We start from the raw sequence: 57,671 nt of genomic DNA, 5'->3' as shown, positions 1-57,671 counted from the left end.
ACTTGGTGGTGGAGTGGAGCACGATGTCGGCGCCGTGCTCGACGGGGCGGCACAGCACGGGTGAGGCCAGGGAGTTGTCCACGGCGCTGAGCACCCCGAGGCTCCGGGCCGCCGCCAGCAGGCCGGGCAGGTCGGGGACCCGGCCGGTGGGGTTGGCGATGGTCTCCAGGACGAGCAGCCGGGTGCGCGGCCCGGCGAGCGCCTCGAACTCCTGCACGTCGTCACCGCCGATGTGGTCGACCTCCACCCCGTAGCGCTCCTTCAGGTCGCCCAGCGCCGCGTACGTCCCCCCGTACAGGCAGCGCTGGGCGATCACCTGGTCGCCGGGGCGCAGCAGGGCGAGCAGGACCCCGCTGATGGCGCCCATCCCGGAGGCGAAGGCGATGGCCGAGGCGCCGCCCTCCAGACCGGCGAGGGTGCGCTCCAGGGCGCGCACGGTCGGGTTGCCGCGGCGGCTGTAGACGTACGCGCCGTCAGGTCCGGCCATGGCCCGCGCCAGTTCGTCGGCCGAGTCGAAGGAGAAGGCCGAGGACTGGACGAGCGGTACGGACAGCGGTCGGCTCGCGGGGACTTCGAGCTCGTGGGCCACGTGCACGGCCCGGGTGCGGATGTCCTTCATCGGGGTTTTCCCTTTCGTTCGGGTACGGGAAAAGGGGTCGCCCGACGTCCGGGGAGGACATCGGGCGACCCCTTGGGTGAGCGCGGGCGACCCCCTGCGTCACACCCCCGCCGTCTCGCTGCGCGACGCGGGGTCGGCGGCGGGAGCGGCGGCCTGGGCGGCGGACTTGTCGCCCTTCATGGCCAGCAGGGTGATCACCGCACCGGCGGCGGCGATGACAGCTGCGCCGAGGAAGGCGGCGCTGAACCCGTCGGTGAGGGCGGGCAGGTTGCCCAGCTCACCGGCGCCCTGGGTGGTGGCGAGCGCCGTCAGCGCGGCGAGGCCGAGGGCGGAGCCCACGTTGTAGGTGGTGTTGACGATGCCGGAGGCCAGGCCGGCCTGCTCCTGCGGGGCGCCGGCCATCGCGGCGATCATGGCCGGGATGTAGGCGAGCGCCATGCCGAGCGCGGCGACGAGGGAGGCGGGCAGGACGTCGACCAGGAAGGTGCCCGTCGGCTCGACGGCCGAGAGCCAGACCAGGCCGGCGGCGAGCGCGAGCAGGCCGCCCACGATCAGCGGCTTGGCCCCGAAGCGGCCCATCAGGCGGGCGGTGATGGCCGTCATGAAGATCATCAGCAGGATCGTCATGGGCAGCAGCGCCGCACCGGAGGCGAAGGCGCCGTAGTCCAGCACCTGCTGGAGGTACAGGTTGAGGAAGTACCACATCGGGATCCAGGCGGCGCCCAGCAGCGTCATCGCGAGGTTGGCCGAGCCCAGGCGCGGGATCCGCCACACGCTGAGCGGCATGAGCGGCTCGCGGACGGTGCGCTGGATCACGAAGAAGAGGGCGAGCAGGACGGCGGCACCGATCAGTTCCAGCACGGTGGCGGTGGCGCCCCAGCCGACCTCGGGGGCCCGGACGACGGCGAAGACGGCGAGCGCGAGCCCGGCGGTGACGGCGACGGCGCCGAGGACGTCCACGGAACCGCGCCGGGACTGGACGGCGGGCAGCAGCTTGGTCGCGGCGAGGGTCGCCAGGCCGATCGGGACGTAGATGATGAAGACCCACGGCCAGCTCACCCATTCGGTGAACACGCCGCCGAGGAACACACCGGCGGTGCCGCCGGCGGGTGCGGCGGCACCGTAGAGGGCCATGGCCTTGCCGAGTTCCTTCGGGTCGTGCCCGAAGAGCATCATCAGCAGGGTCATGGCCGACGGCGCGATGAGCGCCCCGCCGACCCCCTGCACGGCCCGTCCGACGATCTCGACCGTCGCGGTCTGCGCGGCGGCGGCGAGCACCGATCCGACGATCATCGTGGCCCAGCCGGTGGCGAAGATCTTGCGCGCGCCGAAGAGGTCGGAGAGGCGGCCGCCGAGCAGCAGTAACCCGCCGAAGACGATGACGTAGGCGTTGAAGACCCACTGCAGCTCGCCCTGCGAGAAGCCGAGGTCCTTCTGCATCTCGGGGAGCGCGACGCCGATGATCGACGTGTCCATGATCACCATGAACTGAGCGGTGGCAAGCACGCCAAGTGCCCACCAGCGCCGGGGATTGACGGTTGACATTGCCCTGACCCTCCTCTGCCATATACCCCTGGGGGGTACCTACGCGTAGCAACGTAGCATACCCATGGGGGGTATGTAAGTGCGGCGTGAGAACGGCGCGGGCGGACAAGCGGAGGCCCCGCCCCGGCCGGAGGGACGGGGCCTCGCAGCGGTGCCCTAGCGGGCCGTGAGCGTGGCGGCCACCGCCGCGGGGACGGGGGCCAGGCCCGAGGGGCGGCTGGTGAAGCTGCCCCGGCCCTGGGTGCGGCCGCGCAGCCGGGACGCGTACCCGAACAGCTCGGCCAGCGGCACCGTCGCCGTGACCACCGAGGTCCCGCCCTGCCCGGCCGATCCCGTCACCCGGCCGCGGCGGGCGGCGAGGTCGCCGAGGACCGCTCCGACGCCGTCGTCCGGGACGGTCACCGTCACCTCCGCGACCGGCTCCAGCAGCTCCAGCGCACAGGCGCGCAGGGCCTCGCGCAGGGCGAACCGGCCCGCCGCACGGAACGCCATCTCCGAGGAGTCCTTGGAGTGCGTCGCCCCGTCGGTGAGGACCACCCGCAGGCCCGTCACCGGGTGCCCGCCGAGCGGCCCCCCGGCCAGGGCGTCACGGCAGCCGGCCTCCACGGCCCGCGCGTACTCCTGCGGGACCCGGCCGCCCACGACCGCCGAGCGGAACTCGAACCCGGGCTCCTCCCGCGGCTCGACGTCCAGGACGACGTGCGCGAACTGGCCGGCGCCGCCGTCCTGTTTGACGTGCCGGTACACGAAGCCGGCCACGCCGCGCACGACGGTCTCCCGGTAGGAGACCTGCGGCCGGCCGACCGCGACCTCCACCCCGTGCACGCGCCGGATCTTCTCCACCGCGACCTCCAGGTGGAGCTCGCCCAGACCCGACAGCACGGTCTGCCCGGTCTCCGCGTCGGACCGCACCACCAGGGACGGGTCCTCCTCGGCGAGCCGGGCCAGCGCGGACGCGAGCCGGCCGGTGTCCGTACCGCGGCCCGCCTCGACCGCGACCGACACCACCGGTTCGGCGACCGTCGGCGGTTCGAGGAGCAGGGGCGCCCCCGGCGCACACAGGCTGGTCCCGGCACGGGCCGACTTCAGCCCGACGACGGCGACGATGTCACCGGCCACCGCCTCCTCCCGTTCCTCGTGCCGGTCGGCCTGCACCCGCAGGATCCGCCCGACGCGCTCCGTCCTGCCCGTGGCGGGGTCCAGTACGGAGTCCCCCTTGCGCAGGGTGCCCGCGTAGACCCGCACGTACGTGAGCCGCCCGGTCGCCGTCGCCGTCACCTTGAAGGCGAGCGCGGCGAGGGGCTCCGCCGGGTCGGCGGCCCGCCCGCCCACCGGCGGCATGTCGGCCGGTGCGGGCAGGTACGCCACGACGGCGTCCAGCAGCGGCTCGATGCCCCGGTTGCGGTACGCGGAGCCGCAGAGCACCACCACGCCGTCCCCGGCGAGCGTCAGCTCGCGCAGGGCGCGGACCAGCATCGGCCCGCTCAGCGCGGAGTCCGCGCAGAACTCCTCCAGGGCGTCCGCGTGCAGTTCGGCCACCGTCTCCTCCAGGAGCCGGCGCCTGCGCCGCGCCTCCTCCAGCAGCGGTCCGGGAACCGGAACCGTCTCGTACGAGCCGTCGCCGGCGCGCCAGAGCAGCGCGCGCATCCGCAGCAGGTCGACGACTCCGGTGAAGCCGTCCTCCCGCCCGACGGGCAGCTGGACGACCAGCGGGACGGCGCCCAGCCGCTCGCGGATCGAGGCGACGGCCGTGTCGAGGTCGGCGCCCGCCCGGTCCAGCTTGTTGACGAACGCGATCCTCGGGACGCCGTGCCGGTCCGCCTGCCGCCACACGGACTCGCTCTGCGGTTCGACGCCCGCGACGGCGTCGAACACCGCGACCGCGCCGTCGAGCACCCGCAGGGAGCGCTCGACCTCGTCGGAGAAGTCCACGTGCCCCGGCGTGTCGATCAGGTTGACGCGGTGCCCGTCCCAGGCGCAGCTCACGGCGGCGGCGAAGATGGTGATGCCGCGGTCGCGTTCCTGGGGGTCGTAGTCGGTGACGGTGGTCCCGTCGTGGACCTCGCCGCGCTTGTGGATGGTGCCGGTGGCGAAGAGGATCCGCTCCGTGAGCGTGGTCTTGCCGGCGTCGACGTGGGCGAGGATGCCGAGGTTGCGGACGGCGGTGGCGGTGCCGGTGCTGGTGCCGGTGTTGGTGCTGCTGGTGTGACGGTCGGTGCGCATGACCCGGGGCCTTTCGGATGCCTGGGGTGGGAAGAGGGCAGCGCGATTCCCGGGACGCCGGTCCACCCCGCGGCACAGCCGTGGGGCGGGTGTTCCAGAAGGGTGCGTCACGGGCGTACGGTGACAGCCGCGCGGCTGTTACCGCGCGCTGCGGGACACCGGGATCACGTCGTACCGGCAGGGGGGAACGACGGCGGCGGTGCGGTTCGTACGCATGGCCCGGTCCCCCTTCTCTTCGCTCGGCATCGGCGGTCGCCGCCCTGGCGGCGGCGCGCACCGCGACTGTAGGCGGCGCGCACCGGCCGGGGCACCCGGTTTTTCAGACGAGGAGCCGCTCGCGCAGCCGGGCCGTGGTGTCCGGGGTGATGCCGACGGCGTCGGTGAGGTACGCGGACACTGATCCGTACCGGCCGGCCAGGTCGGCGAGGACGAGCTCCATCACGATGGCCGGGGCGCGGCCGTACGAGGGCCAGCGCATCGTGCGTCCCGGGTTCGCGGCGTGCCAGTCGGCGGTGAGGCGCTCGGTGGCGAGTTCGGTGAGGGCGAAGTCGGCGAGGATCTCCTCCTCGGGCACGTCGAGGAGGGTCAGCACCAGGGCGGCGATCAGGCCGGTGCGGTCCTTGCCGGAGGTGCAGTGGAAGACGGCGGGTCCGGGGCCGTCGGCGATGAGTTCGACGGCCCGGCGGATCTCGTCCACCCCGTCCTGCGCGACCTCGGCGAAACGGTCGGCGAGGTAGCGCCAGGGGTCGAGGCCGGGGTCGATCTCGGCCTGGTCGTAAGGGCGGTGCTCGATGCTGAGGTTGGCGTACGTAAAGCGCTCCGGCTCCGGTATCCGGCCCTTGGCGTCGATCTCCCAGGGGTAGCGCAGGTCGATGACGGTCCGGATGCCGAGCCCGAGGAACCGGTCCCAGTCGGCGCCTTGGAGCTTGCCGAGGGAGTCGGCCCGGTAGAGGGCGCCCCAGGCGACGATGCGGCCGTCGGCGGAGCGGTAGCCGCCCATGTCGCGGAAGTTGTGGAGGCGGGTGAAGGGGAGGTGGCGCAGGCCGGGCTGGGACAACGGGGGCTCCTGGGTGGGGTGGTGGTGGGGCCCAGGATGCCTCAGCCCCCGCCGGGTTCCTCGCGGTCGGGGGAGGTGATCTCCCACACCCCGTCCGACTCGGTCGCTGTCCAGCCTCCCGGGAGGGTCAACGGCTGGGCGAGCGTGACGTCCGTCAACGCGACCGGACCGTGGAAGGTGACACCGGCGAGGGAGAGGCCGGCGCGGAAGTCGGAGTTCTCGAAGGTGACGGGGCCGTGGAAGACGGAGCCCTCGAAACCGGTGTCGCCCGCGAACTCGGCACTCAACAGGCGGACCGGGCCGTGGAGCACGGCGCTCCCGAAGCGGGCTCCCCCGAACTTCACCCTCGACTCCACCCACCGGAACATGCCTTCGAAGACGGCGCCGTCGAAGGACACCCCGCCCATGCACTCGGTGTTCTTGAACAGGACCGGGCCCCGGAAGCGGGCACTCGCGAAGATCGCGGGTTCCTCGAACCAGCTCATGTCGAAGGCCGCCAGGCCCGCGAAGTAGGCATGGCTGAAAGTGGCCGGGCCGTCGAAGCGGGCACTGCGGAAGACCGCCTCCCCCTCGCACACCAGGGACTCGAAGTCCGACGGCCCCCCGAAGCGGGTGCCGAGCGCGGACAGCGGGCCCTCGCACACCACGCGCGCGAAGGACACCGGCTCCAGGAAGACGGATTCCCCCAACGCCACCCGGCCCTTGAAGACCGCCCGGCCGAAGTTCGCCCGCCCCTGGACCGACATCCCGTCCAGGACCGCCTCGTCCTCCATGAGCGCCCGCTCGAAGGAGATTTCGTCCGCCCAGGTGACCTGCACGAACCGCGCCGCCCGGAGGAACACGGCGCGGCTGAAACCGGCCGTGCCCAGGAAGGTGCTCCCGCCGAAGCCCGCCACCTCCTCGAAGACGGCGCGGTCGAAGAACACGTCCGCCCCGAACTTGGTCAGGCGGAAGTTCGCCGGGCCCTTGAAGACGGCGCGCGTGAAGTCGGCGGCGTCGGTGAAGTCGAGCCCCGTCTCCTCCCAGCCGTCCTCGAAGCAGGCCCGCGCGAAGCCCGCCGCGCCCAGCCTGACCCGGCCCGTCCCCGGCTCACGCACCGCGTCGAGCACCCTCCCGAGCAGGCCCCCTTCGAAGGTGGTCCCGCGGAAGTCGACGGAGGAGCCGGGCCGCAGGGTCCGCAGGTAGGCGTCCTGCTCCGGGCGCGACAGGTGGGCCAGGCACCTGCGGTGACCCTCCAGCCGGATGCCCATGCAGCCCGACGGGCTCTCCTCCGAGGGGTCGAAATCACAGCGGGGCCAGAGGTAGGGCTCCTCCCGGAAGGTCTCGGCGTCCGCCAGCAACTCCGCCAGGACGCCGGGGTCGCCGGTGTGGAGCCAGCCCCCGGCGTCCTCCCCCAGCGGCGTGAGGGCGCGCAGGGCCAGCGGGCCGAGCAGCTCCCGGAGTTCCTCGTAGAGCGGCTGGGAGAGGGCGACCAGAAGACCCTGCGTGTGTCGAGGCCCTTCGGTCCTCAGCCACCGGGTGATCACGGGGTGGGCGAGCAGCCGTTCGGGGTCCCCGTCCGGGTTCCCGGGATACCCCGTCACCAGGGCCACGGCGAGCGGCGGGCGCAGCCCCTCCGACCGTGCCTCGCCGAACCGGACCACGGCCTCCGGGAGCAAGGCCAGCAGCATCCCGGCCGCTCCGAGGGCATCCGGCCCGGGCAGGGAGACCCGTACGGTCCCCTCGTCCCGCCCGCCGGCCGGCTGCCCGGTGACCCTGGCATCCCCCATCAGCCGCGTCAGGACGTCGGTCAGCTCCGCCCCCGGCGAGCTGCCGCGCGGATCGAGCCCCTCGCCGGCCCGCACGGCCAGGGCCAGCCCCGGTCCGGTGCCGGGCACCCGGCCGCCCAGCGCGGCCCGGAAGCCGTGCTGCGCGAACAGGGCGTCGGCCGTGAGGAACACCATCCGGTCGCGCCAGACGGTATGCACGACACCGACCAGCTTCCCATCGTGGGAGACCGGGCCGCCCCTGAAGCGGAACCAGTCCTCGGCTTCGACGGAGATCCTGACGATTTCCACGTTGCGGGCACCGGCTTGCGCGAGTACCTCGCCCGTCACGGTGAACCGGTCCTGATCCCCCGCGAAGCCGTCCACGACGGCGCCCGTCTCCCCGTTCAGGGGCATCGCCCCCCAGGGGGGAGGCCGGAACGTCGCGGGGTCCACGAGGTCCTCCGCACTCTCCAGCAACAGCACGCAGGGGCTCGCGTCCTCCCACCAGACGGCCCGGCAGGCGACCTCCCTGCCGCCCGACCTGACCCACGCCACGGTGTCCCGGGGCTGTGCCACGTCCCCGGCGGTGAGCACCAGGCGGGGGGCCACCAGCATGCCGACCTCGCGCGGCTCCGGGAGCGGCTCGAACCGCACCTGCACCACGCCGTCCTGCGGCTCCGGATCCCGCCGCCCGGGTTCCTGCGACGGCTGCTCCGCGAACGGCAGCGCGCCCTCCGGCACCCGGCGGCGTCCCCCGGTGCCCGTCGTGACCCGGGTCGCCGAGAAGTCGGGACCCGTGCCCCGGTTGCGGTACATGAACTCCCAGACGCGGCGGCGCACGAGTTCCCGCACGGCGGCCACGTCCCCGCGCAGCTGGGAGCCGAGCAGCACCTCCCGTACGCCCGGCAGGAACTCGAACTGCGCCTCCCGTGCCGGTGTTTCGGAGTCCCAGGGGGCGAAGAGCCCCCCGAGGGCCACCTCCGCCAGGTGCCCGTGCTCGGAGTCGCGCAGCAGGGAGCGCCGTACGAGGGTCATCACGGGCAGGGTCAGCGGTACGGCCGCCAGGTGGGCGGCGAGCTGCTGGGCGGTCGGCGAGGCGCTCGCCCGGAACCGCTCCACCGCCTCCAGGGCGGTACCGGCGCGGCGCGGCGGAGCGGCCGCGGGCGCGGCGGCCGCGTCCAGGCGCAGGCAGGCGAGGCGGTGCCACTGCCCGTCCCCGGACACCGTCCGCACGAGCCGGGCCAGGCTGCCGGAGGCGAGGCCGACCACCGGGACCACCGGTCCGCCGCCGCGCGCCCGCCGGGCGGCGGGGACCCGCTGCCAGGAGCGGGTGGCTGCGGCCGGCCGGTCGCAGCGGACGGCGAAGGGCACGGGCCGTACCGCGCCGCGGGTCCACAGCCGTTCGGGCAGCACGTTCAGCACGGCCACGGCGTTGTGGGTGCTCCAGTGCCGCAGCACGCGCAGCAGCGGGGCCTCCTGCCAGCCTCCGGCGACGGTGTCGGAGACGAGGAGGATCAGCCGCCGGCCGGCGGGGTCGGCCAGTTCCAGCGGGTTGCGGGGCGGGGCGCCGCGGCCCCGGGTGAGCATCGGGGTGCCGCCCGGACCGGTGCCGGTCAGCTGCCAGGTCCGGACGTCGCGGAAGACCCCGCTGCGGGTGAACACCCCGCGCAGTTCGGCCACGAGGTCGGACCAGAGCAGCATCGAGGGGTGGCCGTCGACGACGAGGGCGAGGTCGAGCCAGCGGCTTTCGGCGGGGCGCAGGACCGGTGTGGGCACCATCGCCTCGATGCTGCGTTCCACGGTCAGCTGCTCGTCCAGTTCCTCACCCGGGCCGCCGATGGAGCGGCGTCCGACGGGCCGTAGCGAGCGCATCAGGGCCAGCGGGTCCTCGAGGGAGGCGGTGCGCGGCAACCGCAGCGGTACGCCGCGCCGCGCGCCCTCGTCGGCGCCCGGTGCGGCGGGCGGCTCCGGCGGGGCGTGGACGGCGGGGTAGAGCCGGACGGCCCCCGCGTCCGGCGGGCCGGTCCGGCCGGGGCCGGCCTCGGGGCCTCGCGGCGGGGGCGCGGGCGGGGCCCCGTCCGGCTCCGGCGGGGCGGCCTGCTGCGCGCCGGGGTGACGGGACGCGGCGCCGGCCGGGTCCACGCGTGCGGCCAGCCACAGGATGTCGGCGATCTCCTCGGGCCCGACGGCGGTGCGGGGTGCGGCGCCGTCCTCGCCGCCTTCGGCGAAGGCGGCGAGCAGCCTCTCGATCACGCGGTCGGCCCGGTGAGGTGCTGCATCACGGTGGCGAGGAAGCGGTCCCGGTCGGCGGGCGCCGACCAGGCTCCGGCCAGCCGCAGCTGGATGGCGTTGAGGAGCTGGTCGGTGGCCAGGTCGCCGTCCTCGGCCCGTTCGAGGAAGCTGCGGACGAGGTCCTGGTACTCGGCGGCGTCCTCGCCGGTGATGTCGACGCCGAGCCGCCCGCGCACGATGCGGGCGAGTTTGCCGGGCCCGGGGGCGTCCAGGTGCAGGCGGACGCAGCGGCGCAGGAAGGCGGGCGGGAAGTCGCGTTCGCCGTTGCTGGTGAGGATGACGACGGGGAAGTAGCTGCACTGGACGCGGCCCTGCGTGACGGCCACGCCGGCGTCGGGGTCGTCGTCCGTGCCGATGGCGACGGTCGGTTCCTCCTTGGCGAGCCGGGCCAGTTCGGGGATGACGAAGCCGCCGTCCTCGAAGACGGTCAGGAGGTCGCCGGGGAGGTCGATGTCGCTCTTGTCGATCTCGTCGATGAGCAGGACGCGGGGCCGGCCCTGTGGGAGGAGCGCCGTACCGAGGGGGCCCAGCCGCAGGTAGCGGGCGATGGAGGGGACGGCGGCGGGCGGGGGGTACGCCCCGTCCGGTTCCCCGGGGGGACGGGTACCGGGGACGGGGGCGCCCGGCAGCGGGCCGCCGGGGACGGCGGCGCCGGGGGCGGGAACGACGGGGACGCGGGCGGCGGGCGGGCGCAGGCCCGGCAGCCGGACCTGCTCCAGGCCGGCCTCCTGGAGGCGGCCGATGGCGTCGTAGAGGTAGAGGCCGTCGCGCAGCACGGTGCGGCTGGTGATCGGCCAGTGCAGTACGGGGCCCAGGGCCAGGTCCGCGGCGATGCTGTAGGCGAGGGTGGACTTGCCGACGCCCGGCTTGCCGGTGATCAGCAGCGGCCGGCGCAGGAGCAGGGCGGTGTTGACCACGTCCTTCTCCGCCTCGTCCGGGACGTAGTCCACGCCGCGCCGCCGGGTGCGCTCCCAGGCTTCTCCCGTGCAGCCGGGCGGCCCGTAGGACCGGTCGGGGACGCCGGTGAAGTCCCGCCAGGGCGGCGGCGTTCCGGCCTCCAGCCGGGCGCGGCGCTCCTCCGCGGGGCCCGCGCCCTGGTACAGCCACCAGTCCTTCGCCACTGCCTGTGCCTCCATCGTCTCTTCACGGGTGGTGCGTTCGGGATCGGGGCCGCCGCGGCGGACCGGGTGGGGGGCGGGGTGCGGACGGGTCGTGGACGGGTCGTGGACGGGTCGTCGGCGGGCGGTGTCACGCCAGTGAGCGGAGGTCGACGGTGTCGTCGGGATCGTCCCACAACAACACCAACCGGTCTTCCCCTCCCGGGTCCTGTCCGGCGGCCGCCCGGCGCACGTCGCGTACCCGGGCGGGCAGCCCGAACACCGCGGGCGCCCCCGGCCCGGCCTCCGGGGCGAGCAGCGCGGGCAGCCCGCCGGGCGGCGCGCCACCGCCGCGCCGCCAGACCGCGACGGGCACCCCGCCTTCGAGCAGGGCCTCCAGCAGGGCGGGCGTCCGGCTCCCGGAGACGTGCCCGAGGACGCAGGCGGGCGCCGGCCGCGCGCCGAGCGCCATCCCGAGGGCGTCGGTGACGTCCGGGTCCTCCAGCAGCCGTACGGCGTCCGGGTGTCGGCCGTCCTGGACGTGCAGCCAGCGCCATTTGGCCCGCCACTCGGCGCGGGTGTCCTCGCGCTCCTGCGGGCAGCGCACCACCACCTCGTGGACCGTGCCGAGCGGGCGGGTGCGGCCGCCCGGCCCGCGCGGAACGGGCCACTGTTCGAAGTCGGTCTCCAGCAGTTCGTACGGCACGTCGAACTCGATCCGCCCGATGCTCCCGTACGGCTGCCCGGCACCGGCACCGCCCTGCGCGAGGCGGCGTACGAGAGCGGCCCGTACCGCGGCCAGCGGGACGGGGCTGCCCTCCGACTCCCACACGTGGTGCGTCCGTTCGCCCCGCACCCACATCCGGGCCAGCAGGCCGTCCCCGCCGCCGGGTGGGGACTCCAGGCGTACGTGCAGGGTCGCCCGGCGCGCGGGGGCGGGCGGCGGACGCAGGGCGGGCAGGGCGAGGCGCTCCCGGGTGGCGCGCACCCAACGGGCGAGCCCGGCCGCCCAGTCGGGGTCCTCCGGGCCGCCGCCGGGGCCGCCGCCGGGCCGGGCGCTGCGGTCGGCGAGGAAGTGCACGAAGGGCACCGCCAGCGGCATGCCGGTGCGGCCGCCGTGCCGTTCGTCGAGGTCGGCCACCACGTCGAGGAGGGTGTCGGCGGGCAGCCCGCCGTGGGCGGGGGTGGTGCAGCCGGCCGCCTTGAAGGCCCAGGCGTAGGCCTCGTACGCGCAGCGCGGCAGGTCCCGGTCCTCGAACAGCTCGCCCAGCCCGTCCCAGCCCGCCTGGTCGAGGCGGGGGGCGCGGGGCAGGGCGGACCCGGGCAGGAGGTCGTCCAGGAAGGAGTTCGCGTCCCAGTCCCGGTCGACGAGGAACTGCGGCAGCTGCCAGCCCTCGCCACGCTCGCGCAGGTCCTGGAATGCGCGGTGGATGCGCCGGGCGGCGTGCGGCAGGACGGCGGCGCCCTCCCGCACGGACCGCTCCCCGAGTTCGCCGAGCAGGGCCTCGGTGAACCGGCCCGCGCCGCGTTCGGCGTCGTTCTGTGCGGCCTCGCCCTCGCGGGAGGCGTACAGGCGGAACTGGCGCCGCCCGGGGACGGTGGTGCCGCCGCCGTAGTCGGCGCTGCCGAAGTTCCAGCGGCTGTCGCGGGGCGCGTCGACCCGGCAGGCGTCCACCAGCGCGGCCTGGAGCGGGAACCGCCGGTGCCCGACCAGGTCGGTGCGCCACCAGCGCAGCGCGGAGTCCAGGTTGAGGTGGCGGATGTGGCCGGGGCGGGCGTCGGCGCAGGGCAGCATCAGCTCCCCGCCGCGTCCGAGGTGGCCGTGGCCGGCCCAAAAGATCCACAGCAAGTCCCCGTCGCACGCGGGGAGTTCGTCGAGCAGCACGGTCCTGGCGTTCTCCTCGGTCGCGGGCCGGTACGTGCTCCTCAGTGCGGCCAGGCCCGGGGAGGCGGACCAGTCGAGGGTGTCGGGGTCGTCGAGCGGGGAGAGCAGCAGCCGTACGTTGGCGGCGGGCACCTCCCCCGGCCCGGTGAGCCACCGGGCGAAGCGCAGGGCGTCGCGGGCGGGGCCGCGCAGGTTCCAGTGGTGGCTGATCTCGTACCGTTCCACCCCCGCGACGAGCGCGAAGGTGCGCCCGGGTGCCGGGTCCGGGTGCGGGATCGCGTTCACATGCACGTTCACGTTCAGGTGCGCGTTCGCGTTCGCGTTCGCGTGCGGGGGCGGGGGCGGGGGCGGCGTGCCGAGGGCCGTCACCCGATCCCCGCCTCGGCCACCGCCCGTTCGATGCGCTCGTAGAGGGACTGCTGCTTCCAGTAGGCGCTGTGGCTCGCCGGGAAGGGCTGGCGGCTGCTGATCTCGTGGTCGGTGACGCGGGGGTCGCCGGGGAAGACGGGCCCGGCGAGGTAGGAGAGCACGTCCTGGCGGTCGTACACGTTGAGCCAGCGCGGGAACCCGTACGGGAGCGCGCTGCCGGGGCCCAGGGCGGTGAGCGCGCCCAGCTCGTACAGGTACGGGGCCTGCGAGCCGACGGTGACGAGCAGTTCGACGCCGGGTACGGGGCCGCCGGCGGCGGCGGCCAGCGCGAGCAGGTCCACCAGGGCTATGCCGCCGAGGCTGTGGCCGATGAGCACGGCCGGGCCCGGCCGGGCGGTGATCCGCTCGTGCAGGAACGCGCGCAGGCCGGCGCCCCTGGCCTGGTAGCGCAGGATGTCGCCGAGCGCGGGGGTGGTGCCGGTGGTGAGGGGGCCCCGCCAGGCGTTGAGCAGGGGCTGGGTGGTGACCCGCATCGCGAGCCGGCCGAGCACGGCGGCGGCCCGGGCGCCGGGGACGCGGGCGCCGCCGCCGAGGCGGGTGGTGAGGAGCTCGACGAGCCGGTCCCGTTCGGCGGCGGTGCAGTCGGCGGCGGCCCCGGCGGTGGCGAGGCAGGCGGCGGTGACGGCCCGGGCGAGGGCGGTGGCCAGCTCGCGGGCCTGCGGTTCGGCGGTGGCGCGGGCCCCGGCGCGGGCCGCCTCGGCGGACCGGGCGGCGGCCTCCAGCGCGGGGCGGTACCCGGCGGCGAGGCCGGTGCCGCGCAGCAGGGCGCCCAGCTCGTCGGGGCCCTGCCCGTCTTCGGGGGCTTCGGCGAGCCGGTGCAGCAGCTCCAGCACCCGCTCCCCGGCGGGGCGTACGCCGGGCATGGCGAACGGGTCGTCCCCGGCGGCCTCCCCCTCCCCCGGCCCCCAGCCGGCCTCCGCCAGGACGCGCAGCTCGCACAGCGGGTCGGCCAGCAGCAGCCCCCACTCGGCCGCCTCCTCGCCCCCGTCGGCCCCGCCGCCCGCCCCCGGTAAGGACCGGCTGCCGGCACCCGGCTCCGCACCGAACCGCTCGCCCCAGAAGCAGGAGTCGACCTCCGCCCCGGGAAAACGGCCCGCGAGCCGCTCCCGGACCAGCCCGAACAGCGCATCGTGCCGCTCCCGCCGTACCCCCGTACCGTGCACGAACACGAACCGCATGACCGCACCGCCCCCTCGTCGCTCTCCCGCCCGGCACGATAGCGCCACCACCGGAACAGCACCCCCCAAACGCCCAGTCCCCCCGCCGGCCAACCACCCCGGCCGGCCATCCGCCGCCCGCAGTGCGGGGCGGTTCCGCCAGGCGGTCCGGCGGGTCAGAGCTTGCGCGCGAAGAGCAGGCCGTCCGCCACCGGGAGGAGGACGGATTCCACGCGGGCGTCGGCGCGGACGTGGGCGTTGAACTCGCGCACGGCCCGGCCGTTGCCCTCGGCCGCCGGGTCCGCCGCGTCACCGCCGAAGAGGGCGTTGTCGGCGAGCAGCAGCCCGCCGGGCCGGACGCGCGGCACCAGCTCGTCCCAGTAGGCCCGGTAGCCGCCCTTGTCGGCGTCCAGGAAGACCAGGTCGACGACCGGTTCGGGCGGCAGGGCGCGCAGGGTGTCCAGGGCCGGGGCGAGTTTCAGTTCGATGCGGTCGGAGAGTCCGGCCTCCTTCCAGGCCTCCTGCGCGATCGCGGTCCATTCCGGTGAGACGTCGCAGGTGAGGACCCGTCCGCCGGGAGCCAGTCCGGCGGCCAGCGCGAGGGTCGAGTATCCGGTGAAGGTGCCGACCTCGACGATCCGGCGGGCTCCGGTGAGTTTCGCGAGGAGGGTGAGCAGGACGCCCTGCTCGTGCGGGACCTGCATCACGGCCCGGCCGCCGAGGGCGCGGGTGCGCTCGACCAGCCGCCGCTGGACCTCGGTCTGCGGCTCGGCCTGGTCGACCAGGTAGGCGTACACCTCGGGGGTGAGGGGGACGGTCTTGACTCCGTCGGGCTGCCTGTTCACGGCGTACGTCCTCTCGTTCACGCGGGCGGGTCGAACTGGGCGGGCAGGGGTTTGCCGAGGGGTCCGCGCGGGATGCGGTCCACCAGGCGCACGGCGCGGGGCTCGGCGCCGAGGCCGCGCGCGGCGGCGCGTACGCCGTCCGCCGTCAGGGGGCCGCCGCCGGCGACGAGCACGTCGTACGCCTCCGCGTGCCGGGGATCGGTGACGCGTACGCAGGCCACGTCCGCTCCGGGCAGCGCGGCGCGCAGCCGGGCGGCGATGGCGCCCAGGTCGTGCCGGATCCCTTTGATCCGCACCAGCTGGGCGCGGCGGCCGAGGCGCAGGAACAGCCGGTCGCCGAGCCGCCGGACGAGGTCGTCCATCTCGTGCCGGTCGGGCCGGCTGCCGTCGGGGAAGGCGGACAGGCGCGGACCGGTGACGGTGAGCGGGCCCTCCTCACCGGTGCGCGGCGCGGCGAAGGCGACGTCGTCGAGCAGCGTCCAGGCGCCGGCCGGGTCCCAGCCGGTGCGGTGCGCGACGGAGCCGGTCTCGGTGGAGCCGAGCAGCTCGATCAGGACGACCCGGGGGTCGGACGCGAACCGGCGCGCCTCGGGGGGCAGTTCGGCGGAGCTGTGGAGGAAGGTGAGCTGCTCGAAGGAGGCGGTCCAGCGGGGGTAGCGGGCCAGCACCCGGAAGGTGGAGGGGATGGCGACGACGGCGATCCGCCGGGCCGGGACGGCCGGCGGCGGGACGGGTAGGGTCGGGACGGCCGGGGCCGGGACGGGCGAGGGCGGGTAGTCGGTGGCGGGCCAGAACCACACCGGCAGTCCGGTCACGGCCGGCAGCAGCACGGTGGCCGAGGCCCCGTAGGCGTGCCGGGGCGGGGCGAAGCTGACGATCGCCTCGGGTGCGTACGGGGCCAGCAGGCGGGCGGTCTGCTCGGCGTCGGCGCGCAGCCGGGCCCCGGAGAAGATCCGCCGCACCGGGTCGCCGATCGCGCCGGAGGCCTCGAACTCGTAAGCGCGCCCGTCCAGTTGCTCCCGCGCCCGGGCCGCCTCGGCGGGGGTGAGCCGGTCCCACGGCAGGTGCCAGGGCCCGGACGGCCCGTCGGGGGCGCCGGAGCCGATGCCGGGGCGCTCCCACGGCGCGTCGAAGGGCAGGGCGGGGTACGGCGGTTCGAGGGGCATGCGCTCGTCTCCCCCTGCTCGTTCGGTGGACGGGGCGGGGGCCCGCCGGCGCACCGGGAGCCCTCAGGGGCACAACGACGGTGCCCCCCAGGGGGAAACGGCGGGACGGGCGACTTCCGCGTCCGGGTCGGCCATCGGCGGCCCTCGGCGCCATCGGGACCCCTATCCATCACCTGTGACATGTGAAATATTACCTGCGCTCCGGGCCCACGCCCCTCACCCAACTCCCCGAAAGGTCCCGTCCGTTGCGCAGACTCGCCTCGGCGGGAGCCGCGATATCCCTCGCCGCCCTCGCCCTCCTGCCCGTCCCCGCCCTGGCGGCCACGGCGCCCCCGCCCGCACCCCTCACCGAGAACGGCGGCGAGCAGGCGGCCCCGCCGCCCCTCGCCCCGCTCGAACTCCAGCGTCAGGCCCTGCGCCGCCAGGCCCTGGAGGCCATCGCGGCCGGCGGATCCGACGCCTCCGCCGCCGCCCGCAGGACCGCCCCTCTCCCCCGCACGGCGAAGATCGGCGACCAGTACGTCGAACTCGCCCAGCAGCGCAAGGACAAGGTCTTCGTCATCCTCGCCGAGTTCGGCGACCAGACCGATCCCCGCTTCGGCGGCACGCCCGGCCCCCTGCACAACACCATCGGCAAGCCCGCCCAGGGCGACAACCACACCCTCTGGCGCAAGGACTTCGACCGGGACTCCTACCGGCAGCAGTTCTTCTCCCCGCAGCCCGGCTCGGCGTCGATGCGCGCCTACTACAACCTCCAGTCCTCGGGCCGCTACGACATCGACGGTACGGTCACGGACTGGGTCAGACTCCCGTACAACGAGGCCCGTTACGGGACCGACGACTGCACCGAGCCGGGCCAGTGCCGCACCAACTGGGACCTGGTCCGCGACTCCACCACCGCCTGGTACGACGCCGAGCGCGCGAAGGGCCGCACGCCCGAGGACATCAGGTCCGAACTCGCCCAGTACGACGTGTGGGACCGCTACGACGCCGACCACGACGGCGACTTCGACGAGCCGGACGGCTACCTCGACCACCTGATCGTCGTCCACGCCGGCAAGGACCAGACCTGGGGCGGCGGCGCCCAGGGCAAGGACGCGATCTGGGCGCACCGCTGGTTCGCGTACTGGAACCAGGCCGGCAGCGCGGGCCCGGAGGGCAACAAGGCCGGCGGCACGCCGGTCGGCGACACCGGGATCTGGGCCGGCGACTACCTGACGGGCGGGGAGAACAGCGGAGCGGGCCTCTTCTCCCACGAGTTCGGCCACGACCTCGGACTTCCCGACCTCTACAGCTCGGACGGGGACAACGGCGTCAACTTCTGGTCGCTGATGTCCGCGGCCTCCTACCTGGGCAAGGGCCCCAACAGCACCGGCCGGTTCCCCGGCGACCTGGACCCGTGGAGCAAGCTCCAGCTGGGCTGGCTCGACTACACGGAGGCCGACGCGGGCCGCAGGACCCGGGCCACGCTCGGCGTCTCGGGCTACAACACCGAGGACCCCCAGGCCCTCCTGGTCCACCTCCCGCCCTCCACCACCCGCACGGACCTCACGGACCCCTACGAGGGCACCCGTCAGTGGTGGAGCGGCACGGGTGACTTCATGGACAACACCCTGACCCGTCCGCTGGACCTCACCACGGGCGCGGCCACCCTCACGGCCCGCCTCTGGTACGACCTGGAACAGGACTTCGACTTCCTGACGGTGGAGGCCTCCACGGACGGCGGCACGACCTGGACCGCGCTCCCCGGCACGGTGGGCGGCGCCCCCATCCCCGCGAAGGGCATCTCGGGCACCGCGACCGCCTGGACGGACCTCTCCGTCCCGCTGGCCGCCCTCACGGGCCGGAACGTCCACCTGCGCGTCCGTGCCACGTCGGACGGCAACACCCACGGCCGGGGCGCGACCCTGGACGACATCCGCATCACGGCTGCGGACGGCCGCACCCTCCTCCAGGACGGCGCGGAGCAGGGCGACAGCGGCTGGACCCCGCTCAAGTGGTCCCGCACGGAGGGCCGCACCGGAACCACCGACCACCCCCGCGCCTACTTCGTGGAGAACCGCCGCCACACGGGCTACGGCACCTTCCTGAAGTCGGGCCCGTACAACTTCGGCTTCACGGGCGACAAGGTCGAGTTCTACCCGTACCAGCAGGGTGTGCTGATCTGGCTCTGGGACACCGCGTACAGCGACAACACCACCAAGGCCCATCCGGGCAACGGCCTGCTCCTCCCGGTCGACGCCCGCCCGGCGCCCCTGCGCTTCCCGGACGGGACCCTCCTCAACGCCCGCGCGCAGACCTTCGACGCCCCCTTCTCGACCCGCCCGACGGACCGCATCACCCTCCACAGGGCGGGCATCCCGCTGACCGTCCCCTCCCGGCCGGGCGTCCGGATCTTCGACGACCGCCACCACTCCTACTGGACCCCGGACCTCCCCCAACTCGGCGTCAAGGTCCCCGACACGGGCACCCGCATCGAAGTCACCAAGGAGTCCCCCACGGGCACCAGCACCACCGTCCAGCTGACCCCCTCCCCCTGACGCGGACGCCGCGGCTGACCCACCCGGGCGGCCGGGCGGGTCAGCCGTGGGGGAGGACCGCGGCGAGCACCGCGGGCAGGGGGTACCAGTCGCCGGGGGCCTGTGAGGGCGGACACACGCCGGAGGGGAACCAGGGGGGCCGGGCGTCCGTTGGCCGGAGGACGGCGGGGCGGAGACCTTCAGGGAGCGGTGGATGACGGGCAAGGCCGTGCGGGTCTGCGTGCTGGCCGGTGTCTGCTGTGCGCTCGTGGCCGCCGGGGTGGCCTTCGGCGTGGGGCGGTTCGGCACCGTCGCCGACGGGGACGCCGCCCGCGGAAGTTACGCGCAGGACGCCCGGCTGGCCGACGAGGCCGCCGGAGCGGTGCTGGAGAAGCTGGCCGAGGGCGGCGGGGAGCGGGGTCTGCGGGCCGAGGTGCCGTGGCGGGTCTCCGAGCCGCTGGAGGCGCGGACCGCCGAGCCCGAGCCGGCGATCGGGGCACTGTTCTCCCCCGGCACGGACTGGGACGACGAGCACCACTGCTCGGGCAGCGTCGTGCACTCCCCCGACGGTGACCTCGTCGTCACCGCCGCGCACTGCGTGTACGCGGGCGGGTTCCGCACCAACCTGGCCTTCGTGCCCGGGTACGCGGAGGGGAAGGCGCCGTTCGGGGTGTGGGTGCCGACGCGGATCGAGGTCGACCCGCGGTGGGTGCGGTCCTCGGACCCGGACTACGACGTGGCGTTCCTCCGGGTGCGCCGGCCCGGGCATCCGGGGCAGCGGCTGGAGGACGCCACGGGGGCGCAGGCCATCCGCTTCGGCCAGCAGCTGCCCGCCCCGGCCCGGCTGGTGGGCTACCCGAACGACGCCGAGCAGCCGCTCGGTTGCGCCAACACAGCGGTAGCCGCCGGACCCACGCAGCTGCGGCTGGACTGCGCGGACGTGCCCAACGGCACCAGCGGCGGCCCCGTCCTGACCGCAGCGAACACCCTGATCGGGGTGATCGGCGGCCGCGACGGAGGCGGGGACGAGGTGACGTCGTACAGCAGTTCCTTCGGCGAGGACATCCGCAATCTGTACGAGCGGGCCATCCGCGGCTAGGCCGCCCCTGGCCCGCCGGGCCTCAGGCTGCGGGCGGCAGACGGCGGGCGTCAGGCGGACGGGCCGGTCGCGTTGTGGATCAGGCGCTGGAGGACCTTCAGGGTGGTGACGTAGTCCGCGTCGTCGATGCCCTCGTGGAGGGCGGCGCGGATGGCGGGGGCGTTGCGGGCGAGGTCGACGCGGGCCTGTTCCCCCTCCTCGGTGAGCCACAGCCGGTCCTCGGTGTCGCGGCGCAGCCACCCGCGTTCCAGCAGCACTTCGGCCTCGGCCGCCAGGTCGTCCTCGGCTCGGAGGTAGAGGGCCATGGCCGCGCGCAGCTCGGGCAGGGTCATGCCCGCGCCGTCGGGGGAGATGTCGTTCACCGAGAGGTTGCGCAGCAGCCAGAACTGGGGCTGGGTGTAGCCCTTTTCGGCCTGCCGTGCCCGGGTGAACGCGATGAGGGCCTCGTAGGCGACACCACTCCAGTAGGCCGCGGGCTGTCCGGCGAGTTCGGCGTCGGAGATCTGCTGGGTCGTCATGTCGTGTCCCCTCCGGATCCATCGGTGCGGGTCCCGCACCTCGGTGCGGGCCATGGGGAGACCGTAGGACCTCGACTGCGCTTGAGGTCAAGCGGAGATGATCTCCATCACCCTCCTACGACGTGTGGTGGGGCGGGTAGTCGGCGGTGGTCCGGGGTGCGGTCGGCAGGCGCCACTTCGACAGGACGCGGAGCATCGTGCCGGGGGCGAGGAGGGTGTTCGGCGGGGCGGAGAGGGACAGGACTCCGAAGAACGCGGCGGAGATCTCCGGGTCGGCATTGGCGCCCGCCATGACGCGGGACATGTACGCCTGAAGGACGCGGGTCGCCCGGTCGGACGGCGGGCCCTCGGTGCCCGGGTAGCGCAGGTCCTCGCTGGTGGCGATCTGCCAGGCGACGGAGGCCGCGGTGACGGTGTGCCGCTGGACGCGTCGCGCCTGGGCCGGGATCCGCGCGGCGGTGAGGCCGGCGAGGGCCTCGTCCAGGGCCTGGGCGGTGAGGGCGGCGACGGTCATCCCGTGCCCGTAGACCGGGTTGAAGCGGCACGCCGCGTCACCCATGACGAGGAAACCCTCGGGCCAGCGGTCCATGCGCTCGTAGTGGCGCCACTCGTTGGCGGTCGCCCGGAAACCGGTGGGCGGGGCCAGTGGCTCGGCGTCGCGGATGGCGTCATGGAGAGCGGGGCTGCGCAGGGTGCGGGTGAACGCAAGGAACTCCGGGTCCGTGGTGGGCGGGGCGTGCTCGCCGTTGCCGATCAGGGTGACCAGCCAGCGGTCCCCTTCCAGCGGCACCAGCACTCCCCCGCGGGGGCTGTCGGGGCGGCCCTGTACGTACATCCCGTGCCAGCGGCGCTCCGGGCTCCCGTCCGGGGCGGCCTTGGGGACGGCGTACGGGCGGCTGGAGTAGCCGAGGTGGGAGTCGTAGCGGGTGACGGCCGGGGCGGGGTAGCCGAGGGCGGCCAGCCAGGCGGGGGCCTTGGAGGTGCGGCCGGTGGCGTCGACCACGAGCGCCGCGGCGATGCGGCCTCCGTCGCGCAGGGTCACGCCGGCCACCGAGCGGCGGTCCGTCCCGCCGACGAGCCCGGTCGCGAGGCGGCCCCCCAGTATCCGGATGCGGCCGTCGCGCAGGACGGCGCGGCGCAGCGTCCAGTCGAGCAGTTCCCGGCTGCCGATCAGCATCCCCGCTCCGGGCACGCGCCGGAACCAGTCGGCGGGGCTCAGCCACAGGAAGTCGCGCGGGGACTCCAGCAGGGCGGCTCCGGCGGCCGTCAGCTCGGCGGTGGTGCCGGGGAGCAGCCGCTCCATCAGCTCGATACCGCGCGACCACAGCACGTGCGCGTGCCGGGACTGCGGCAGGCCGGGGCGGAACTCCGGGCCGTGCGGGGACAGATCGTCCCGTTCGACGACGGTGACGCGGGCGAACCGGTCCGCCAGGACCCGGGCCGTCAGCAGCCCGGCCAGGCCGGCCCCGAGGACCACGGCGTGGTCCCCGGGGGATTCTGAGTGGTTGTCCGGAGTGTCGTCCATGGGACGAGTGTCCGGCCGCGGGGGCGGCGCGGGTCAGGTCCCGTCCGGGGCGGACGGGTGCGCGACGGGGCGTGCCGGGGGCGCACACGATGCGCCCGGGGCGCCCGGGGGCGCGCGGGACGGCAGGGGGCGGCCGGAATAGCCAGGGGCGCGCGAAACGGCCGGGCGGCCGGGGGCTCATGGGCCAAGCCGTCTCTGTCGGCGGAGCGGCCTGCATGGTCGAAGAAGCGTGCCCGCGCCGCCCCGCCGGCCTGCGCGGAGCGCGATGACCAACTGCTTGAGCTCAGGGACGGGACCCGGATGCCGTTCGACGACCGCCTGACCGTTGTCAGCGCGGTCGGGCGCCCCATCTCGTCCACGCCGTCGTTGCAGCACAGCCCGCACACCAGCCGCCGAAAAAGACCGTCGTGAGCACCGCCGGGCTGCCCTGCTGCACCGGCTCGTCGACGTCCTCGGCGACGAGTCCACCCGCTACCTCGCCCAGGACACCGAGGACCGCGCCGAAGACTGACGGGGCGGGGCCGACGCCTGCACTCCCGTCTCCGAGGGCTGAACCGTCCCCGGCTCTACCCCTGAACGAGGTCGTAGACAGCTCGTCGAGGGTCAGTTCTGACGATGAGCCCGTCCGCGCACAGGTCGCGCAAGATCTGCCGGACCCGCTTCTCCGCTGCCCGTTGGTCTTCCCACGTGTGACCGTGGTCGCCCAGAGCCTTGATGGCACGCTGCGGATCCCAGGTGCCACCAAGGGCGCGAATCGCCTGGGCGAGGGCATGCCGGTCGGGGTGATCCTTCTTGCGGTGGCCGGCGATGCTGGCCGGGGCGCCGCTGTAGTTGCAGTCGACGCACTTCTCCCACGAGCAGTCCGGATCGGTGACGGCGGCGTGGCGGACGGAATGGTGCGAGCCGAAGCCGTGAGCGTGGAGCAGTTGGGCGACGGACCCGTCGTACTTGAGGGCCATGAGCGCTGCTTCGGCGATCTTGTCGCGGCCGGCGGCGAAGAACTTGCCCAGGCCGACGTCCTTCCCGCAGCCGCACCAGCACTTGCCGGTCGGGATGAGGTGGGGCTTCTGATTGCTCGGCATGAACCCAAGCTAGCGATCCTTGGGTTGGGGTCGAGGGGTACATCCGAGGATGGCATTCAAGGGTCGCGCCAGCGCCATCAGGCCTACAGCCGCACGCCGGCCTCCTGCACAGCAGGGTCAGCGGCGCGCGTCGCCGGGGGCCGAGGCCGGGACAGGCAGCGCGATACCCCCCGGGGGTACCTTTCCTCCGTTCGCCGCCTCAGGGCGCCAAGGGTGGGAACGTGACGCCCGTGAGCTTCTCCGAGGTGGACCACAGCCGCTCCCCGGCCGCGTCGTCCAGGGTCCACCGGGCCCGCCAGGAGCGTACCGGCGCGCCCCGCCAGCCGAGCCTCGGCCCGAAGAACTCGTCCTGCCGGACCCCCGGCGCGGTGGCCGCGTAGAGCGTGGGCAGGGCGCCCGCCGCGGCGGGTTGCGCGAGCACGCCGTTGCCCAACGCCATGACGCGCGCCGCGAGGCCGCGGCCCTCCGGGCGGGAGGCGCCCGCGTGCAGGTTGGTGGAGGCGTAGCCGGGGTGCGCGGCGGCGGCGGTGATCGCCGAACCGGCGGCGGTGAAGCGGCGGGCCAGTGCGTGGGTGAAGAGGAGGTTGGCCGACTTGGAGCGGCCGTAGGCGGTCCAGCGGCGGTAGTCCCGCTCGGACCCCTCGAAGGAGGGGCCGGGGCGGCCCAGCACGTGCAAGACGCTGGACACGTTGACGATCCGGGCCCCGGGGGCAGCCGCGAGCAGCCTCGGCAGCAGCAGTCCGGTGAGGGCGAAGTGGCCGAGGTGGTTGACGCCGAACTGGGTCTCGAACCCGTCGGCGGTACGGCCGTAGGGCAGGGCCATCACCCCGGCGTTGTTGACCAGCAGGTCGAGCGCAGGGCGGTGCCGGGCGAGGTCCCGCGCGAACTGCCGTACGGAGGACAGATCGGCGAGGTCCAGTTCGAGGAACCGGACGTCGCAGGAGGCGACTTCGCGCCGCAGCCGGCTCACGGCGTCCCGGCCGCGCGCGGCGCTGCGGCAGGCCAGGACGACGCTCGCGCCGTGCCGGGCGAGTTCGCGGGCGGTGACGTAGCCGATGCCGCTGTTGGCGCCGGTGACGACGGCGGTCCCGCCGCTCTGGTCCGGGATGCGGGTGGCGTTCCAGCCGGTCACAGCAGCCTCCTCGGGCGGTCGCGGCCCCACCCTACTCAGGCGTCCCCGCCGCCGACACCAGGACGTCCCCGGCCGCGACCCGGCTGTAGAGCACGGTACGGCCCGTGCGCCGCCGCAGGATCAGGCCCGCGGCGAGCAGCACCTTCAGCTGTCCGGCCACCGCGCCCAGGCTGAGCCCCGTCAGCGCCACCAGCTGGGTGGTGGACTTCGGGCTCTCCAGCAGCACCAGCACCCGCGCCCGCACCGGCCCCAGCAGCCGCACGAGCGCCTGCGGGGCGGCCGGCCCGGACCCCTGCTGGGTGAGCTGGCCCGCGCAGGGATACACGAGCGCGTGCCGGTGCGTACCGGTCCAGGAGACCCAGCCGTGCGCGTGCGTCACCGGTACGAAGACCAGCCCGGCCTCCGCCGTCAGTTCACGCGGCCGGCGCTGCTGGAGGTTGACGCGCAGCCGCCCCTCGCCGAGCCAGGCCATGCCGGGCCGTATCCCCGTCAGGGCGGCCGCCCAGCCGCCCTGGCCGAGCTGGCGGGTGCGGACCAGGATGTCCGCCTCCGCGACCCGGCGGCGCCGCTCCCAGTCGGGGCGTACGGCTTCCTCCCAGACCCACTCCAGCAGTCCGGCCGTCCTCGGGCCGAGGCCGCGCGCCCGGTCGAGGGCCTCGGGGAGCCGGCCGGTGGCGGCGCGCAGGTCGGTACGGACCACCGCGTCCGGGGCGGCCCGTACGGCGGCCACCTCCTCGGCGAAGGCGCGGCCGTCCTGGTGGGGCGTCGGCGTCAGGAACCCGGCGATCCACAGCCGGCCGAGTGCGGCGCGCACCAGGGCGGCGGTGAGGGGCTCGGCGGCGAGGTGGGCCCGGTAGTGCGGGAGCCGGTCCGCGAGCCAGGCCCGCTCGGCGGGGTGGGCGTGGGTGCGGCGCTCCAGGGCCATGAGGGCGGCGGTGGTCTCGGCGAGGGGGGACACCAGGAAGCGGCTGCGGGCGAGCGCGTCGGTGTCGATGCGCCACCACCCCACGGCCGCCACCCCTTCCCCACCCGGCCGCCCGGCCCCTCCGGGACGCCGCCTCGATCATGCCCTGCCCGCGGGACGGGGGCCGGGTGGGGGTCACGGACCGAAGGCTCGCCGGCGCGGCGGAGGCAGGCCGGCCCCGGGCGGCCGGCGAGCCGCGTCCCCGCCGGTGACGGTGAACCCGTACAGGCTGCCGATCACGCACCGCGCTCCTCGCCTTCGAGCTGGAGAACCGGGCCTGCTTCGCCGCGTCCGTGCCCGCCCGGGGCCGGCGGCACCGGAACCTGCCGGCCGAGCAGGAGGCCGGGGTCTGCTCCTTCCCCCTGCCGGTCGGCACCGCGGGCGAGGACACCCCCCAGCCCCACCGCCCGCCGGGGGCGGAGCCCCGCGCGGGCTCGGGGTGGAGCTCCGGTCCCTCCTGGGGAGCCGCGCCGGCGATCGAGGCGGGAACGGTGGAAGGGCGGGTAGGGGACAGCCCCGCAGGGCCCCCAGCGGCAGGCGGTGCGCAGGCCGCGCGGGGGCGCACACCCGGTACCCGGACGGGGCGCGGCGGCCCGCCCCGGCGGCGCACGGAGCCGGGGTTTCGGGTGGGGGCGAAACTCTGGGGGGTCGCGGCCGGCGCGGCGCAGACTCCGCGCATGTCACGCAGCTACCGCTCGCTCGCCGTCCGCGTCCCCGAGTTCACCCCCTTCTTCGCCGCCGCCGCCCTGCGCGTCGGCGCGTCCACCACCGGCGGCCTCGCCCTCGGGGTCCTCGTCTACGGCCGCACCCGCAGCCCCCTGCTCTCCGCCCTGGCCATGTTCGGCCCCTCCCTCGCCCAGGTCCTCGGCGCCACCCTGCTGATGGCCGCCGCCGACCGGCTGCCCCCGCGGGCCGCGCTGGCGGGGCTCGCCGCCCTCGCCGCCGCCGGCACCGCCCTGCTCGCGGCCCCCGGGCTCCCGCTGTGGGCGGTGTTCGCGGTGCTGCTCGGGCAGGGGCTCGCCGACTCCCTGTCCGGCGGCGTCCGTTACGGGCTGCTCACCGAGATCCTGCCGCCCGGGGACTACCTCCTCGGCCGGTCGCTGCTCGCCGTCGCCGCAGGCGTCACCCAGGTCGCCGGCTTCGCCGCCGGCGGGGTGCTGCTCGGCGCGCTGTCCCCGCGCGGGGTCCTGCTGGTGTCGGCCGGGCTCGGGCTGGCCGCCGCGCTGACGGTCCGCCTCGGGCTGCGCCGCCGCGCGCCCCGGGCCGGCGGCAGGCCGTCCCCCGCCGAAACGTGGCGGGTCAACGCCCTGTTGCTGTCCCACCCGGCCCGCCGGACCCTGTACCTCGCCCTGTGGATCCCGAACGGCCTGATCGTCGGCTGCGAGTCGCTCTTCGTCCCGTACGACCCCGCGCACGCCGGGCTGCTCTTCGGCTGTGCCGCCGCCGGCATGCTCGTCGGGGACACCGTCGCGGGCCGCTGGCTGCCCGAGCGGCTGCGGACCCGGCTGGCGGCGCCGCTGCGGCTGCTGCTCGCCGTCCCGTACCTGGTGTTCGCCCTGGAACCGGGTCCCGTCGCCGCGACGGCCGCCGTCGCGCTGGCGTCCACCGGCTACGCCGCCGGGCTGCTGATGCAGGAGCGCCTCGTACCGCTGCTGCCCGAGGGGACGCAGGGGCAGGCCCTTGGGCTGCATTCGGCCGGGATGCTGACGGCGCAGGGGGCGTGCGCGGCGCTCGCCGGGGCGGTGGCGCAGTACACCTCGCCGGCGGCGGCCATCACCGTGCTGGCGGCCGCGTCGGTCGTGGTCACCCTGGCACTGGAGCCGGGACTGCGCCCCGCTAAGCTGCGGGTCCATCCCCCGCAGTCCCCTTCTCCCGTTCCCCGAGGTACCGCGCAGTGAGCTCCGCAGCACCCCCCGTACCGGTGACGGTCGTCGGCGTCGGCGCCGACGGCTGGGCCGGGCTCACCGCCGGCGCGCGGTCCGCGCTGACCTCGGCCGAGGTGCTGATCGGCGGCCCCCGGCAGCTGGACCTGCTGCCGCGCGCGGACTGCGCCGGGCTGCGCGTCGCCTGGCCGAGCCCGCTGCGGCCGGCCGTGCCGAAGCTGATGGCCGAGCACGCGGGGCGCCGCATCGCCGTACTGGCCAGCGGGGACCCGATGTTCTACGGCATCGGCCGCGCGCTGTCCGAGGAGCTGGGCCCGGACGCCCTGCGGGTCCTCCCGCACCCCTCCTCCGTGTCGTACGCGTGCGCCCGCCTGGGCTGGCCGGTGGAGGACACGGAGGTGGTGACGGTGGTCGGCCGCCCGGTGGCGCGGCTCGCGGCCGCGCTGCACGAGCGGCGGCGAATCCTGGTGCTCAGCGCCGGAGCACCGACCCCGGACGAGATCGCTGCTCTGCTTCGAGAGCGGGGCTTCGGCCCGAGCCGGATGCGGGTGCTCGAACAGCTCGGCTCCGAGCGGGAGGACGCGTACGAGGGCACCGCGCGCGACTGGGACCACGCCCCCGGCGACCCCCTCAACGTCGTCGCCGTCGACTGCCGCCGCGACCCCGCGGCCCCGGTGCCCCGGCTCGGCGCGACCCCCGGCCTGCCCGACACCGCGTACGAGCACGACGGCCAGCTCACCAAGCGCCACGTGCGCGCCGCGACCCTGTGCGCGCTCGCCCCGGCCCCCGGCGAGCTGCTGTGGGACATCGGCGGCGGCTCCGGTTCGATCGGCATCGAGTGGATGCGTACGCACCCCTCCTGCCGCGCGGTGGCCGTCGAACGCGTCCCGGAGCGCGCGGGCCGCATCAGCCGCAACGCGCACGCACTCGGCGTACCCGGTCTGCGCGTGGTCGTCGGCGCGGCGCCGGACGCCCTGGCCGGACTCCCGGCACCCGACGCGGTGTTCATCGGCGGCGGCCTGACCGCTCCGGGCCTGCTGGACGCGGCCTGGGCGGCCCTGGCACCGGGCGGCCGGCTGGTGGTCAACACGGTCACGCTGGAGTCGGAGGCGGTCCTCGCCGACCGCTACCGGCGCCACGGCGGCGAACTGGTGAAGCTGGCCGTCGCGCACGCGGTGCCGGTCGGCGGATTCACGGGCTGGCGGCAGGCGATGCCGGTCACCCAGTGGTCGGTCACGAAGACACAAGGAGATCGAGAATGACCGTGTACTTCATCGGCGCGGGCCCCGGCGCCGCCGACCTGATCACCGTGCGCGGCGCCCGGACCCTGGCCGCCGCCCCGGTCTGCCTCTACGCGGGCAGCCTCGTCCCGCGCGAGCTGCTCGCCGAATGCCCGGCGGACGCCCGGCTGGTGGACACCTCGCAGCTCAACCTGGACGAGATCGTCGCCGAGTGCGTACGCGCCCACGCGGCGGGCCTGGACGTGGCGCGGCTGCACTCGGGCGACCCGTCGATCTTCAGCGCGGTGGCCGAGCAGATGCGGCGCCTCGACGCGGCCGGCATCCCCTACGAGGTCGTCCCGGGCGTGCCGGCCTTCGCCGCCGCGGCGGCCGCGCTGAAGCGGGAGCTGACCGTCCCGACCGTCGGCCAGACCGTGATCCTGACCCGCATCGCCCAGCAGGCCACGCCGATGCCGCCCGGCGAGGACCTGGCCACGCTCGGCCGCAGCGGTGCGCTGCTGGTGCTGCACCTGGCCACCCGGTACGTCGACCGGGTCGTGGACGAACTGCTGCCCCACTACGGCGCCGAGTGCCCGGTGGCGGTGGTGGCGATGGCCAGCCGCCCCGACGAGCTGATCCTGCGCGGGACGCTGAGCGACATCGCGGAGCAGGTGAAGGCGGCGGGCCTGGTGCGCACGGCGGTGATCGTGGTGGGCCGGACCCTGGGCGCCGAGCAGTTCCGCGACAGCCACCTGTACTCGCCCGAGCGCGACCGGCATGTCTGCTGAGGTGCCCGGGGCGGACGCCGGCGGTCGGCACGTCCTGATCCTGGGCGGTACGACGGAGGCCCGCCGCCTGGCGGAGGCGCTGGCGCGCGGGACCTCGTACCGGGTGACGACCTCGCTCGCGGGCCGGGTCGCCGCGCCCGTGCTTCCGCCGGGCGAGACCCGGATCGGCGGTTTCGGCGGCGTCGCGGGCCTCGCGGGCTGGATCGTCGGCCACGACGTCACGCACGTCGTCGACGCCACCCACCCCTTCGCGGAGCGGATGAGCTTCAACGCGTCGGAGGCGCAGGTGCTCACGGGCGTCCCGCTGCTGGCGCTGCGCCGTCCCGGCTGGACGCCCGGGCCGGGCGACGACTGGACGTTCGCCGACTCCCTCGCCGGCGCGGCCGCCGTCCTGCCGTCGCTGGGCGGCCGGGCGTTCCTGACCACGGGCCGGATGGGGCTGCACGCCTTCGCGCACCTCACCGACACGTGGTTCCTGGTGCGTTCCGTCGATCCGCCGGCCGCGCCGATGCCGCCGCGCACGGAAGTCCTGCTGGCACGCGGCCCGTTCGGGCTGGCCGAGGAACGGGAGCTGCTGGCCCGCCACCGGATCGACGTGCTGGTCACCAAGGACAGCGGCGGCGACGCGACGTCCCCGAAGCTCACCGCCGCCCGCGAGGCCGGGATCCCGGTCCTGGTCGTACGCCGGCCGCCGGTGCCGGCGCAGGTGGCGCAGGCCGTTTCGGTGGAGGCGGTCCTGGCCTGGCTCTACCGGACCTGATACGTACGGGCTAGCCGGGCCGAAGGCGAACTGGCTCCGCCGGGCCAGAGCTGTGCTGGCTCCGCCGGGCCCGAGGCCTACCGACTCCACCCGGCTGAGGCCTGCTGGCTCCCTGGGCCAGAGACGTACCGGCTCCACCCGGCCCGAGGCCTACCGACTCCACCCGGCTGAGGCCTGCTGGCTTCCCGGGCCAGAGACGTACCGGCTCCACCCGGCCCGAGACGTACCGACTCCGCCCCGGTCAGAGGCGTACCGGCTCCGCCGGGCCCGGGGCGTTCGGACGCCCCGGCGCAGGCCTCGGAGGCGGACGTTCCGGGGCCGCGTCGGGCCTCCGCTTCGTGGGGCCGGCGCCTGCGCGCCCCGCCTCCCACCGGCCCGGATGCCGTCCACGCGCCCGCCGCCACCGGCCCGGCTGCACCCTCTAGGCTGAGGGGATGCGGATACGTCACTCCCTCGTCCTGATCCTCGCCGCCGCGACGCTCGTCACCGGCTGCGGCAGCAGCAGCGGGCAGGAAGCGGCGCCCCGGGTGTGGGAGCCCGACGACGCGCTCCAGCGGGCCGACAAGGCCCTGGGCAGGGAAGTCGGCGACGGCCGCGTGACGATGCGCGGCACCGGCTTCCTCGCCGGCGGCCTGGACAAGACCCTGGAGGCCGGCGGCGAGGGCCCGTACCGCCTGGACCTCGCCTGCGACAGCGAGGAAAGCCCCCGGGTGACGGTGGTGCTGTCGCGCGAGGGCGGTTCCGCGGACCGCCCGTTCGACGTGGCCTGCGGCACCGTCGGGGAGGTGACGCGGCTGAACCTCCCGGCGGGCCCGGCGCTGACCGTGCACGTCGAGCCCACCGCGCAGGACGACTCGCCCCCGGCCGCGGTGCTGTCGTGGCAGCTGCTCACCGTCGACCCCGCGGCCGTGCAGGGCTGCCCCGACGCCCTCGCGGGCTGCCCGAGTTGAGCCGGCGGTGCGGCCCGGGCTCCCCGGGCCGCACGTCTCGGCACAGCACGCGCCGCGGCACAGCACGTGCCGCGCGTTCACGTCACGGGTAGCGGCGCGGCGTCCACGTCACCCGCGAGCCGTCGGGCCGCTGCGTGACCTGCGTCTGCGAGGAACCGATCAGCAGGATCGTGCGCATGTCCACCTCGGCCGGCTCCAGTTCGGCCAGCGTCACGACGCGCACCGACTGCTCCGGGCCGCCCACGTCCCGCGCGACGACCACCGGGGTCTGCGGGGCCCGCAGTTCGAGCAGCAGCTCCCGGGCCTTGGCGACCTGCCAGGTCCGGCTGCGCGAGCCCGGGTTGTACAGCGCGAGCACCAGGTCGGCCGCGGCGGCGGCGCGCAGCCGCTCCGCGATGACCTCCCACGGCTTGAGCCGGTCAGAGAGCGAGAGGGTGGCGTAGTCGTGGCCCAGCGGGGCCCCGGCCGCGGCGGCCGCCGCGTTGGCCGCGGTCACCCCCGGCAGCACCCGTACCGGCACGTCCTCGTAAGGGGCCTGGCCGGCCACCTCCAGGACCGCCGTTGCCATGGCGAAGACCCCGGGATCACCGCCGGAGACGACGGCCACCCGCTTGCCGCGCCGGGCGAGGTCGAGGGCGAACTCGGCGCGCTCGGACTCCACCTTGTTGTCGGAGCCGTGCCGGATCTGGCCCGGCTTGACCGGCACCCGGTCCAGGTACGTCGTGTACCCGACGAGCACCTCCGCGTCGGCCAGCGCCCGCCGGGTCTCGGCGGTCAGCCACAGCGGCCCGGCCGGGCCCGTGCCGACGACCGCGACCTCGCCGGGGCCCGGGGGCACGCTGCCCGGGTTCCCGATCCGGCTGGGCACGACGGCGACGGCGAAGTACGGGACGCTGTCGGGGTCGGTCTCGGCCAGGGCCCCGGTCCGCTCCCCCTCCATGGTGGCGCGCTCGACGTAACGGGCCTCGGCCAGCCGGCCGCTGCCCTCCATGGCCCGCCGGACGGCGGGGAAGGTACGGCCGAGCTTCATCACGACCGCCGAGTCGGTGGCGGCGAGGCGCGCGGTGAGCTCCTCCTCGGGCAGGGTGCCGGGCAGGATCGTGAGCACCTCCTCGCCCTCCACGAGCGGGGTGCCGAGGCGGGCCGCGGCGGCGCTGACGGAGGTGACGCCGGGGATGACCTCGGCCTCGTACCGGTCCGCGAGCCGCTTGTGCATGTGCATGTACGAGCCGTAGAAGAGCGGGTCGCCCTCCGCGAGGACGGCCACGGTGCGGCCGGCGTCCAGGTGGGCGGCCAGCCGGGCGGCGGAGGCCTCGTAGAACTCCTCCATCGCGCCCTGGTAGCCGCCCGGGTGGTCGGTGGTCTCGGTGGTGACCGGGTAGACCAGCGGTTCCTCGACGTGGTCGGAGCGCAGGTGCTTCGCGGCGATCGAACGGGCGATGGAGCGGCCGTGGCGGGCGCTGTGGTACGCCACGACGTCCGCCTCGGCGATCACCTCGACGGCCCGCAGGGTCATGAGGGAGGGGTCGCCGGGCCCGAGCCCGACGCCGTACAGCTTGCCCTTGTCGTCCTGACGGCTCATTCTTCCTCGCTCGCGATCGCGTTGATCGCGGCGGCGGCGATGGCACTGCCGCCGCGCCGGCCCCGCACGATCAGGTGGTCGAGGCCCGAGGGGTGGGCGGCGAGGGCGTCCTTGGACTCGGCGGCGCCGATGAAGCCGACGGGCACGCCGATGACGGCGGCGGGACGCGGGGCGCCCTCCTCGATCATCTCCAGCAGCCGGAACAGCGCGGTCGGCGCGTTGCCGACGGCGACCACGGCGTTCTCCAACAGGCCCCGGTCGCGCCAGACTTCGAGTGCGGCGGCGCTGCGCGTGGTGCCGGTCTTCGCGGCGAGCGCGGGCACGGCCGGGTCGGAGAGGGTGCAGATGACCTCGTTGCCGGCGGGCAGCCGCTTGCGGGTGACACCGCTGGCGACCATCTGTACGTCGCACAGGATCGGCGCGCCGGCGTGCAGTGCGGCGCGGGCCCGCAGGACGACGTCCGGGGTGTAGCCGAGGTCCTGGGGGAGGTCGGTCATGCCACAGGCGTGAATCATGCGCACCGCGACCTGGGCGACCGAGGCGGGAAGCCCGGAGAGGTCCGCCTCGGCGCGGATCGTGGCAAAGGACTGGCGGTAGATCGCGGCGCCGTCCTTCTCGTACTCGAACACGGTGTACTCGCTCATTTCTTCACTGCGATGCGGGTGTTGTGGTGGTGCGTGCGGCCGTGAGGACGGCCGCCAGACGGTCGTACGGGGTGGGCCGCCCGTCGAGTTCGTACCCGTCGGAGGTGGCGACCAGGTCGACCCAGGCGGTGCCGCGCGGATGGCCGCAGCGGCGCGCGCAGCCGGACCAGTGCACGGGCAGCTCGCCCGCCGAGCCTGTGACGACGGCACGCGCGTCGGCGCGTACGTCGGCCAGGGACTTGGCGCAACCGGGCTTGCCGGTACAGGCGGTGACGGACCGCCAGGGGCTGTCGGCGGCGGTGACCAGGCCGGCGGCCCGGATCCGGGCGCCGGCGTCGGCGGGCCAAGGGGCCTCGCCCCGCGGGAGGATGACGCTGCGCCAGGGCGTGACGCGCAGCTCGCCGCCACCGGAGGCGGCGACGTCGGCGAGGACCCGCCACTGGGCGGAGTCCATCCGGCCGAGCGGCGGCAGGACGCACAGGGCGTCGCCGGCCCCGCCGGGCCGCGGCGGCTGCCCGTGCGGCCACGCCACCTCCGGAACGCGGGCCGCGTCGATCCCGGCGGCGGCCAGCCGCAGGGCGAACTCTGCGGCGTCGAGGCCCGTTCCGTCGGGCAGCTCGGCGACCCGCCAGGCCCGGGTCCCGGCGGCGTCGGCGGCGTCGAGGAAGTACTCGGCGGCCAGCAGCGCCGCCCGGGGCGCGTCGGCCGCGGCGACGGCGACGGCCTCGGCGGCCGCTCCGAGCCGCACCAGCGCCCGCCCGTCCGCGCGGCCGAGCACGGTCACGTCGGGGTCGAGGGCGGCGACGTCCCCGCGGCCGTCGTCGAGGGCGAACAGGAACCGCCCGGAGAGGGCGGCCGCCCGGGCGCCGGCGCACAGCACGCGGTCGAGCTCGCGCACCCAGTGCACGACCTGGGGGCCGCCCATCGGCGAAGCCACGATGTTGCGCACCCGCTCGTGGCTCGGCGCGGGCAGCAGTCCGGCGCCGTCCAGCAGCGCCGCGAGCCCGGCGCCGCAGTCGTCGGTGAGGCCGCGCAGCTGGACGTTGCCGCGCGAGGTGAGTTCCAGGTGCCCGTCCCCGAACCGGTCGGCGGCGAGCCCGAGCGCGGCGGCCTGACGGACGGTGAGCAGCCCGCCGGGAATCCGGACGCGCGCCAGGTACCCGTCGTCGGCGGCGTGCAGCCGCAGCGCGCCGGGGCAGGCGTCGCCGCGGTCGCGTATGACGGGTTCGTCCCGCGATGCGGCGGAAGGGGGCTGGGGCATGGCCGCGAGCATACCCACGATTCCCCACCCCCGACCTGTGTCCGTCGCCACCCCGAACCCCCACACCCCCACCGCCACCTGAGGCCCGACGCCCGGGGAGGCGAAGCCCCGGAAATCCGACGTGACTCCACAGACGAACCCCGTGGCGCCCGGGGCGAAACCCCGGAAAAACCCACAGAACAGCGGAACAAAGCCCCGTGGGGGCGGGGGCGAAGCCCGTGGGGCGGGGGCGCGAAGCCCGGTGGAACCCGCGGAGCCCGGGGCGAAGCTCCACAGAACCCACGGGGCCCCGGGGGCGAAGCCCCCGAGCACGGGGTCCGGGGGCGAAGCCCCCGAACACGGGGTCCGGAACGAAGCCCACGGGGGTGAGGGCGGGGGCGAAGCCCCGCAGAACCTACGCGGGCCCGGGGCGAAGCCCCCGAACACGGGGTCCGGGGCGAAGCCCTGGGGGTGGGGTCCGGGGCGAAGCCCCGCAGAACCTACGCGGGCCCGGGGCGAAGCCCCCGAACACGGGGTCCGGGGCGAAGCCCCGGGGAACGGGCGAAGGGTGGGGCGGGGAGCAGCCCGCGCAGCGCACCCCCACCGCACCCGCACCCGGCACCCGCCCACCCCCGCCACGTCCCCCACCCCGGGCCCCACCACCGCCGCCCACCCCACCCCCACTCCCGGCCAGGGAAAAGGCCGCCTAAGATGACCTTCCGACGGACCGCTCGGCCCGTCATCGCCGAGGACGGCGACATGGGAGGAAGCCCGGTGCGATTCCGGCGCGGTCCCGCCACTGTGAACCCCGCGGAGCGATCGGCCGGGTGAGTCAGGAACTCCCGCTGTCCTCACTGCCCGGGGCGCGGAAACCCCGAGGAAGGCCTGCCGCCGCATGATCCTGCTGCTGTCGACGTCCGACACCGATCTGCTCAGCGCCCGCGCCGCGAACACCGCCGGCGGCCCCGTGCCGTACCGGTTCGCGAACCCCTCCCGCCTTCCCCTCGACGACCTCCCCGGTCTCCTCGACGGGGCCGAACTGGTCGTCGTACGCCTCCTCGGCGGGCTCCGCGCCTGGCAGGAGGGCCTGGACGTCCTCCTCGCGCCCGGCCAGACCCGCCCGGTGGTCGTGCTGACCGGCGAACAGGCCCCCGACGCTCAGCTGATGGAGGCCTCCACGGTCCCGATCGGCATCGCCGCCGAGGCGCACCGCTACCTCGCGCACGGCGGCCCGGCCAACCTGGAGCAGCTGGCGCGCTTCCTCTCCGACACCGTGCTGCTCACCGGCCACGGCTTCGAGCCGGCCGCCACCTCCCCCACCTGGGGCCCCCTGGAGCGCACCCCGCACGCGGCCCCCGCCGGCCCGCGCGTCGCGGTGCTCTACTACCGCGCCCACCAGATGAGCGGCAACACCGCCTTCGTGCACGCCCTCTGCGACGCCATCGAGGCGAAGGGCGGGCAGCCCGTCCCCCTGTACGTCTCCTCCCTGCGCACTCCGGAGCCGGAGCTGCTCCAGGCCCTGGAGCCGGCCGACGCGATCATCACCACCGTGCTCGCGGCCGGCGGCACCCGCCCCGCCACCGCCTCCGCGGGCGGGGACGACGAGTCCTGGGACGCGGGCGCCCTGGCCGGGCTCGGCGTGCCGATCCTCCAGGCGCTGTGCCTGACGGGTTCGCGCGGCAACTGGGAGGAGAACGACGAGGGCCTGTCCCCGCTCGACGCCGCCACCCAGGTCGCCGTCCCCGAGTTCGACGGCCGGCTCATCACCGTCCCGTTCTCCTTCAAGGAGATCGACGAGGACGGCCTGCCCGCGTACGTGGCCGACCCCGAGCGGGCCTCCCGCGTCGCCGGCATCGCCGTACGCCACGCCCGCCTGCGCCACATCGAGCGGCGCGACAAGAGGATCGCGCTGGTCCTCTCCGCCTACCCGACCAAGCACTCCCGCATCGGCAACGCGGTCGGCCTCGACACCCCGGCCAGCGCCGTCGAACTCCTGCGCACGCTCATCGCGGAGGGCTACGACTTCGGCCCGGTCACCGAGATCCCCGGCCTGGTCTCCGGCGACGGCGACGAGCTGATCCGCGCCCTGATCGAGGCCGGCGGCCACGACCAGGACTGGCTGACCGAGGAGCAGCTGGCCCGCAACCCGGTCCGCATCCCGGCCGCCGACTACCGGCGCTGGTTCGCCGAGCTGCCCGCGGAGCTGCGCGAGCAGGTCGAGGAGCACTGGGGCGAGGCGCCGGGCAACATGTTCGTGGACCGTTCCTCGAACCCGGAGGGCGACATCGTCCTCGCGGCGCTCCGCCGCGGGAACCTGCTGATCCTCATCCAGCCGCCGCGCGGTTTCGGCGAGAACCCGATCGCGATCTACCACGACCCGGACCTGCCTCCCTCGCACCACTACCTGGCGGCGTACCGCTGGATCCAGGCCGCGGCCGAGGACGGCGGCTTCGGCGCCGACGCGATGATCCACCTGGGCAAGCACGGCAACCTGGAGTGGCTGCCGGGCAAGAACGCCGGCCTCTCGGCGTCCTGCGCCCCGGACGCGGCGCTCGGCGACCTGCCGCTCGTCTACCCGTTCCTGGTCAACGACCCGGGTGAGGGCACGCAGGCCAAGCGCCGCGTGCACGCCACCCTGGTCGACCACCTGGTGCCGCCGATGGCCCGCGCGGAGTCGTACGGCGACATCGCGCGCCTGGAGCAGCACCTGGACGAGTACGCGCAGATCAGCGCGATGGACCCGTCCAAGCTTCCGGCCATCCGCGCCCAGATCTGGACGCTGATCCAGGCGGCGAAGCTCGACCACGACCTGGGCCTGGACGAGCGGCCCGACGACGACGGCTTCGACGACTTCCTCCTGCACGTCGACGGCTGGCTGTGCGAGGTCAAGGACGCCCAGATCCGCGACGGCCTGCACGTCCTCGGCGGCGCCCCGACGGGCGAGGCCCGCGTCAACCTGGTCCTGTCGATCCTCCGCGCCCGCCAGATCTGGGGCGGCACCTCCGCCCTGCCCGGCCTGCGCGAGGCCCTCGGCCTGGACGAATCGGCAGCCACCCGCACCGCGGCCGACACCGTGGAGGAGACGGCCCGCGCCCTGGTGCAGGCCATGGAGGACGCGGACTGGTCCCCGGACGCGGTCGCCGCGGTCTCGGCGGGCCACCCGCAGGCCGTCTCGGACATCCTCGCCTTCGCCGCCCACGAGGTCGTACCGCGCCTGGCCGGCACCACGGACGAGATCGCGCACGTCGTCCGGGCGCTGGACGGCGGCTTCGTCCCCGCCGGCCCGTCCGGCTCCCCCCTGCGCGGGCTGGTGAACGTCCTCCCCACCGGCCGCAACTTCTACTCGGTCGACCCGAAGGCCGTCCCCTCCCGCCTCGCGTGGGAGACGGGCCAGGCCCTGGCCGACTCCCTCCTGACGCGCTACCGCGACGACCACGACGGCGCGTGGCCGGCCTCGGTCGGCCTCTCCCTCTGGGGCACGAGCGCGATGCGCACGGCGGGCGACGACGTGGCGGAAGCCCTCGCGCTGCTCGGCGTCCGCCCGGTCTGGGACGAGGCCTCCCGGCGCGTCACCGGCATCGAGGCGATCCCCCTCGGGGAGCTGGGTCGCCCCCGCATCGACGTGACCCTGCGCATCTCGGGCTTCTTCCGCGACGCGTTCCCGCACGTCATCGGCCTCCTGGACGACGCGGTCCGGCTGGCGGCCTCCCTGGACGAGCCCGCGGAGTCGAACTTCATCCGGGCCCACGCCCAGGCGGACCTGTCCCTGCACGGCGACGAACGCAAGGCCACCACCCGCATCTTCGGCTCGCGCCCGGGCACGTACGGGGCCGGCATCCTCCAGCTGATCGACTCCCGCGACTGGCGTACGGACGCCGACCTGGCGGAGGTCTACACGGTCTGGGGCGGTTACGCGTACGGCCGCGGCCTGGAGGGCCGCCCGGCCCGCACCGAGATGGAGACGGCGTACAAGCGCATCACGGTCGCCGCCAAGAACACCGACACCCGCGAGCACGACATCGCGGACTCCGACGACTACTTCCAGTACCACGGCGGCATGGTGGCCACCGTCCGCGCCCTGCGCGGCACGGCCCCGGAGGCCTACATCGGCGACTCCACCCGCCCGGAGACGGTCAAGACCCGCACCCTGGTCGAGGAGACCTCCCGCGTCTTCCGCGCCCGCGTGGTGAACCCCAAGTGGATCGAGGCGATGCGCCGCCACGGCTACAAGGGCGCCTTCGAACTGGCGGCGACGGTCGACTACCTCTTCGGCTACGACGCCACGACGGGCGTGATCGCGGACTGGATGTACGACAAGCTCACGGAAACGTACGTCCTCGACCCCACGAACCGCGCCTTCCTGGAGGAGGCCAACCCGTGGGCCCTCCACGGCATCGCGGAACGCCTCCTGGAGGCCGAGTCCCGCGGCATGTGGGAGAAGCCGGACCCGCAGGTCCTCGAATCCCTCCGCCAGGTCTACCTGGACACGGAGGGCAACCTGGAAGCCGACTCGGACTGACGCCGTCCGGTGAGCACGTTCAGGCCGTCCCCCCGCCCACGGCGAGGAGGACGGCCTGTCCGCCGTGATGCGCACGACGAACCCGTCAGCCCTCCCTCAGACCGGGTTCACGCCCGACGCCCGCTGCCACTCCGCGGCCTCCCGCACCAACGGCCCCACCACTGACCGCGCGCCGGCCGCGTAGACCATCCACCGCAGCTCCTCGCAGCCGTAGACCGCCTCGCCCCGCGCGTCGACCCACACGCACACGACGTTTCCGGCTTCCGCCGTCACGTCCCACCAGGACCAGCTCCGCTGGCCCGGCTGGAACGCGTACAGGAGGTCCTGGACCGTCCACTCCTCGTCCCCCCGGTGAGCCGCGTACCTCGGAGCCGCCTCCGCCCAGGCCTCGGCAGCCCAGCCGGGCACGTCGGCCTCCGGGACGCTCTCGGCCCCGAAGTCGGCTTCCAGGGCGGCCTTGACGCCGGCCCCGACCAGCTCCCGCAGGCGTCGTGCGAAGACCTCCGCCTCGTTCCACGCCCGCACCTCGACGTAGAACGCCGACAACGGCCCCTCGGGGGACGCATGGGGGCGGCCGGCGATCCTGGCGAGCTCGGCAGAAGACACCACCACACCACCCTCCCACGCCCGACGGCACATGGTACGGGGGGAGCGTCTCCGGCCGGGGCCCGCGAGGGCCGGGCGCGCCGCCTCCCCCGCCCCGTGCATCGATCCACACACACACCGCAGCGGGTCGCGGAACGGCGTGTGCGTCACCTGAAGCGGTGAACTCCTCCTTAACCGGGGGGCGCCGGGGGTAGGGCAGTGCTGATCTCGTGCGGGGGGCGGAGGACCGGTCCCCGCATCCGTGACGAAAGGCCGGCCCCGCAGTGACGCAGCCGTTTCAACTGCCGGAGTTCTACGTGCCCTACCCGGCGCGCCTGAACCCCCACCTGGAGGAGGCGAGGGTCCACACCAAGCGCTGGGCGCGCGGCCTGGGAATGCTGGAGGGCTCCGGCGTCTGGGAGGAGCGGGACCTCGACTCGCACGACTACGCGCTGCTGTGCTCGTACACGCACCCCGACTGCGGCAGTGAGGCGCTGTCGCTGGTCACCGACTGGTACGTGTGGGTCTTCTTCTTCGACGACCACTTCCTGGAGACGTTCAAGCGCTCCCGGGACCGTGCGGGCGCCAAGGCCTACCTCGACCGGCTCGCCGCCTTCATGCCGATGGACCTGGCGAACGGTTTCCCCGAGGCCACCAACCCCGTCGAAGCCGGGCTCGCCGACCTGTGGGCGCGTACCGTGCCGGCCATGTCGGCGGACTGGCGGGAACGGTTCTCCCTGTCCACCAGGAACCTGCTCGACGAGTCGATGTGGGAGCTCGCCAACATCGGCATCGGCCGGGTGGCGAACCCCCTCGAGTACATCGAGATGCGCCGCAAGGTGGGCGGCGCGCCCTGGTCGGCCGGCCTGGTCGAGTACGTCGCGGCGGAAGTCCCGGCGCGCGTGGCGCACTCGCGCCCGCTGGGCGTCCTGCGCGACGCGTTCTCCGACGCCGTGCACGTCAGGAACGACATCTTCTCCTACCAGCGGGAGGTCGAGGAAGAGGGCGAACTGTCCAACGCCATCCTGGTGCTGGAGACGTTCCTCGGCTGCTCCACCCAGGAGGCCGCCGAGATCTCCAACGACCTGATCACCTCCCGCCTCCAGCAGTTCGAGCAGACCGCGCTCACGGAACTCCCCCGGCTCTTCGCCGACCACGCCCTGAGCCCGCCCGAGGTCGCGGCCGTACTCGCCTACGCCAAGGGGCTGCAGGACTGGCAGTCCGGCGGCCACGAATGGCACATGGTCTCCAGCCGGTACATGAACGAGGGTGCCCGGGCCACGGGGCGGCCGGCCCTGCCCTTCCGCCCGAGCGGGCTCGGCACCAGCGCCTTCGACCTGGGTTCGGTCTGCACCCGGCGCTCGGTGGAGCTGCGCCGGCGCTCCTTCGGCCACGTGCCCTTCGAGAAGACCGGCCCGTCCGTCATCCCCGACATGAACATGCCCTTCGAGCTGTCCCTCAGCCCGCACCTGGAACACGCCCGCCGCGGCGCGGTGGAATGGGCCCGGCGGATGGGCATGCTGGAACCCCAGCCCGGGGACCCGGGCTCCGCGATCTGGAACGAACAGAAGATGCGCGGCTACGACTTCGCCCTCTGCTCGGCCGGCATCGCCCCGGACTCCACCGCGGAGGAGCTGCTGCTCAACGCGTGCTGGCTGACGTGGGGAACGTACGCGGACGACTACTACCCCGTGGTGTTCGGCCAGTCGGGGAACCTCGGGGCGGCCAAGGCCACGACCGCGCGGCTGATCTCGATGATGCCGGTGGACGGCACGCAACCGGTGGTGCCGGTCACCGTGATGGAACGCGGACTCGCCGACCTGTGGCTGCGCACCAGCCGGGACATGGCCCCGGCCGTCCGCGCGGAGTTCCGTGCCACCGTCGTGAGCATGCTGGAGAGCTGGGTGTGGGAGGTGGAGAACCAGCTCCACCGCCGTGTCCCGGACCCGGTGGACTACGCGGAGATGCGCCGCCACACCTTCGGCTCGCAGCTGACCATGTACATGTGCCGGCTCGGCCGGCAGGGCCGGGGCATTCCGGAGGAGATCTACCGGTCGGGGACCATCCGGTCGCTGGAGAACGCGGCGGCCGACGTCGGCTGCCTCGTGAACGACATCTTCTCCTACCAGAAGGAGGTCGAGTTCGAGGGCGAGGTGCACAACCACGTCCTCGTCACCCGGACCTTCTTCGGCATCGGCTACCCCGAGGCCCTGCACATCTGCCACTCCCTGATGAGGCGGCGCGTCGAGGAGTTCGAGCACACCGCCGCGCAGCTGCTGCCCGTGCTCTACGACGACTGGAAGCTGGACGCCGCCGCCCGGGCCGGGCTCGACGGGTACGTCGCCGAGCTGCGCAACTGGCTCGCCGGGGTGCTGCACTGGCACCGGATGACCCGCCGGTACCGTGAGGAGGACCTCCACCGCCCGGGCGACGCGCTGTCCACCGGCGTCCTCGGCTCCGGCTTCGGCATGTCGGCGGCACGGATCGGCCTGCGCGCCTGATCCTGGAGGCAGTGGGGGCGGTCCGCTCGCCCGCCCCCGCTGCGGTCGGCCCCCCGCCCGCCCCCCGACGGCGTCAGAACTCGTCGGCGGTGTGCGGCAGCAGCCGCATGTGCAGGGCCGCGTCCAGGGCGGCCGCGGCGCCCGGCGTGTGCTCGGTCACCAGCCCGGCGGCCACCAGCTCCTCGACGCGGGTCCCGCCCAGGTAGCAGGCGGCCAGTTCCCGTACGTCCAGGGTGAGATCGGGGTCCGCGCCCGCCGGCTCGTACGTCGCCCCGCCCGGGCCGGCCTTGAGCCGGAACCGCCCGGCGTTCGCGGGAAGCCGTGCGTCGGACAGCGCGAGTACGAGTTCCACGGGCGCGGCCCACGACCGCGCGGTCAGCGCCGCCCGCACGTCGACCAGCCGCAGCCACAGCGCCGGGAACTGGGCGGTGACCCTGACCTGGTCGCGGTCGGCGGCGAAGTGCAGCAGGGGGTCGTCGAGGGGCCTGCCCCAGGCGGACACCCTGCCGGTCAGGTCGAGGGAGGCCAGGCACTGCCACAGCGCGGCGGCGACGGCCGGGGTGGCGGCTTCCAGTTCGTCGACGCGGACCAGGCCGGGCCCGCGGGCGGGCGCGCCCTCGTCCTGGTGCTTGGTGCGGTAGAGGGCGTAGCCCGCCACGGGTTCCCCGGGCTCGCCGAGGACGATGATCCGGGGCGGGCTCAACTCCTCGTCCTCCTCGTCCCGTTCGCAGAGCCACTCCTCGCTCCAGCGCTCCGCGCTGCGGCTCGGCCGCCCGGCCCGGGTCGTGCGGGCGGTTTCGTGGAAGGGGGCGATGACGGTGGCGGCCTCGTCCGGGCCGATCAGGCGCAGCGGGCGCGGGTCGGGGTCGATGCGCAGGGCGAGCGGCCGGGTGGAGTCGATCTCGATGGTGGCGCCCTGGGTGGCCGGTCCGTAGCCGAAGCGGCCGTAGATGGCGGCTTCGGAGGCCCACAGGACGACGAGCGGGCTGCCCCCGGCCCGGGCGCGGCGCAGCTGTTCGTCCATCAGGCCGGTGAGGACGCCCCGGCGCCGGTGGGTGGGGGCCACGGAGACGAAGGTGAGGCCGGGGGCGGGGAGGTCGGCGCCGCCGGGGACGGAGAGGCGGAACGCGTGGGCGGCCATGAAGCCGACCAGCGCGTCGCCGTCGTAGGCGCCGAGCCGTGCGCAGCGGGCGAGCAGGGCGCGGTGCCGTTCGCGGGCCTGCGCCTCCGGCCGGTCGTGGAAGACCAGGTAGGCGAGCTCCTGGGCCCGGTCGATGTCGGCCTCGGGTACCTCGCGGATGTCCACCATGATCGGGAGACTAATCGGTCATCGCGGACCGCTCACACCATAATGGCCGGATCTGCCCGTTCCGGCCGGTGCCGCTGACGGGCCGGCCGGGTCCGGGGCCTTGCCGTCAGGGGCCGGCGGGGCCGGTCCAGCCGGCCGGGACGTGGCCGATTCGGACCCGCTGGGGGTGGTCGCCGACGGGGACGGAGACCCGCTTGGCCCCGGTGGCGAAGTCGATGGCGGTGATCCGGTCGGCGCCGCTCTCGGAGATGACGCAGGCGGTGCCGTCGCCGTTGACGGTGGCCCAGTAGGGCTTGTCGGCGGGGACGAGCGGCCCTTCGGCGAGGGTGGCGCGGTCGACGACGGTGGCGTAGTCGTCCATGGTGCCGGCGATGCAGAGCCTGCTGCCGTCGGGGCTCATGGACATGCCGTGGTGGCGGGAGTCGTTGACCCATTTGGTGCGGTCGGCGGGGGTGGCGGGGTTCTCGGGGAGGGTCTTGACGCGGGTGATCCGGTCGGAGGCGACGTCGTACTCGACGAAGCCGTTGAAGAACGACACCTGGAAGTACAGCTTCGATTCGTCGGGGCTGAAGGAGACCGGGCGTACGGCGTCGGACAGGTCCCCCCGCCCGAAGGCGTCGAGGCGTTCGCGCATGTCGATGACGCGGACGGTGCGGAAGGTCTGCGCGTCGACGACGGTGATCTTCCGGTCGCCCTTGGTCCAGTCGAGCCAGGGCGCGTCGAGGGCGGAGGTGACGTCGCCGATGGCGCTGTTCCACAGGTAGCGGCCGCCCTGGGTGAAGGTGTTCTCGTGGGGCTTGTCGCCGGTGGTGAAGGAACCGGCCTGCCGGCCGGTGGCGATGTCGAGGACGTGGACGGTGTTCGCGGTGGAGGCGGAGACGGCGACCCGGGTGCCGTCGGGCGAGACGGCCATGTGGTCGGAGCGGTAGCCGGCCACGGGGAAGCGCCAGTTGATCCGCCCGGAGCGGAGGTCGATGGAGACGACGTCGGCGAAGCTGGGGCGGGAGACGACGACGGCGGAGCCGTCGGGCGTGGTGTACATGTCGTCCACGAACTGGTCGTGGCCCTCTCCGGCCGTGGCGCGGACCCCGAGGAAGAAGCCGAGCTTGACGGGGTTGAGGTAGATCTCGCGGAGCCGCTCCTCCTTGTCGGGCACGACGTCGATCCGGCCGATTCGGGCGAGGTCGCCGGTGGAGGCGAGGACGTCGGCGGTGCCCTCCCAGTTGTTGCCGACGAACATCACCTCGCGCAGGCCGCCGGCCGGCGGTGTCGCCGCCCGGGAGGCCGGGCCGAGGGCGGCCACGAGGCCTGCGAGCGCCAGGGCGCACGTCAGGCGCAGGGTTCGTGCGGGGATACGGCCGGTCCGGGACATCCGCTCAACTCCGATACGGGAAAGCGCTGTTACCGGCCGGTAAAATAGGCGGGACGCGAAGAAGGCGCAACCCCCAGGAGGGTTGCGCCTTTCTCCCGGGTCAGGGGGCGCCCCTTCAGGCGACCGAGCCGATCCTGCCGACCACCGTGGTCGAGGCGTCGTGGTGGATCGGTATGTGCGCGCCCGTCAGGGCGGCGCCGCTGCCGCCGCGGCGGTTCGCGACGATCTCGGCGGCGATGGACAGCGCGGTCTCCTCCGGGGAGCGGGCGCCGAGGTCCAGGCCGATCGGGGAGCGCAGGCGGGCCAGTTCGAGCTCGGTGACGCCCACCTCGCGGAGCCGCTTGTTGCGGTCCTCGTGGGTGCGGCGGGAGCCCATGGCGCCGACGTAGGCGACGGGGAGCCTGAGGGCCAGTTCGAGGAGCGGGACGTCGAACTTGGCGTCGTGGGTGAGGACGCACAGCACGGTGCGGCCGTCCACCTGGGCGCCCTCCAGGTAACGGTGCGGCCAGTCGACCACGATCTCGTCCGCTTCGGGGAAACGCTTCTTCGTCGCGAAGACGGGCCGGGCGTCGCACAGCGTGACGTGGTAGCCGAGGAACTTGCCGATCCGCACCAGGGCGGAGGCGAAGTCGATGGCACCGAAGACGATCATCCGCGGGGGCGGGACGCTGGACTCGACCAGCACCTTCAGCGGCTCTCCGCAGAGCCGGCCGTCGGCGCCGATCTCCAGCACACCGGTCCGGCCGGCGTCCAGCATGGCGCGGGCCTCTTCGGCGACGGTGCGGTCCAGCTCGGGGTGGCCGCCGAAGCCGCCCTCGAAGGAGCCCTCGGCGTCGATGACGAGGGCGCGGCCCATCAGCTCGGCCGGGCCCTCGGCGATCCGGGCCACCGCGGCGGCCTCGCCCCGGGCGGCGGCGCGCAGCGCGGTGGCCAGCACCTCCCGCCGGGGGGAGCCCGCGGGGACCGGGGTGACCAGGATGTCGATGATCCCGCCACAGGTCAGACCCACGGCGAAGGCATCGTCGTCGCTGTATCCGAAGCGTTCCCGGACGGTCTCGCCGTCCTCGAGCGCCTGCCGGCACAGCTCGTACACCGCGCCCTCCACGCATCCGCCGGAAACCGATCCGATGGCCGTGCCCTCGCTGTCGACGGCGAGCGCCGCTCCGGGCTGCCGGGGTGCGCTCCCGCCGACCGCCACGACGGTGGCGACGGCGAAGTCACGTCCCTGCTCGACCCACCGGTTCAGTTCCTCGGCGATGTCCAGCATGTGCGGCCTCCTCGGAGAGGTGTCGGATTCCAGTATCGGATGCGTGGAGGATCAGGTCGTGCTCACGTGCCCTACTTGACGCCGAGCCACGCCTCGAGCGGGTGGAGCGAGAAGAAGACCAGGAAGATCCCGGCCAGCACCCACATGAAGGCACCGACCTCGCGGGCCTTGCCCTGGGCGACCTTGATGGCCACGTAGGCGATCACACCGGCGGCCACGCCGGGGGTGATCGAGTACGTGAACGGCATGATCACGACGGTCAGGAAGACCGGGATCGAGGTGGCGCTGTCGGCCCAGTCCACGTGGCGGGCGTTCTGCATCATCATCGCGCCGATGACCACCAGGGCGGCGGAGGCGACCTCGCTCGGCACGATCTGCGTGATCGGCGTGAAGAAGAGGCAGGCGGCGAAGAAGAGACCGGTGACCACGGAGGCGAGACCTGTGCGGGCTCCCTCTCCGACGCCGGTCGCGGATTCGACGAACACGGTCTGGCCGGAGCCGCCCGCGATGCCGCCGATGGCGCCACCGGCACCGTCGATGAACAGCGCCTTGGACAGGCCCGGCATGCGGCCCTTGTCGTCGGCCAGCTTGGCCTCGGTGCCGACGCCGATGATGGTGGCCATCGCGTCGAAGAAGCCGGCGAGCACCAGGGTGAAGACGATCATGCCGATCGTCATGACGCCGACGTCGCCCCAGCCGCCGAAGGAGACCTGGCCGAACAGCGAGAAGTCGGGCATCGAGATGGCCGAGCCGGACAGCTCCGGCGGGCCGCTGCGCCAGGCCTTGGGGTCGATGTCCACGACGGCGTTGAGGATCGCGGCGACCACGGTGCCGCCGACGATGCCGATCAGGATGGCGCCGGGGACCCTGCGGGCCTGCAGCATGAAGATCGCGAGCAGGGTCACGCAGAAGAGCAGGACGGGCCAGCCGGCGAGCTCGCCGACGGAGCCGAGCTGGACCGGGGGACCGAACTCGGAGCCCTTGCCGACGAAGCCGGCCTTCACGAGGCCGATCAGGGCGACGAACAGGCCGATGCCCATGGTGATGGCGTGCTTGAGCGCGAGGGGGATGGCGTTCATGATCATCTCGCGGAGGCCGGTGACGACCAGGAGACAGATCACGACGCCGTACATCACGCACATGCCCATGGCCTGCGGCCAGGTCATCTGGGGCGCGACCTGCGAGGCGAGCACGCCGGAGACGGACAGGCCGGCGGCCAGGGCGAGGGGGACCTTGCCGACGAAGCCCATGAGGAGGGTGGTCAGGGCCGCCGCGAAGGCGGTGGCCGTGATCAGGGCCTTCTGGCTCATGGTGTCGCCGGCGACGTCCTTGCCGGAGAGGAGCAGGGGGTTGAGCAGGAGGATGTACGCCATGGCCATGAAGGTCGTGACGCCGCCGCGAACCTCGTTGCCGACGTTCGAGCCTCTATGGGTGATGTGAAAGTAACGGTCGAGCCAAGAACGCCCAGCGGGGTTCAGAGTGCCGTCGCCGGCCTCTTCCGCGGTGGTCTTGGGCTCCACAGACGACTGGGTCATGGTGCCTGACTCCCAAGGTTCAAAGGGGCACCCGCATGGAGATTGGAGACACGGGATTTGGGAAACTGCGCTGGCTGCACGACCCGGGGTGACGGCCCGAGGCGACGCGGAATGTGCACTGCGTGTACTGCGGGTAGTGCGGGGTGACCGCTGGTACTACGTGGGGGTTTTTGCAGGGGTTCTGCGAGGTGACGAGGACCGCGAGCGGAGCGGTACTTCGTGCTCCGGGCGGTGCGGCTGTGAAGTGTGACGTTCCCGTGCCGCACCGCCCGGAAGTCCGAGGGGGGTCCGGGGGCCTCTCGGCCCCCGGACCGCGCCGTCCTAGAGGGTCCCGGTGAGGGCTTCCGGACGGATCGGCGTCTTGTTGAGCTCCAGCCCGGTCGCCGCGCGGATCGCCGCGAGGACGGCCGGCGTGGACGACAGGGTCGGGGCCTCGCCGAGACCGCGAAGCCCGTACGGGGCGTTCGGGTCGGCCAGCTCCAGGACGTCGACGGGGATGGTCGGGGTGTCCAGGATGGTCGGGATCAGGTAGTCCGTGAAGGAGGGGTTGCGCACCTTCGCGGTCTTCGGGTCCACGATGATCTCCTCCATGACGGCCACGCCGAGACCCTGGGTCGTACCACCCTGGATCTGGCCCACCACGGAGAGCATGTTCAGCGCCTTGCCGACGTCCTGGGCGGTCGCCAGCTCGACGACCTTGACGAGGCCGAGCTCGGTGTCCACCTCGACGACCGCGCGGTGCGCGGCGAAGGTGTACTGGACGTGGCCGTCGCCCTGGCCGGTGACCAGGTCGAACGGGACGGTCGGGCGGTGGCGGAACTCGAGCTCGAGGTCGATCGCCTCGTCCTCGAGGATGTCGGCGATGTCCGCGAGGACCTCGCCGCCGTCGGTGACGACCTTGCCGCCCTCCAGGAGCAGCTCGGCGTGGGCCCAGGCCGGGTGGAAGGAGCCGTTCTTGCGGCGGCCGATCTCCAGCAGGGCCTCGCGGACGGCCTCGCAGGTGTTCTTCACGGCGCCACCGGTCATGTACGTCTGCCGCGAGGCGGACGTGGAACCGGCGGAGCCGACCTGCGTGTCGGCCGGGTGGATGGTCACCTGCGTGACACCCAGCTCCGTACGGGCGATCTGCGCGTGGACGGTGACACCGCCCTGGCCGACCTCCGCCATGGCCGTGTGGACCATCGCGACGGGCTCGCCGTTGATGACCTCCAGGCGCACGCGGGCGGTGGAGTAGTCGTCGAAGCCCTCGGAGAAGCCGACGTTCTTGATGCCGACCGCGTAGCCGACGCCGCGGACGACGCCCTCACCGTGGGTGGTGTTGGACAGGCCGCCCGGCAGCGCGCGGACGTCCGCGCCCTCGCCGGCGCTCTCCCACTGGCGCTCCGGCGGCAGCGGGCGGGCCTTGACCCGGCGCAGCAGCTCGGCGACCGGGGCCGGGGAGTCCACGACCTGGCCGGTGGGCATGATCGTGCCCTGCTCCATGGCGTTCAGCTGGCGGAACTCCACCGGGTCCATGCCCAGCTTCGCCGCGAGCTTGTCCATCTGGGCCTCGTACGCGAAGCAGGCCTGGACGGCGCCGAAGCCGCGCATCGCGCCGCAGGGCGGGTTGTTCGTGTAGAGCGCGATCGCCTCGATGTCCACGTCGTCGATGACGTACGGGCCCACCGAGAGGGAGGACGCGTTGCCGACGACGGCCGGGGAGGCCGAGGCGTAGGCGCCGCCGTCCAGCACGATCTTGCACTTCATGTGCGTGATCTTGCCGTCCTTGGTGGCGCCGTGCTCGTAGTACAGCTTCGCCGGGTGGCGGTGCACGTGGCCGAAGAAGGACTCGAAGCGGTTGTAGACCATCTTGACCGGCTTGTTGGTCGCGAGGGCCAGCAGGCAGGCGTGGATCTGCATCGAGATGTCCTCGCGGCCGCCGAAGGCACCGCCGACGCCGGAGAGCGTCATGCGGACCTTCTCCTCGGGCAGGCCGAGGACGGGGGCGATCTGCTTGAGGTCCGAGTGCAGCCACTGGGTGGCGACGTAGAGGTCGACACCGCCGTCCTCGGACGGCACGGCGAGACCGGACTCCGGGCCGAGGAAGGCCTGGTCCTGCATGCCGAAGGTGTACTCGCCCTCGACGATGACGTCGGCGCGCTTGCGGGCCTCCTCCACGTTGCCGCGGATGATCGGCTGGCGGTGCACGATGTTCGGGTGCGGGACGTGACCGGAGTGGTGGTCGTCTCGGCCCTCGTGGATCAGGATCGCGTCGGGGGCGAGGGCGGAGGCCTCGTCGGTGACGAGCGGGAGCTCCCGGTAGTCGATCTTGATCTTGGCGGCGGCGCGGCGGGCGGTCTCCGGGTGGTCGGCGGCCACGAGGGCGACCGGCTCGCCGTGGTGGCGTACCCGGCCGTTGGCCAGGACCGGGGTGTCCTGGATCTCGAGGCCGTAGTTCTTCATCTCGGCCGGCAGGTCCGCGTAGGTGAGCACGGAGTACACGCCGGGCATGGCCAGCGCCTCGGAGATGTCGATGGACGCGATCTCGGCGTGGGCGACGGTGGAGCGCAGGGTCTGGCCCCACAGCATGTCCTCGTGCCACATGTCCGAGGAGTACGCGAACTCGCCCGTGACCTTGAGCGTGCCGTCCGGGCGCAGCGTCGACTCGCCGATGCCGCCCTTGTTGTGCTTCTGGGTGACGTTCGTCGGGGTGCCGGAAGGCGCGGTGCGGGTGTTGGCCATGATCAGACAGCCTCTCCCTGACGGGCGGCCGCGAGGCGGACCGCGTCGAGGATCTTCTCGTAGCCCGTGCAGCGGCAGAGGTTGCCGGACAGGGCCTCACGGATGTCCTGGTCGGACGGGTCGGCGTTCTGCTCCAGGAGAGCGTCGGCCTGGACCAGCAGACCCGGGGTGCAGAAACCGCACTGGACGGCGCCGGCGTCGATGAACGCCTGCTGGATGTTGGAGAGCTCGGCGCCCTCACCGGTCTGGGAGTCGGTGCCCTTGGCGGACCACTGCTTGGCCTCGTCCGTGGAGACGCCCTTGCCGCCGCCGCACGCGCCGGTGCCGCAGGCGTGCCCGTGGTCCTCGCGCTGCTTGGCGAAGTCCGCCAGGCCCTCGACGGTCACGACGTCGCGGCCCTCGACCTGGCCGGCCGCGACCAGGCAGGAACAGACCGGCACGCCGTCGAGGCGGACGGTGCAGGAACCGCACTCGCCCTGCTCGCAGGCGTTCTTGGAGCCGGGCAGGCCCAGACGCTCACGCAGCACGTAGAGAAGGGACTCGCCCTCCCACACGTCGTCGGCTTCCTGCGGACGACCGTTGACAGTGAAATTGACGCGCATGGTTACGCAGCCCCTTCAAGCGAGCGGCCGTTGTTGCCGCGGTACTGCTCCCAGGTCCAGACGAGCTGGCGGCGAGCCAGGATGCCGACCGCGTGGCGGCGGTACTTCGCCGTGCCGCGGACGTCGTCGATCGGGTTGCACGCGCCGGAGGCGAGCTCACCGAACTGCTTGGCGATCGACGGGGTGATGACCTTGCCGTTGTCCCAGAAGCCGCCCTCTTCGAGCGCGGCGTTCAGGAACTCCTCGGCGGCCTTGGCCCGGATCGGGGTCGGGGCGGCGGAGGCGATGCCCGTACGCACGGTGCGGGACTCGGGGTGCAGCGCGAGGCCGAAGCCGCAGACCGCGATGACCATCGCGTTGCGGGTGCCGACCTTGGAGTACTGCTGCGGGCCCGTGGCGTTCTTGATGTGGACCGTCTTGATGAGCTCGTCGGCGGCGAGCGCGTTGCGCTTGACACCGGTGTAGAACTCGTCGATCGGGATCAGGCGGGAACCGCGTACCGATTCGACCTCGACCTGGCAGTCGGCGGCGAGCAGGGCGGGGTGGGAGTCACCGGCGGGCGAGGCGCAACCGAGGTTGCCGCCGACACCGCCGCGGTTGCGGATCTGCGGGGACGCGACCGTGTGCGAGGCGAGCGCGAGACCCGGCAGCGTGGTGCGCAGGTTCTCCATGATCTGGGTGTACGGGACGGAGGCGCCGAGCTTGGTGACCTCCTCGCCGACCTCCCACTCCCGCAGCAACTCGATGCGGTTGAGGTCCAGGAGGTATTCCGGACGGCGGTGATCGAAGTTGATCTCGACCATGATGTCGGTGCCACCCGCAATCGGCACAGCTGTGGGGTACTCGGCCTTAGCGGCGAGTGCCTCCTCCCAGCTGGCGGGGCGAAGGAAGTCCATGTGCGGCTCTCTTCTTCATAATCGGGTCGTTCACTTCAAGCCAGGAGGCCGAAGGGCCCTCGACTGGTCGTTCACGTGCTGTTAACGCGGTGTGGAGCCAGTACACAAGCCCGGTGTCCCTCGGGTGCAGTCACCGAAACCATGAAGGAGTTGGCTGGCGGCCTCCTTCGTCTTGTAGATTCGTATGAAAGGCAGGATGCGACGACCTGCCCGATTTCCAACGGCAACATTCGAGACAGATCGGCGGCGACATCATGCGGCTGCGCGCACTGCTGGAAACCGAGGCGCTGGGGCTGCGGCTGCTGGGCGGCGAGGAAGAACTCGACCGGACGGTCCGCGGGGTCATGACGACCGACCTGAGGGATCCCAGCCGATACCTGACGGGAGGAGAACTTGTCCTCACCGGCCTGGCATGGCGAAGAAATTCGGCCGACTCCGAGCCATTCGTACGAATCCTCGCGAGCGCCGGCGTCGCGGGCCTGGCGGCCGGCGAGGCGGAACTGGGAGACATCCCCGACGATCTGGTTTCGGCCTGTCTGCGCAACCGGCTGCCGCTCTTCGCGGTGAACGAGGACGTTGCGTTCGCCACCATCACCGAGTACGTGGTGCGGCAGGTCTCCGGGGAGCGCGCGGGCGACCTCGCGGCCGTCGTGGACCGCCACCGGCGGCTGATGACCTCGGGCCCCGCGGGGGGCGGACCCGACGTGGTGCTGGATCTGCTCACCACCGACCTCGATCTGCGGGCCTGGGTGCTCTCGCCCACCGGCCGGCAGATCGCCGGGGCCGGTGAACCGCTGTCTCCGGGCATCTGCGCGGCGCTGGCGAGCGAACACCTCGCGGCGGTCCGGACCGGCCGCAGGGGCCCGCACCGGATGTCCCTCCAGGGTATTACCTACTCCCTGTTCCCGATCAGGGGACACGGCCGGGGCGCGGGCCCCGCCGCCCGCGACGTGCGCGAGAGCGTGCTGTCCGACTGGCTGCTGGCCGTCGAGGCGGACGCGGGCGACTGGCCCGCCGAGCGCCTGGACCTGCTCCAGGGCGTCACCCAGCTCATCGCGGTCGAGCGGGACCGCCGCGACGCGGCCCGCACGGTGCGCCGCCGCCTGGCCCAGGAGGTGCTGGAGCTGGTCCAGACGGGCGCTCCGCCCGCCGAGATCGCCGCCCGCCTGCGGGTGGCCGCCCCGGTGCTGCTGCCCGGGCTGGGCACCGCCCCGCACTGGCAGGTCGTCGTGGCACGGGTGGACTGGGAGGGCGGGGACATCCCCGGCGGCCCGGTGGCCCAGTCGCTGCTGGAGGAGATCCTCGTCGACCCCTCGATGGCCGGGCCGGAGCCGTCCGACCGGATCGCGGTGGCCCATGCGGGTGACGAGGCGATCGCGCTCGTCCCGCTGCCCGCGCTCTCCGGCGACGCCGGCGAGGACAAGGGCCCGGATTCCGCCCTGCACGCCGACGCGCTCCTGGCGGCCGTACGGGAGCCCCTGGCGGCCGGCCTGGCCGACGACGGCCGGCTCACGCTCGGCGTCAGCGCGGCCGTGCACTCCGCCGAGGGCCTGCGCGGGGCCCTGGAGGAGGCGCGGCACGCCCGCCGGGTCGCGGCGGCCCGCCCCGGGCGGGTCTGCGCCGCCGGGCACCACGAGCTGGCCTCGCACGTACTGCTGCTGCCGTTCGTGCCGGACGACGTGCGCCGCGCCTTCACGGCCCGTCTGCTGGACCCGCTGCGGGACTACGACCGCAGGCACCGGGCGGAACTGATCCCGACCCTGGAGGCGTTCCTGGACTGCGACGGCTCCTGGACCCGCTGCGCGACGCGGCTGCACCTGCACGTCAACACGCTGCGCTACCGGGTCGGGCGAATCGAGCAGCTGACGGCGCGTGACCTTTCGCGGCTGGAGGACAAGCTCGATTTCTTCCTGGCCCTGCGCATGAGCTGACCCCCGGCCCTCCCATCAGCGCAGCTCCCTCCAGGGGGCCGGGCAGGGCCGGCTGACGAGCCGTCCGGACTTTGTGAAAGAGTTCACCCGACCCCTTGGCCGATGCAGCCGATCCGTGCTCTCATTTCGCCCCAGGGCTCAACGACGTGCTGCTTGGTTGCTTCGGGGAGGGCAATGTGGCGGATACCGCCATGTCCGGTGCGGGATCGACGGGGGGCGACGACCCCCTCCAGCGGGCGATATGGCGGCTGCGCTCGCGCGGCTGTTGGTCGGACGCGGCGGCCCTGCTGACGCCGCACGCGGACCAGGCGGGGGCCGCGGTGCAGCGCACCGCGCTCCTGGTGGAGCGGTGCCTCTTCACGGGACAGGGCTGGTCCGAGGCGGAGGACGCGCTGCGGGTGGCCGAGGCCGTGGCCCGGGACGACGACGAGCGGGGCGCGGCGGCCTGCGAGCGGGGCCAGCTGGCCTACGCGGCCACCGTGCTCGGGGTGCGCGACCGGGCGGACGAGGCCCGTTCGGCGCTGGGGCGGGCGGCCGCCCTGCTGTCCCCGGCGTCGCGGACCCGCCCGCTGCTGGACTTCCGGCGGGGCCTGGTCGCCGAACACCTGGCGGACGCCCCGCAGGCGGCCCGGCCGGCCTACCACCGCGCCCACACGGGGGCGGCGGCCCACGGCGACACGCTGCTGCTGTCGTTCACCTGGCGCCACCTGGCCGCGCTGTCCCTGCGGGACGGCGAGGTCGCCGAGGCCCGCAAGGGCTTCGCGGAGTCCCTGCGGATCCGGGAGGACCTGGGGTTCCTGGTCGGCACGGCGCCCGCCCTGGCGGCCCTGGCGGAGGTCGAGCCGGAGCCCGAGGCGACCCGGCTGCGCGCGGAGGCCCGGCGCCTGTTCCACCTGCTGGGCGGCATCCCGACCTGGCTGGCGGACCAACTCACCCCGGCGGCGTAGCCCTGCGGGGCGGGCCCGGGGGCTCGCGGACCAGCTGCCCCCCGCCGCCTGACCCTGCGGGGCGGGGCCCGGGGTCCCTGCGGGGCCGGTCCCCTACCCGCCCTTCCACCGTTCCCAGGGGCGCCGCCCCTGACCCCGTTGCGCTCAAACGCCGCGCGGGCTGGGATGCGCTGGGCGAAATCCAGCCCCGCTGGCCTTTGAGGCGCGGGGGTCCGGGGGCGGAGCCCCCAGGGGGTCCGGGGCACAGCCCCCAGGGGGTCCGGGGGCGGAGCCCCGGGGGGTCCGGGGCACAGCCCCCAGGGGGTCCGGGGGCGGAGCCCCGGGGGGTCCGGGGCTCAGCCCCCAGGGGGCCGGGGCGCAGCCCCGGGGAACGGGCGAAGGGCGGGTAGGGGACCTCGCCCCGGGCAGCGGGACCCCAGCGGGAGCGGTCAGGCGCCGGCGAAGTGGGCCCGGACCAGGGATTCCACCGCCGGGAGGTCACGCGCGGCCAGCGCCTCCAGCAGGGCCGTGTGCTCGGCCGCGTCGGCCACCAGGTCGGCGCGGCGCACCCGCGGCGCGCCGGGCAGGGGCCACTGGGCACGGCGGTGGAGCTCCTCGGCGATCTGCACCAGCTGGCCGTTGCCCGAGAGGGAGAGCACCGCCCGGTGGAAGGCCCGGTCGGCGTCCGCGTACCGGGGCAGGTCCCCCCCGGCGGCCGCCTCGGCGGTGGCGAGGGCCGCCGGGCGCAGGGACTCCCAGGCCGCGGCGGGCACCGAGCGGGCGAGGCCGAGCATCACGGGCACTTCGATCAGGGCCCGGACCTCGGACAGCTCCGCCAGGGTGCGGGGGGTGCGGGTCAGCACGCGGAAGCCCCGGTTGGGCAGGCATTCCACCGCCCCCTCCAGCGCCAGCTGCTGCATCGCCTCGCGGACGGGGGTCGCCGAAACCCCGAACCGCTCGCCGAGCGCGGGACCCGAGTAGATCTCCCCCGGCACCAGCTCCCCGTCCACGAGGGCGGCGCGCAGCGCGTCGAGGACCTGCCCGCGCACCGAATGGCGCAGCACCTTCTGCGGCGGGAGCAGGGGCTCCTGCGCCGCCGGCTCCTGTGACACCAGGGCATGGGCCGCTTCGTGCACTCGGTCCTCCTCCGGGTCTCGACCGGTACCGAGGATAGGTGACGGGGCCCGGGGCGCCCTCGCGAGCGGTGCGGCGCCTCCGGGCGGGCCGCGGATTCCCCCGCCGACCGGGATCCAGTAAGGTAAGCCTCACCTTTCCTCACGACGTGTGATTCGGTGGTCCGCCATGCCCGGCCCGGCTGTTCCCGCCCCGCTCCCGTCCGCACCCGCCCCGGCCGGCTCTCCGGTGGCGCGCGCGTACGAGCGCCTGGCGGCCGCCTACCCGGGCCTGCGGGCCGAGGAGCACGGCGCGCACGAACCCCTCCCTCGCGGTGGGGGCTGGGTCGGCGCGCACGAGCTCGCGGAAGGCGGCGCGGCCCTCGACGCCCACCTCGCGTGGGACCGGGCCCAGGTGCTGCGGGATTACGGGCGGGAGGGCAGGCCCGACGTGGTGGCCGGGTTCGGCCTCCACCGGTACGCCTGGCCGGCCTGCCTGCTGATCACCGTCCCGTGGTTCCTGGAGCGCCGGGTGCCCCGGCTGCCCGTGGAGCGGGTGTCCTTCCACCGGACCCGGGGGCGGATGGCCGTACACGTCGGGGAGTTCGCCTGCCTGCCGGACGACCCGGCGGCGGCCCTCCCCGGAGCGCGGGTGGTGTCCGGCGAGGAGGCCCTGCGCGAGGAGGTGCGGGCAGCGGTGGCCCAGCACCTGGAACCGCTGCTGGCGGGTTTCGGCCCGCGGATGCGGCGCGGCCGCCGCGCCCTGTGGGCGATGGCCACCGACGAGGCGGTCGAGGGGCTCTGGTACGTCGGGAGCCTGCTCGGCGAGGAGCGGCGGGCCGTGCGCGAACTGGAGCTGCTGCTGCCGGGCGCGGTCGCGCCGTACACCGCCGGCGCCGGTTTCCGCGCCCTCGCCGGCCCCGGCGGGGCGGAGCCGACCACCAGGGACCGGGCCGGCTGCTGCTTCTTCTACACGATCCGCCCCGAGGACACCTGTACGACCTGCCCGCGCACCTGTGACGCGGACCGCGTCGCCCGGCACACGGCGGCCGCACGCTGAACCCACCCGTTCGACTGAAGCTGATTCGAACCCAACTCGGCACCTCCGAGCGCCAGTTCGACCCGCAACACCCTATTCGACGGGACCCGCACCCCGATGGCGTCCACTTGCCCCGAAACCCACGTGCACCACTGACCGGCTGCGCCACTATGGCGCCCGGAACGCCGCATACGCGAGGCAAGGGACATCCGCATGAGACTGACCGACATATCGCTGGACTGGCTGCTGCCCGGCAGCCTGTTGCTCCTGGGCGTACTTGCGGCAGTGGCGGTACTGGCCCGGGGCAGGCGTGAGGGCGAGAAGGCCGCGGCCGACGACAGCTGGGAACGCAGCGAGGAACGCCGGCGCCGCAAGGAAGCCGTCTACGGCACCGCCTCCTACGTCCTGCTCTTCTGCTGCGCGGCGGTGGCCGCCGCGCTCTCCTTCCACGGGCTCGTCGGCTTCGGCCGGCAGAACCTGAACCTCTCCGGGGGCTGGGAGTACCTGGTCCCCTTCGGCCTCGACGGGGCCGCCATGTTCTGCTCGGTGCTCGCGGTCCGCGAGGCCAGCCACGGCGACGCCGCCCTCGGCTCCAGGATGCTGGTCTGGCTGTTCGCCGGGGCGGCCGCCTGGTTCAACTGGGTCCACGCCCCCCGGGGTTCGGGCCACGACGGCGCACCGCAGTTCTTCGCCGGGATGTCGCTCTCGGCGGCGGTGCTCTTCGACCGGGCCCTCAAGCAGACCCGCCGGGCGGCACTGCGCGAGCAGGGGCTGATCCCGCGCCCGCTGCCGCAGATCCGCATGGTCCGGTGGCTGCGGGCACCCCGGGAGACCTTCGGCGCCTGGTCGCTGATGCTGCTGGAGGGGGTACGCACCCTCGACGAAGCGGTGGACGAGGTGCGCGAGGACAAGAAGGAGCGGGAACAGGACCGGCACCGCAGGCGGGAACAGCACCGCCTCGACCGCGCCCACATCAAGGCGCTGGGCCGGCAGAACAGGGCGTTCGGGCGGACCCGGGCGCGCCAGGTCGACCTGCCGGGGCTGGCTCCCGGGTCGGGCTCCGCGCCGGTCGGCGCGGAGCCCGCCATATCGGAAGCGGGACAGCTGCCCCTGCGCCGAAGGCCCTCACTTCAGGCCGTGAACGGAACCGAACCCACTGATCCCTCCGGTCCGCGGACGGTGGACCTCACCGCCGAGGACGACACCCAGACGATCCCCCGGCTCGACCACCTGGAGCGCAAACTGAAGGACCTGGAGCAGCAGTTCGGCTGACCGGACCGCGCGCGGGGGGGGGGGGGGTTTTCGGAGGGGTGAACCAACCACGAGGCCAAGGAGGGAAGGAGACTCCCAACCCGAACAAAAACACCCCCTCAGCCCCCCCCCTGAG

General features: G+C 74.3%; 40 protein-coding genes and 1 riboswitch (1 of these 41 cut by a window edge). Of the genes, 13 read left to right on the top strand and 27 right to left on the bottom strand.

Annotated features, from left to right (window positions below; genetic code table 11):
* The 10 genes from ACZ501_RS34010 to ACZ501_RS33965 form a co-directional block, all read right to left on the bottom strand.
* On the bottom strand, positions 1 to 619 hold the 5' portion of the coding sequence (locus ACZ501_RS34010) for a trans-sulfuration enzyme family protein (RefSeq protein ID WP_468800493.1). 572 nt of this gene lie to the left of the window's left edge; the window shows 619 of its 1,191 coding nt (coding positions 1–619); it begins with the start codon at positions 617 to 619; the stop codon falls past the left edge of the window.
* 99 nt (positions 620 to 718) lie between these two features.
* Positions 719 to 2,164, bottom strand: a complete 1,446-nt coding sequence (locus tag ACZ501_RS34005; protein WP_361607650.1) for an MFS transporter — start codon at positions 2,162 to 2,164, stop codon at positions 719 to 721.
* A gap of 156 nt (positions 2,165 to 2,320) precedes the next feature.
* Entirely contained in the window at positions 2,321 to 4,387 is a 2,067-nt protein-coding gene (gene fusA / locus ACZ501_RS34000; RefSeq protein WP_468800490.1) for an elongation factor G, read from the bottom strand.
* 319 nt (positions 4,388 to 4,706) lie between these two features.
* Positions 4,707 to 5,444 (bottom strand): tyrosine-protein phosphatase, encoded by a 738-nt coding sequence (locus tag ACZ501_RS33995; RefSeq protein WP_468800487.1) that lies wholly within the window; start codon positions 5,442 to 5,444, stop codon positions 4,707 to 4,709.
* Positions 5,445 to 5,485: 41 nt separating this feature from the next.
* Positions 5,486 to 9,445 (bottom strand): SAV_2336 N-terminal domain-related protein, encoded by a 3,960-nt coding sequence (locus ACZ501_RS33990; protein ID WP_468800484.1) that lies wholly within the window; start codon positions 9,443 to 9,445, stop codon positions 5,486 to 5,488.
* Positions 9,442 to 10,620, bottom strand: a complete 1,179-nt coding sequence (locus tag ACZ501_RS33985) for an AAA family ATPase (RefSeq protein ID WP_361609402.1) — start codon at positions 10,618 to 10,620, stop codon at positions 9,442 to 9,444. The genes ACZ501_RS33990 and ACZ501_RS33985 overlap by 4 nt, the downstream gene beginning before the upstream one ends.
* A 112-nt stretch (positions 10,621 to 10,732) precedes the next feature.
* Entirely contained in the window at positions 10,733 to 12,835 is a 2,103-nt protein-coding gene (locus ACZ501_RS33980) for a VMAP-C domain-containing protein (RefSeq protein ID WP_468800482.1), read from the bottom strand.
* On the bottom strand, positions 12,832 to 14,073 hold the full coding sequence (locus ACZ501_RS33975; RefSeq protein ID WP_468800479.1) for a hypothetical protein: 1,242 nt from the start codon (positions 14,071 to 14,073) through the stop codon (positions 12,832 to 12,834). Before ACZ501_RS33975 ends, ACZ501_RS33980 begins: the two co-directional genes overlap by 4 nt.
* A 155-nt stretch (positions 14,074 to 14,228) precedes the next feature.
* Positions 14,229 to 14,897 (bottom strand): O-methyltransferase, encoded by a 669-nt coding sequence (locus ACZ501_RS33970; protein WP_361609394.1) that lies wholly within the window; start codon positions 14,895 to 14,897, stop codon positions 14,229 to 14,231.
* A 17-nt stretch (positions 14,898 to 14,914) separates the two neighbouring features.
* Complete coding sequence (locus ACZ501_RS33965) at positions 14,915 to 16,063, bottom strand: class I adenylate-forming enzyme family protein (RefSeq protein WP_468800476.1); 1,149 nt, start codon at positions 16,061 to 16,063, stop codon at positions 14,915 to 14,917.
* Positions 16,064 to 16,308: 245 nt separating this feature from the next.
* Here ACZ501_RS33965 and ACZ501_RS33960 point away from each other — a divergent pair, with 245 nt between their 5' ends.
* Both ACZ501_RS33960 and ACZ501_RS33955 read left to right on the top strand, forming a co-directional pair.
* Positions 16,309 to 18,603, top strand: a complete 2,295-nt coding sequence (locus tag ACZ501_RS33960; RefSeq protein WP_468800474.1) for an immune inhibitor A domain-containing protein — start codon at positions 16,309 to 16,311, stop codon at positions 18,601 to 18,603.
* A gap of 193 nt (positions 18,604 to 18,796) precedes the next feature.
* Positions 18,797 to 19,681, top strand: a complete 885-nt coding sequence (locus tag ACZ501_RS33955; RefSeq protein WP_468800471.1) for a trypsin-like serine peptidase — start codon at positions 18,797 to 18,799, stop codon at positions 19,679 to 19,681.
* Positions 19,682 to 19,731: 50 nt separating this feature from the next.
* Here ACZ501_RS33955 and ACZ501_RS33950 read toward each other — a convergent pair whose 3' ends face one another.
* From ACZ501_RS33950 to ACZ501_RS33930, 5 genes are all read right to left on the bottom strand, one after another.
* Positions 19,732 to 20,199 carry a MarR family transcriptional regulator gene (locus tag ACZ501_RS33950; RefSeq protein WP_468800468.1) on the bottom strand — a complete coding sequence of 156 codons (468 nt, stop codon included), beginning with the start codon at positions 20,197 to 20,199 and terminating at the stop codon, positions 19,732 to 19,734.
* A 115-nt stretch (positions 20,200 to 20,314) separates the two neighbouring features.
* Complete coding sequence (locus ACZ501_RS33945) at positions 20,315 to 21,724, bottom strand: FAD-dependent oxidoreductase (RefSeq protein WP_468800466.1); 1,410 nt, start codon at positions 21,722 to 21,724, stop codon at positions 20,315 to 20,317.
* A 566-nt stretch (positions 21,725 to 22,290) separates the two neighbouring features.
* On the bottom strand, positions 22,291 to 22,806 hold the full coding sequence (locus tag ACZ501_RS33940; protein ID WP_468800463.1) for a hypothetical protein: 516 nt from the start codon (positions 22,804 to 22,806) through the stop codon (positions 22,291 to 22,293).
* Between the two features lie 199 nt (positions 22,807 to 23,005).
* A complete protein-coding gene (locus tag ACZ501_RS33935; protein WP_468800461.1) occupies positions 23,006 to 23,938 on the bottom strand; it encodes an oxidoreductase in 933 nt (310 codons plus the stop codon).
* A gap of 31 nt (positions 23,939 to 23,969) precedes the next feature.
* Positions 23,970 to 24,947, bottom strand: coding sequence for a transcriptional regulator (locus ACZ501_RS33930; protein ID WP_468800457.1), 978 nt, complete (start codon positions 24,945 to 24,947; stop codon positions 23,970 to 23,972).
* A 632-nt stretch (positions 24,948 to 25,579) separates the two neighbouring features.
* Here ACZ501_RS33930 and ACZ501_RS33925 point away from each other — a divergent pair.
* From ACZ501_RS33925 to ACZ501_RS33905, 5 genes are all read left to right on the top strand, one after another.
* A complete protein-coding gene (locus ACZ501_RS33925) occupies positions 25,580 to 26,800 on the top strand; it encodes an MFS transporter (protein ID WP_468800454.1) in 1,221 nt (406 codons plus the stop codon).
* Positions 26,797 to 28,047: a precorrin-6y C5,15-methyltransferase (decarboxylating) subunit CbiE gene (cbiE, locus tag ACZ501_RS33920; RefSeq protein WP_468800452.1), complete on the top strand. Its 1,251-nt coding sequence runs from the start codon at positions 26,797 to 26,799 to the stop codon at positions 28,045 to 28,047. The genes ACZ501_RS33925 and cbiE overlap by 4 nt, the downstream gene beginning before the upstream one ends.
* The gene (gene cobM, locus ACZ501_RS33915; protein ID WP_362462649.1) at positions 28,044 to 28,793 is read left to right on the top strand and encodes a precorrin-4 C(11)-methyltransferase; all 750 of its coding nucleotides are present in this window, start codon (positions 28,044 to 28,046) and stop codon (positions 28,791 to 28,793) included. The genes cbiE and cobM overlap by 4 nt, the downstream gene beginning before the upstream one ends.
* Complete coding sequence (locus ACZ501_RS33910; protein ID WP_468800449.1) at positions 28,783 to 29,553, top strand: cobalt-precorrin-6A reductase; 771 nt, start codon at positions 28,783 to 28,785, stop codon at positions 29,551 to 29,553. The genes cobM and ACZ501_RS33910 overlap by 11 nt, the downstream gene beginning before the upstream one ends.
* A gap of 434 nt (positions 29,554 to 29,987) precedes the next feature.
* Positions 29,988 to 30,503: a hypothetical protein gene (locus ACZ501_RS33905; protein WP_468800447.1), complete on the top strand. Its 516-nt coding sequence runs from the start codon at positions 29,988 to 29,990 to the stop codon at positions 30,501 to 30,503.
* Between the two features lie 82 nt (positions 30,504 to 30,585).
* Here the strand turns inward: ACZ501_RS33905 and ACZ501_RS33900 are convergent, their stop codons facing one another.
* Genes ACZ501_RS33900 through cobG form a run of 3 tightly spaced genes read right to left on the bottom strand, consistent with a single transcriptional unit; the run spans position 30,586 to position 34,002 of the window.
* Entirely contained in the window at positions 30,586 to 32,085 is a 1,500-nt protein-coding gene (locus tag ACZ501_RS33900) for a precorrin-2 C(20)-methyltransferase (RefSeq protein WP_361610067.1), read from the bottom strand.
* On the bottom strand, positions 32,082 to 32,729 hold the full coding sequence (locus ACZ501_RS33895) for a precorrin-8X methylmutase (RefSeq protein ID WP_361610066.1): 648 nt from the start codon (positions 32,727 to 32,729) through the stop codon (positions 32,082 to 32,084). Before ACZ501_RS33895 ends, ACZ501_RS33900 begins: the two co-directional genes overlap by 4 nt.
* Before the next feature lie 4 nt (positions 32,730 to 32,733).
* Positions 32,734 to 34,002, bottom strand: a complete 1,269-nt coding sequence (gene cobG, locus ACZ501_RS33890; protein ID WP_468800501.1) for a precorrin-3B synthase — start codon at positions 34,000 to 34,002, stop codon at positions 32,734 to 32,736.
* A gap of 709 nt (positions 34,003 to 34,711) precedes the next feature.
* Positions 34,712 to 34,811: riboswitch (cobalamin riboswitch) on the top strand.
* Between the two features lie 53 nt (positions 34,812 to 34,864).
* Here cobG and cobN point away from each other — a divergent pair.
* Positions 34,865 to 38,488 (top strand): cobaltochelatase subunit CobN, encoded by a 3,624-nt coding sequence (cobN, locus tag ACZ501_RS33885; protein ID WP_361603592.1) that lies wholly within the window; start codon positions 34,865 to 34,867, stop codon positions 38,486 to 38,488.
* 96 nt (positions 38,489 to 38,584) lie between these two features.
* Here the strand turns inward: cobN and ACZ501_RS33880 are convergent, their stop codons facing one another.
* Entirely contained in the window at positions 38,585 to 39,094 is a 510-nt protein-coding gene (locus ACZ501_RS33880; RefSeq protein ID WP_468800444.1) for a hypothetical protein, read from the bottom strand.
* 263 nt (positions 39,095 to 39,357) lie between these two features.
* Here ACZ501_RS33880 and ACZ501_RS33875 point away from each other — a divergent pair, with 263 nt between their 5' ends.
* Positions 39,358 to 41,574, top strand: coding sequence for a terpene synthase family protein (locus ACZ501_RS33875; RefSeq protein WP_468800441.1), 2,217 nt, complete (start codon positions 39,358 to 39,360; stop codon positions 41,572 to 41,574).
* 73 nt (positions 41,575 to 41,647) lie between these two features.
* Here ACZ501_RS33875 and ACZ501_RS33870 read toward each other — a convergent pair whose 3' ends face one another.
* From ACZ501_RS33870 to ACZ501_RS33840, 7 genes are all read right to left on the bottom strand, one after another.
* Positions 41,648 to 42,883 (bottom strand): GNAT family N-acetyltransferase, encoded by a 1,236-nt coding sequence (locus tag ACZ501_RS33870; RefSeq protein WP_468800438.1) that lies wholly within the window; start codon positions 42,881 to 42,883, stop codon positions 41,648 to 41,650.
* 106 nt (positions 42,884 to 42,989) lie between these two features.
* Positions 42,990 to 44,255, bottom strand: coding sequence for a YncE family protein (locus tag ACZ501_RS33865; protein ID WP_468800435.1), 1,266 nt, complete (start codon positions 44,253 to 44,255; stop codon positions 42,990 to 42,992).
* Between the two features lie 115 nt (positions 44,256 to 44,370).
* A complete protein-coding gene (locus ACZ501_RS33860) occupies positions 44,371 to 45,522 on the bottom strand; it encodes an XdhC family protein (protein WP_468800432.1) in 1,152 nt (383 codons plus the stop codon).
* A 71-nt stretch (positions 45,523 to 45,593) separates the two neighbouring features.
* Entirely contained in the window at positions 45,594 to 47,057 is a 1,464-nt protein-coding gene (locus tag ACZ501_RS33855; RefSeq protein WP_361603610.1) for an NCS2 family permease, read from the bottom strand.
* 321 nt (positions 47,058 to 47,378) lie between these two features.
* On the bottom strand, positions 47,379 to 49,778 hold the full coding sequence (gene pucD, locus ACZ501_RS33850; protein ID WP_361609456.1) for a xanthine dehydrogenase subunit D: 2,400 nt from the start codon (positions 49,776 to 49,778) through the stop codon (positions 47,379 to 47,381).
* Positions 49,779 to 49,780: 2 nt separating this feature from the next.
* Complete coding sequence (locus ACZ501_RS33845; protein WP_361609454.1) at positions 49,781 to 50,380, bottom strand: (2Fe-2S)-binding protein; 600 nt, start codon at positions 50,378 to 50,380, stop codon at positions 49,781 to 49,783.
* 2 nt (positions 50,381 to 50,382) lie between these two features.
* Positions 50,383 to 51,276, bottom strand: a complete 894-nt coding sequence (locus ACZ501_RS33840; RefSeq protein ID WP_362466381.1) for an FAD binding domain-containing protein — start codon at positions 51,274 to 51,276, stop codon at positions 50,383 to 50,385.
* A gap of 254 nt (positions 51,277 to 51,530) precedes the next feature.
* On the opposite strand from ACZ501_RS33840, the gene ACZ501_RS33835 reads away from it, so the two are divergent.
* Together ACZ501_RS33835 and ACZ501_RS33830 are read left to right on the top strand one after the other, a co-directional pair.
* Entirely contained in the window at positions 51,531 to 53,207 is a 1,677-nt protein-coding gene (locus ACZ501_RS33835) for a PucR family transcriptional regulator (RefSeq protein WP_361609450.1), read from the top strand.
* 176 nt (positions 53,208 to 53,383) lie between these two features.
* On the top strand, positions 53,384 to 54,154 hold the full coding sequence (locus tag ACZ501_RS33830) for a hypothetical protein (RefSeq protein WP_361609448.1): 771 nt from the start codon (positions 53,384 to 53,386) through the stop codon (positions 54,152 to 54,154).
* Positions 54,155 to 54,582: 428 nt separating this feature from the next.
* On the opposite strand, the gene ACZ501_RS33825 is transcribed toward ACZ501_RS33830, so the two are convergent.
* Positions 54,583 to 55,269: a GntR family transcriptional regulator gene (locus tag ACZ501_RS33825; RefSeq protein WP_468800429.1), complete on the bottom strand. Its 687-nt coding sequence runs from the start codon at positions 55,267 to 55,269 to the stop codon at positions 54,583 to 54,585.
* Between the two features lie 166 nt (positions 55,270 to 55,435).
* Between ACZ501_RS33825 and ACZ501_RS33820 the strand changes: the two genes are divergently transcribed.
* The gene (locus ACZ501_RS33820; RefSeq protein ID WP_468800426.1) at positions 55,436 to 56,305 is read left to right on the top strand and encodes a (2Fe-2S)-binding protein; all 870 of its coding nucleotides are present in this window, start codon (positions 55,436 to 55,438) and stop codon (positions 56,303 to 56,305) included.
* 192 nt (positions 56,306 to 56,497) lie between these two features.
* The gene (locus tag ACZ501_RS33815) at positions 56,498 to 57,556 is read left to right on the top strand and encodes a DUF2637 domain-containing protein (RefSeq protein ID WP_468800423.1); all 1,059 of its coding nucleotides are present in this window, start codon (positions 56,498 to 56,500) and stop codon (positions 57,554 to 57,556) included.
* Positions 57,557 to 57,671: the final 115 nt, after the last annotated feature.

The sequence above is a fragment of the Streptomyces sp. NPDC034085 genome (assembly GCF_055575555.1).
The sequence above is the reverse complement of the archived record's forward strand: the minus strand, read 5'-3'. Positions and strand labels throughout refer to the sequence as shown.

Bases quoted from the DNA above. Each gene is read 5' to 3' on its own strand.
- ACZ501_RS34005 (WP_361607650.1), bottom strand. From the start codon at position 2,164: ATGTCAACCGTCAATCCCCGGCGCTGGTGGGCACTTGGCGTGCTTGCC.
- fusA (WP_468800490.1), bottom strand. From the start codon at position 4,387: ATGCGCACCGACCGTCACACCAGCAGCACCAACACCGGCACCAGCACC.
- ACZ501_RS33985 (WP_361609402.1), bottom strand. From the start codon at position 10,620: ATGGAGGCACAGGCAGTGGCGAAGGACTGGTGGCTGTACCAGGGCGCG.
- ACZ501_RS33975 (WP_468800479.1), bottom strand. From the start codon at position 14,073: ATGCGGTTCGTGTTCGTGCACGGTACGGGGGTACGGCGGGAGCGGCAC.
- ACZ501_RS33965 (WP_468800476.1), bottom strand. From the start codon at position 16,063: ATGCCCCTCGAACCGCCGTACCCCGCCCTGCCCTTCGACGCGCCGTGG.
- ACZ501_RS33955 (WP_468800471.1), top strand. From the start codon at position 18,797: ATGACGGGCAAGGCCGTGCGGGTCTGCGTGCTGGCCGGTGTCTGCTGT.
- ACZ501_RS33950 (WP_468800468.1), bottom strand. From the start codon at position 20,199: ATGACGACCCAGCAGATCTCCGACGCCGAACTCGCCGGACAGCCCGCG.
- ACZ501_RS33945 (WP_468800466.1), bottom strand. From the start codon at position 21,724: ATGGACGACACTCCGGACAACCACTCAGAATCCCCCGGGGACCACGCC.
- ACZ501_RS33940 (WP_468800463.1), bottom strand. From the start codon at position 22,806: ATGCCGAGCAATCAGAAGCCCCACCTCATCCCGACCGGCAAGTGCTGG.
- ACZ501_RS33925 (WP_468800454.1), top strand. From the start codon at position 25,580: ATGTCACGCAGCTACCGCTCGCTCGCCGTCCGCGTCCCCGAGTTCACC.
- cobM (WP_362462649.1), top strand. From the start codon at position 28,044: ATGACCGTGTACTTCATCGGCGCGGGCCCCGGCGCCGCCGACCTGATC.
- ACZ501_RS33910 (WP_468800449.1), top strand. From the start codon at position 28,783: ATGTCTGCTGAGGTGCCCGGGGCGGACGCCGGCGGTCGGCACGTCCTG.
- ACZ501_RS33905 (WP_468800447.1), top strand. From the start codon at position 29,988: ATGCGGATACGTCACTCCCTCGTCCTGATCCTCGCCGCCGCGACGCTC.
- ACZ501_RS33900 (WP_361610067.1), bottom strand. From the start codon at position 32,085: ATGAGCCGTCAGGACGACAAGGGCAAGCTGTACGGCGTCGGGCTCGGG.
- ACZ501_RS33895 (WP_361610066.1), bottom strand. From the start codon at position 32,729: ATGAGCGAGTACACCGTGTTCGAGTACGAGAAGGACGGCGCCGCGATC.
- cobG (WP_468800501.1), bottom strand. From the start codon at position 34,002: ATGCTCGCGGCCATGCCCCAGCCCCCTTCCGCCGCATCGCGGGACGAA.
- cobN (WP_361603592.1), top strand. From the start codon at position 34,865: ATGATCCTGCTGCTGTCGACGTCCGACACCGATCTGCTCAGCGCCCGC.
- ACZ501_RS33870 (WP_468800438.1), bottom strand. From the start codon at position 42,883: ATGGTGGACATCCGCGAGGTACCCGAGGCCGACATCGACCGGGCCCAG.
- ACZ501_RS33865 (WP_468800435.1), bottom strand. From the start codon at position 44,255: ATGTCCCGGACCGGCCGTATCCCCGCACGAACCCTGCGCCTGACGTGC.
- ACZ501_RS33860 (WP_468800432.1), bottom strand. From the start codon at position 45,522: ATGCTGGACATCGCCGAGGAACTGAACCGGTGGGTCGAGCAGGGACGT.
- ACZ501_RS33855 (WP_361603610.1), bottom strand. From the start codon at position 47,057: ATGACCCAGTCGTCTGTGGAGCCCAAGACCACCGCGGAAGAGGCCGGC.
- pucD (WP_361609456.1), bottom strand. From the start codon at position 49,778: ATGGCCAACACCCGCACCGCGCCTTCCGGCACCCCGACGAACGTCACC.
- ACZ501_RS33845 (WP_361609454.1), bottom strand. From the start codon at position 50,380: ATGCGCGTCAATTTCACTGTCAACGGTCGTCCGCAGGAAGCCGACGAC.
- ACZ501_RS33840 (WP_362466381.1), bottom strand. From the start codon at position 51,276: ATGGACTTCCTTCGCCCCGCCAGCTGGGAGGAGGCACTCGCCGCTAAG.
- ACZ501_RS33835 (WP_361609450.1), top strand. From the start codon at position 51,531: ATGCGGCTGCGCGCACTGCTGGAAACCGAGGCGCTGGGGCTGCGGCTG.
- ACZ501_RS33820 (WP_468800426.1), top strand. From the start codon at position 55,436: ATGCCCGGCCCGGCTGTTCCCGCCCCGCTCCCGTCCGCACCCGCCCCG.
- ACZ501_RS33815 (WP_468800423.1), top strand. From the start codon at position 56,498: ATGAGACTGACCGACATATCGCTGGACTGGCTGCTGCCCGGCAGCCTG.